General features: G+C 60.0%; 37 protein-coding genes and 3 pseudogenes. 28 read left to right on the top strand and 12 right to left on the bottom strand.

The window, feature by feature from the left end; all coding sequences use genetic code 11:
* The 3 genes from KYG_RS21660 to KYG_RS21650 all read right to left on the bottom strand — a co-directional run.
* Positions 1–411 (bottom strand): site-specific integrase (locus KYG_RS21660; protein WP_192810343.1); only part of this gene is annotated, 411 nt, incomplete at its 3' end.
* A 368-nt stretch (positions 412–779) separates the two neighbouring features.
* The gene (locus KYG_RS21655) at positions 780–3452 is read right to left on the bottom strand and encodes a DEAD/DEAH box helicase (protein ID WP_034695827.1); all 2673 of its coding nucleotides are present in this window, start codon (positions 3450–3452) and stop codon (positions 780–782) included.
* A gap of 5 nt (positions 3453–3457) precedes the next feature.
* Positions 3458–5077, bottom strand: a complete 1620-nt coding sequence (locus tag KYG_RS21650) for a site-specific DNA-methyltransferase (RefSeq protein WP_008907077.1) — start codon at positions 5075–5077, stop codon at positions 3458–3460.
* Positions 5078–5700: 623 nt separating this feature from the next.
* Here KYG_RS21650 and KYG_RS21645 point away from each other — a divergent pair.
* Together KYG_RS21645 and KYG_RS21640 are read left to right on the top strand one after the other, a co-directional pair.
* Complete coding sequence (locus tag KYG_RS21645; RefSeq protein WP_008907076.1) at positions 5701–7044, top strand: type II toxin-antitoxin system HipA family toxin; 1344 nt, start codon at positions 5701–5703, stop codon at positions 7042–7044.
* A gap of 13 nt (positions 7045–7057) precedes the next feature.
* Positions 7058–7390 (top strand): transcriptional regulator, encoded by a 333-nt coding sequence (locus KYG_RS21640; protein WP_008907075.1) that lies wholly within the window; start codon positions 7058–7060, stop codon positions 7388–7390.
* Between the two features lie 235 nt (positions 7391–7625).
* On the opposite strand, the gene KYG_RS21635 is transcribed toward KYG_RS21640, so the two are convergent.
* The 3 genes from KYG_RS21635 to KYG_RS21625 form a co-directional block, all read right to left on the bottom strand.
* The gene (locus KYG_RS21635; protein ID WP_008907074.1) at positions 7626–7940 is read right to left on the bottom strand and encodes a single-stranded DNA-binding protein; all 315 of its coding nucleotides are present in this window, start codon (positions 7938–7940) and stop codon (positions 7626–7628) included.
* 78 nt (positions 7941–8018) lie between these two features.
* Positions 8019–8693 (bottom strand): hypothetical protein, encoded by a 675-nt coding sequence (locus KYG_RS21630; protein WP_008907073.1) that lies wholly within the window; start codon positions 8691–8693, stop codon positions 8019–8021.
* A 76-nt stretch (positions 8694–8769) separates the two neighbouring features.
* Complete coding sequence (locus KYG_RS21625) at positions 8770–9957, bottom strand: hypothetical protein (RefSeq protein ID WP_008907072.1); 1188 nt, start codon at positions 9955–9957, stop codon at positions 8770–8772.
* Positions 9958–10839: 882 nt separating this feature from the next.
* Here KYG_RS21625 and KYG_RS21620 point away from each other — a divergent pair.
* From KYG_RS21620 to KYG_RS24600, 4 genes are all read left to right on the top strand, one after another.
* The gene (locus KYG_RS21620; protein ID WP_008907071.1) at positions 10840–11466 is read left to right on the top strand and encodes a hypothetical protein; all 627 of its coding nucleotides are present in this window, start codon (positions 10840–10842) and stop codon (positions 11464–11466) included.
* A gap of 74 nt (positions 11467–11540) precedes the next feature.
* Positions 11541–12170: a hypothetical protein gene (locus tag KYG_RS21615; protein WP_008907070.1), complete on the top strand. Its 630-nt coding sequence runs from the start codon at positions 11541–11543 to the stop codon at positions 12168–12170.
* A 554-nt stretch (positions 12171–12724) separates the two neighbouring features.
* Positions 12725–14032, top strand: coding sequence for a phage/plasmid primase, P4 family (locus KYG_RS21610; protein WP_008907068.1), 1308 nt, complete (start codon positions 12725–12727; stop codon positions 14030–14032).
* A gap of 1633 nt (positions 14033–15665) precedes the next feature.
* Positions 15666–16334, top strand: coding sequence for a hypothetical protein (locus KYG_RS24600; protein WP_139019443.1), 669 nt, complete (start codon positions 15666–15668; stop codon positions 16332–16334).
* A 684-nt stretch (positions 16335–17018) separates the two neighbouring features.
* Here KYG_RS24600 and KYG_RS21600 read toward each other — a convergent pair.
* A pseudogene (locus KYG_RS21600) lies at positions 17019–17696 on the bottom strand (IS3 family transposase); the annotation flags it as partial.
* Between the two features lie 368 nt (positions 17697–18064).
* On the opposite strand from KYG_RS21600, the gene KYG_RS21595 reads away from it, so the two are divergent.
* The 9 genes from KYG_RS21595 to KYG_RS21560 all read left to right on the top strand — a co-directional run bounded on the left by KYG_RS21595 (position 18065) and on the right by KYG_RS21560 (position 27425).
* Positions 18065–18853, top strand: a complete 789-nt coding sequence (locus tag KYG_RS21595) for a TetR/AcrR family transcriptional regulator (protein ID WP_008907066.1) — start codon at positions 18065–18067, stop codon at positions 18851–18853.
* 167 nt (positions 18854–19020) lie between these two features.
* Positions 19021–19797: an Asp/Glu racemase gene (locus tag KYG_RS21590; RefSeq protein ID WP_008907065.1), complete on the top strand. Its 777-nt coding sequence runs from the start codon at positions 19021–19023 to the stop codon at positions 19795–19797.
* On the top strand, positions 19794–20630 hold the full coding sequence (locus tag KYG_RS21585; protein WP_008907064.1) for an alpha/beta fold hydrolase: 837 nt from the start codon (positions 19794–19796) through the stop codon (positions 20628–20630). The genes KYG_RS21590 and KYG_RS21585 overlap by 4 nt, the downstream gene beginning before the upstream one ends.
* A 65-nt stretch (positions 20631–20695) precedes the next feature.
* A complete protein-coding gene (locus KYG_RS21580; RefSeq protein WP_008907063.1) occupies positions 20696–21769 on the top strand; it encodes a hypothetical protein in 1074 nt (357 codons plus the stop codon).
* Complete coding sequence (locus KYG_RS21575; protein WP_008907062.1) at positions 21766–22437, top strand: N-carbamoylsarcosine amidohydrolase; 672 nt, start codon at positions 21766–21768, stop codon at positions 22435–22437. The genes KYG_RS21580 and KYG_RS21575 overlap by 4 nt, the downstream gene beginning before the upstream one ends.
* An 11-nt stretch (positions 22438–22448) precedes the next feature.
* Positions 22449–22616, top strand: coding sequence for a hypothetical protein (locus tag KYG_RS24775; protein WP_008907061.1), 168 nt, complete (start codon positions 22449–22451; stop codon positions 22614–22616).
* A gap of 7 nt (positions 22617–22623) precedes the next feature.
* Positions 22624–23559 (top strand): alpha/beta fold hydrolase, encoded by a 936-nt coding sequence (locus KYG_RS21570; protein ID WP_034695808.1) that lies wholly within the window; start codon positions 22624–22626, stop codon positions 23557–23559.
* Between the two features lie 1075 nt (positions 23560–24634).
* Entirely contained in the window at positions 24635–25873 is a 1239-nt protein-coding gene (locus KYG_RS21565) for an FAD-dependent oxidoreductase (protein WP_369750133.1), read from the top strand.
* Between the two features lie 316 nt (positions 25874–26189).
* Positions 26190–27425 (top strand): MFS transporter, encoded by a 1236-nt coding sequence (locus KYG_RS21560; protein WP_237707310.1) that lies wholly within the window; start codon positions 26190–26192, stop codon positions 27423–27425.
* A gap of 84 nt (positions 27426–27509) precedes the next feature.
* On the opposite strand, the gene KYG_RS21555 is transcribed toward KYG_RS21560, so the two are convergent.
* Positions 27510–28645, bottom strand: a protein-coding gene (locus KYG_RS21555; RefSeq protein WP_085942648.1) for an IS3 family transposase whose coding sequence is annotated in 2 segments (ribosomal slippage) — positions 27510–28390 and positions 28390–28645 — 1137 coding nt in all. Because the reading frame shifts where the segments join, the coding sequence is not laid out codon by codon here.
* A 76-nt stretch (positions 28646–28721) separates the two neighbouring features.
* On the opposite strand from KYG_RS21555, the pseudogene KYG_RS21545 reads away from it, so the two are divergent.
* Together KYG_RS21545 and KYG_RS21540 are read left to right on the top strand one after the other, a co-directional pair.
* Positions 28722–29516: pseudogene (locus tag KYG_RS21545) on the top strand (aldehyde dehydrogenase family protein); the annotation flags it as partial.
* 279 nt (positions 29517–29795) lie between these two features.
* Positions 29796–30515, top strand: a complete 720-nt coding sequence (locus tag KYG_RS21540; RefSeq protein ID WP_008907054.1) for an IS6 family transposase — start codon at positions 29796–29798, stop codon at positions 30513–30515.
* Positions 30516–30555: 40 nt separating this feature from the next.
* Here KYG_RS21540 and KYG_RS24895 read toward each other — a convergent pair whose 3' ends face one another.
* Genes KYG_RS24895 through KYG_RS21530 form a run of 3 tightly spaced genes read right to left on the bottom strand, consistent with a single transcriptional unit; the run spans position 30556 to position 33171 of the window.
* Positions 30556–30843 (bottom strand): hypothetical protein, encoded by a 288-nt coding sequence (locus tag KYG_RS24895; protein ID WP_192810342.1) that lies wholly within the window; start codon positions 30841–30843, stop codon positions 30556–30558.
* A gap of 34 nt (positions 30844–30877) precedes the next feature.
* On the bottom strand, positions 30878–32860 hold the full coding sequence (locus KYG_RS21535; RefSeq protein ID WP_085942647.1) for a DDE-type integrase/transposase/recombinase: 1983 nt from the start codon (positions 32858–32860) through the stop codon (positions 30878–30880).
* Positions 32857–33171, bottom strand: coding sequence for a hypothetical protein (locus tag KYG_RS21530; RefSeq protein ID WP_008907052.1), 315 nt, complete (start codon positions 33169–33171; stop codon positions 32857–32859). Before KYG_RS21530 ends, KYG_RS21535 begins: the two co-directional genes overlap by 4 nt.
* On the opposite strand from KYG_RS21530, the gene KYG_RS21525 reads away from it, so the two are divergent.
* Positions 33170–33886: an IS6 family transposase gene (locus KYG_RS21525; protein WP_008907051.1), complete on the top strand. Its 717-nt coding sequence runs from the start codon at positions 33170–33172 to the stop codon at positions 33884–33886. The two genes, KYG_RS21530 and KYG_RS21525, sit on opposite strands and share 2 nt — an antisense overlap.
* Positions 33887–33941: 55 nt before the next feature.
* Positions 33942–34232 (top strand): annotated as a pseudogene (locus KYG_RS21520) (aldehyde dehydrogenase family protein); the annotation flags it as partial.
* Positions 34233–34395: 163 nt separating this feature from the next.
* Here KYG_RS21520 and KYG_RS21515 read toward each other — a convergent pair.
* Positions 34396–35301 carry a LysR family transcriptional regulator gene (locus KYG_RS21515; protein ID WP_008907049.1) on the bottom strand — a complete coding sequence of 302 codons (906 nt, stop codon included), beginning with the start codon at positions 35299–35301 and terminating at the stop codon, positions 34396–34398.
* A 203-nt stretch (positions 35302–35504) separates the two neighbouring features.
* Here KYG_RS21515 and KYG_RS21510 point away from each other — a divergent pair, with 203 nt between their 5' ends.
* The 9 genes from KYG_RS21510 to KYG_RS21470 all read left to right on the top strand — a co-directional run.
* Entirely contained in the window at positions 35505–36302 is a 798-nt protein-coding gene (locus KYG_RS21510) for an ABC transporter ATP-binding protein (RefSeq protein WP_008907048.1), read from the top strand.
* On the top strand, positions 36295–37023 hold the full coding sequence (locus tag KYG_RS21505; protein ID WP_008907047.1) for an ABC transporter ATP-binding protein: 729 nt from the start codon (positions 36295–36297) through the stop codon (positions 37021–37023). The genes KYG_RS21510 and KYG_RS21505 overlap by 8 nt, the downstream gene beginning before the upstream one ends.
* Positions 37024–37039: 16 nt before the next feature.
* Positions 37040–37915, top strand: a complete 876-nt coding sequence (locus tag KYG_RS21500; protein ID WP_008907046.1) for a branched-chain amino acid ABC transporter permease — start codon at positions 37040–37042, stop codon at positions 37913–37915.
* Positions 37912–38904 carry a branched-chain amino acid ABC transporter permease gene (locus KYG_RS21495; protein WP_008907045.1) on the top strand — a complete coding sequence of 331 codons (993 nt, stop codon included), beginning with the start codon at positions 37912–37914 and terminating at the stop codon, positions 38902–38904. Before KYG_RS21500 ends, KYG_RS21495 begins: the two co-directional genes overlap by 4 nt.
* Positions 38905–38967: 63 nt before the next feature.
* The gene (locus KYG_RS21490; RefSeq protein ID WP_008907044.1) at positions 38968–40179 is read left to right on the top strand and encodes an ABC transporter substrate-binding protein; all 1212 of its coding nucleotides are present in this window, start codon (positions 38968–38970) and stop codon (positions 40177–40179) included.
* Between the two features lie 124 nt (positions 40180–40303).
* Positions 40304–41479: an NAD(P)/FAD-dependent oxidoreductase gene (locus KYG_RS21485; protein ID WP_008907043.1), complete on the top strand. Its 1176-nt coding sequence runs from the start codon at positions 40304–40306 to the stop codon at positions 41477–41479.
* An 11-nt stretch (positions 41480–41490) separates the two neighbouring features.
* Positions 41491–42408 (top strand): alpha/beta hydrolase, encoded by a 918-nt coding sequence (locus KYG_RS21480; RefSeq protein ID WP_008907042.1) that lies wholly within the window; start codon positions 41491–41493, stop codon positions 42406–42408.
* Between the two features lie 21 nt (positions 42409–42429).
* On the top strand, positions 42430–43188 hold the full coding sequence (locus KYG_RS21475; protein ID WP_008907041.1) for an Asp/Glu racemase: 759 nt from the start codon (positions 42430–42432) through the stop codon (positions 43186–43188).
* Positions 43185–43447 (top strand): alpha/beta fold hydrolase (locus KYG_RS21470; protein ID WP_008907040.1); only part of this gene is annotated, 263 nt, incomplete at its 3' end. The genes KYG_RS21475 and KYG_RS21470, both read left to right, overlap by 4 nt.

Raw genomic sequence — 43447 nt, 5'->3', positions numbered from 1 at the left:
GCCATAGGCAACCGATAGAGCCACTTGGTGCTTGATGTTGTGGGCCGCAGCCAGAAGGCGTGAGACTTCTTCGCAGCTCAGGACCACAGGCAAGGTGCGAGGTAGCTTCACGGGCTGCATCTTGGCCATCAGCTCGATGCGTCCCAGCGTGATGTCGAAGAAGAACTTCAGTCCGGTGAGCGTGGCGTTGAGCGTCATGGGGGACGAGCCCGTGTCCACCAGATGGAGCTGGAAATTGCGCAGATCTTCCTCTGTGGCCGCTTGGGGCGAGCGCTTGAGGTAATCGGCCAGCTTGCGCACGGCACGGATGTAGGCTTCTTGAGTGCGAGGCTCCAGCTTGCGCATCCGCATGTCCTCAAGCATGCGTTGGCGCAGTGGAGAGATGGAGGGGGTCGAAGGGGAAGGGATCATGATCGTGCTCCTGTCGAAGAACGAGGCCGATTGCCTCGCTCGCCAACATAGACAGGGGCGCGATGTTTACTCTGTGTCAGGGCCTTCGCGGCGGGCTACCGCGCGAGCGGTTTAGTCCTTAGGCTGGTTGCAGCCATCCAAGGCTGACAGGTCAACGACTGTTTATATCGATAACAGACATTTCGAGGTGCTTTGCCTGAAGTGCCGTTCTACGTCACAAACCCGTCACTCGCTGCATGATCAAGGATCGCTTTTGCAGGCTCGAAGCTGGCGCTATCGACCCAAGGCAGTCATTTAGTTGGCAATAAAGGTTGCTTATCCGAAATAAAAAAAGCGCCCTATAAGACGCTTCTTTTCTTTGAGGATTATTAAATTTTCTGTGAGATCTGCTGGGCCACGTTGCGGCCTACGTCGTCTGTTTCGACGGCAAACAAGAACAGGCAGCGGCCACCACTGGCCTTCTCCCATTGCTCGCCCACCTGCCGCTTCTCGCGTGAATCGTCGTTGGTCTTGTAGGGCTCGCCCTTGTACTCAATGACCAGCACTCGGCCATCAGTCAGCTCGGCCACGAAGTCAGGATAAAAGTAATCCGTGGCCGTGGGCAACCAGAACGAGAACTTGGGCTGCTGCTCGATGTTGCGAACCCAGTGCTTGACCTTCGGATTTGCATCCAGCACCTGGGCACAACGGAACTCCTCGGTGGTCTTGCCTACAGGCGTCTTCTCCCGCAGGTCGTGAATTTGAGGGTAGAAGTGTTTCTCGAACTCGTAGCTACCCTGATAGCACTGGCGTGCAGGGTAGCGGCCTGGCTCGAACCGAAAGCCGTAGTGGTCCAGGTCCGCCTCGGTGGGCACGGTCATCTCGAACAGGCGGGCCTGAAAGCCCTGACCGATGGCAAGCTGCCGCAGACGTTCGATCTCCTTGTCCAGTGCCTGGGTCAGTTGGTATTTGGCCCGCACCAGAGCGGTCAAGCTGATGCTTCGGTCGTGTATCAGGTGGGCAACCATCTTGACCAAATAGGCCTGCAAATCGAGCTGGGAGAGATAGGGCCGTCGCAGCTCCATGTCCAGCCAACGGACCAAGCCCTGCTCGGTGGTCTGACTGCCAACGTCGTTGAGACCCAGTTGCTCGGCGGCCAGCATGCGGTACTTCACCCGCTCGCCGTTCACGTCGATCTCGAACGAGTTCACCGTCTCTTGGATCGCGAAACCCTGCAACTGCACCGGCTTGTCCAGCAAGCTCCACCCGCCAAGATCGGCCAGCGTTTCACGCTCCACCACTTCAAGGTGGCCGTCCAGATTCAGGCAAAGCTGCGGAATGGACGCGAAGCTCACGCCCAGTTGTGCAGGGGCTCGAATGGCCTGCCGAACGGCCCTGTGGGCGTCAAACTGCTGCTTGACCGACTCGCGGGCCTTGGCAGGCACCGTGTTGGCGATGAAGGCCTCGACCTGGCTCAGTTCCTCGGCGGGTAGATCGCCCTTGATAACCAAGGTGGCACCCTGCGAGGTCTCCTTGATCTGCACAGCCTGCTTGACCTCGGGAGTCCAGTTCTGCGTATCTGGCACCTGAGACAGCTCGATCACGCAATCTGGCATCGGCACAGACTTCGGGGCCGTGCCGCTGCCACCCAAAAGATTCAGCGGCACCTGAGGCACGACGAGGCTGGCCGTGTCCAGCCTCTCGAAGCCCATGTTCTGCACCATCTTGTCCTTCAAGGTGGATGCAGCCTGGGCGAAGTTCTCGGCCACGATGTGGGTATAGGCCTTGTTCAGAGCCTCCTGCTTGCGGGCCTTGGCATAAGGCATCCGCAGCACACGGCCCAGCAACTGCTCTACGTCCTTGGCCGAGTTGACCGACTGCAGCGAGGCCAGTACGTAAGCAAAGGAACAGTCCCAGCCCTCCTTCAAGGCCTCCACGGTGATGACGTAGTTCACCTTGCAGCTTCGGTCGAACAGGTCGATGCCGTCCAGCTCCTTCTGTGAGCCCGTGGCGATCTTGATTTCTTCCTCGGGCACGTTCTCCTGCTCCATCAGGTGCTGCTTGACCACATCGACGGTGGCCTCGCCACCCTTGGGCATGGCCTGGATCAGCACGATGGGGCGGATGTAGTCCTGTTCCTTCTGGGCCTCGGTGAACAAGTTCTTGCGGGTCAGGATGGCATCACGCAAGCAAGCCTGCCAGCCATCGGGGTGCTCGGCCAGCACGATGGGCAGCTTGATCATGTCCTCGGATTTCAACTCTTGAGCTGATACATGGTGCAGCACGTTGTTGCCCGCCACGGGAGTGGCCGTCAGCTCAATGATGCAGCTCGGGTTGAAGCGGCCCAACGTCTCGAAGAACCGCTGCGTGCGGTTGTTGTGGGCCTCGTCCACGATGACCACGGGGGCACGAAGGTGCAGCCAATTCGCGAGTGAATACTTGACCCTGCCCACGTCGGCAGCCGTCAGATAGGGCTGGTTCGCCAAGTCCTCGGGCTTGACCTTCTCCAAGCCCTCAGTGGCATTGGGTGGCAGTCCGTCGAAATGCGGTGCCAGTTCCTCGAAAAACGAGTAGACGTTTCGCTTCGCCGTGTCTGAGACGTTGAAGGCCTGGATGGTCGCCACCACGACGATGCAGCTCTTGCCCACGTCGTGTGGGCTGATCGTCTGCAAGCTATCGAGGTCGCAGACCCGCACCCGATCACCGAAATGCTGGGTCAGAGCCTTGCGATACGGATGGAGTGCATTGGCCAGAGCTTCCAGGGTCTGCGTGCGGATCACATCCGAAGGGGTCAGCCACAAGGCAACTGGGGAGTCGGAGTCCAGCACCGCCTTGCCTGCCAAAGCCACGCTATGGGCTGCTAGCAGGGTCTTGCCGCCCCCAGTGGGCACCCGCAGGCAGACGGATGGCACATCGCCAAACAAGGCATGGTACGGATCGGTGCGGCCCTGGCCTGCAATCGTGGCCGCAAACGCTTCGGGGACGGTCTTGGTGCGGGTCGCCAGCAGGAAATTGTTCAGGGCCGTCAGGACCCCTTGTTGGTAGTTTTTGAGTTCGAGCATGGCGGTCAACGCATCTTCACGTCATAGGGGATTTGCTTGAAAGTGATCTGCTCGGCTGCGAGCTTGGAACTGCCCAGCCTGCACGTCTCTCCGTAGACCACTTTCGGGCCGTCATGCGGGAAGATTTCCGTGATGGCCTGCAACACCGCATGGGTCAGCACATTGCCGCCTGCGGGCCTGCGGTCGCCCAAGATGCCGTTGTAGAGCAGGTAATAGGCCGTGCCGTTGTGGATGCCCAGCAGTGGCTTGTCGAACACCTGACTGCCTGGCTCGCCTGTCTCGAAGTGCCATGCGAAAGCTGCCAACGTGGCGAAGCGAACAGAAGGGTTGATTCGGCCTTCAGAGTCGAAGGCCGCTTCGCCGAGGGAGCAGAAGCGGAAGCCACCGCCACCATCCCAACCCACGGTCTTGCTTATGCCCGTCTGGTCGCCATCAATAACGGCCTTGAGACGAGGCAGACACTTTGTCTCAGCATGCTCTCCCCGCTCAACTCCAATCCATCTCAAACCAAGCTTGTGGGCGACGGCAGCGGTAGTTCCAGAGCCCAAGAATGCGTCCAGGACCAAATCGCCCTTTTCGCATCCACTCAGCTCTATGACACGTTTGATAAGAGCCTCAGGCTTCTTGCTCTTTGGAAATTCGATCCCGCCTTCCGTGTGAAGGTTGTTCGATAAGAGGTCATCCCACAACGTCGTTAGCGGCTCACCAGCAACGAGTTGTCCATCGATCTCCTTCAATTTCTCGCGATAGAAAATCCACCGCTGCCCACCTTGGAAGTACATGTCGGTGTAGCCAGTTCGAGCCAAGTGGAACACCTCCCTCGGCTGCGCCAATGACTTGTCAATGATCCTTTGGGCTTCTTCACTCACAGCATCGTAGTCTGGGCGGACAGGCTGGATGACCTGAGCTGCGTGTGCGATAACAAACTCGTTCAATGCATCTTCATAGGCCTTCGGGCCCATTTCCTTCTTGGCCTCGCTTGCTTTCTTTCCAGTGTGCTGCGAGAACGCGGAAGTCAGAGTCGTCAATCGCCAGTTCTTGTGATGCTCCTGTGGGTTGACCAGGAAATGACCATATCGCTTGTCCCGCTCTCGCCCCGTGAACAGTCTGCGAGGACGCCACCGGGCCTTGTTCTTCGCATAAACCAGGATGAAATTCGTAGTGCTGACCATCCCGGGGTTGATCGACTTGTGGCCCGTTGCTGCACCTTGCTTGAAGGTGATGATTCCCACGCGATTCTTCCGCCCCATGATCTCATCAGCAACTGCGATCAGATACCCCAGTTCGTTATCGTCAATGTGCAAGAACAGTGTGCCGTCTGACGCCAGAAGGGTTCGCTGCAATGTCAATATCGGGTAGACCATGGACAACCACTGAGAGTGCTCCAACTTGTCGTCATAGTCGGGGAAGGCCTGTTCAGTGTTGAATGGGGGGTCTGCGTAGATGCACTTCACCTGCCCCTCGTAAAACGGCACCAGTGCCTTTAACGCCAGCAGGTTGTCGCCCTGTATCAGCAGGTTGTCGGTAGGCATCCCATAAGGAGCCTCCTGCTTCAACAGGTGGTAGGGAACCTCCAATAAGGCTCTCTTGGCTTGGTTTTTGTTCACCCAATCTAGAAATGGCACTTGCGAATCTTCTTGCGTTGTTAGTTTTAAAGCTCAAGCTTGCTTGCTGCTTTAGAGATTTTTTTGTGTTTGCAACGTCATCCCAAATTTAGGGAATTACGTGCAATTGGAGTTCAATATTAATGACAATTTGCCTGCGTCAAGGTGGCGTGTATGGGTACTTCTTGATCCCCTTAGCATGCACCACTCAAACCGGAAGCCACCTTACACGGTTTGCCGGGGCGCTACCTCTGATGCGGGCCTCGTTTTCAGAGGAGCCGCAAAAAAACAGGGTTAGCAGATGAGTACCTGCTAACCCTTCTATCGACTGGCGGAGAGGGCGGGATTCGTCCAATCCGAAGAGATTTTTCAATAAAATCAACGACTTACAAAGATGCGCAGCTTCGTCGCCGTATGACTTCTCGTATGACCTGGAAGTCGATTTGGGTAGTTTACCGCGCCCAGTGAATGTCAGAGGTAAATCCAACTGCAACAGAAAAAAGGCCTCCCCGGAAGGCCTATGCGTTGACCTAAAGTCTTGATGGAGTTGGCTGTAAATCACAGCAGGGCCCCGAATTACTTGCACAGTTATCTATCACTTATACAAAGCCATTCGACCTCAATAGTGATAAAATTCTGTGTAAATGAATGCGAGCTGCACCCTCCAACTGTTCGCCAACGGCGCTTGGTGCGACGTGGGCAGCGTAAGCCTGCTGGGCCCTGAAGCACAAGGCTGGCGAAGCAAGACGTATACCGGCTACTCGGTGGAGTGGGCCATCGAGCACGGCGGAGCGCGAGACGCTCATGCCTTTGCCTGTCGTTTCCCAGTGGGGCTCCAAGCGTTCGAGCATCCGCACTGGCCCGTTTTCCTTATCGATATGTTGCCGCAGGGCTTTGGACGAGAAGAGCTTCTGCGCAGACTGGGGCTATCTGTAACGGCAGGGGAGAGCGTGGACTGGCGGCTGCTGCTCGCGGGTGCGGGCAACTCGGTAGGAAACCTGCGCGTGAAGGAGGCCGCGAGCTGGCTAGCCGCGAATGCGGGTCCGCTACGGGGCTTCACGGACGATGAGGTGGCCGAACGGGGAGACGACTTCGCTGAGTACCTGGCCTCACACGGCCTGTTCGTGGCAGGCTCTTCTGGCGTACAGGGCGAGTGGCCCAAGATTTTGCTCACGAGAGCAGAGGATGGGCTGCTGTACCTGGACCACACGCTTCCTGATGCGCGGGCGCGGGAGCACTACATCGTCAAGTTCGGGCGGGGCAGCAACGAGGCTCTTGCGTCCATCCTGCGGCATGAAGCTCCTTATATGGCTTTGGCACGAATGCTGGGGCTTCGCGTGCATGCAGACCTCGTACTGCTCAAGCGAGCGCTTTTCATCCCCCGGTTCGACCGCCAAGTGACGGGCGGGGGTGTTCTTCGCCTGGGACAAGAGAGCATTGCGACGTTGACGGGCAACCCTGGCTTCGATGCGGTGCCCAGCCACGACGAAGTGTGCCGGCAGCTGCTGCGGCAATGCACCCACCCCCTTGCAGAAGTGCTTGAGTACATCAAGCGGGATGTGGCCAACCTGGCTCTGGGGAATAAAGACAACCACGCACGAAACACCGCAGTCCAGCGCGACTTCAGTGGCGGTATCCGCCTGACACCCCTCTACGACTTTGCGCCGATGTACCTCCACCCTGACGGAATCGCCCGCCGCATCCGATGGGAGGGCAACGACAGCAGCGCTCCGGACTGGAACAGGGTCATCGACACGGTGTGTGAGATGGCGCAGACCCTGAGAGATGAGAAGCGGATGTCTTCTGCGCAGAAAAAAGCGTTGCGCGAGGTGTGCCGTCCGGCCTTGGTTGACGGCTTGCGCTCGATGGCTGAGCCTCTGAGAAAGATTGCAGCCCACGGTACTGACTTCGGCTTGGAACCGGCGGTGCACGCTCACCTCAAGCTCGGAATCGAGGCGCAAGCCCAGCGATTGACCGCGCTGAACTGAACTGGACGCCGACATGGACAAGCGATACGCAACCTTGCCCCTGCCTCAGCAGCTGGAATTGCGCAAGAAGGCCATCAACGACGTGCTGGCGAATCCGCAATGGAGCCTGGCGCAGGCCGTGCGCCATCTGAAGAAGACGATGCATCTCACTACTGCAGAACTGGCCAAGTTGGCGGGAATATCGTTTCGCACGCTGCAAGACATTGAGCGCGAGAAAAGCGAGGGAACGGTCCAGACAATGAACCGGGTCTTCGGCGTTCTGGGGCTCAAGCTCGGGGTAGTCCGCGTGTCGCACGACGACGAGTTTCGTGCCGTGTCGGCCTCCGAGTCCGCGCAGGAAGCCTGAGGTCGGGGCACAGGCCGTCGAACCGCCAAGCTTGTCAGGTATCGGAGAAATTTCCGGTAGGAAAAAGCCCTCTGAACCGGAAAGGCTCAGAGGGCGAATCAGGTGCCGAGTTGGCAGACGTCAGCACTTTAAGTCAACGCCTTGAGCATGGCTGTGGGGGCTGAAATCATCGTTGTTGGTTGTTGCCTTGCGTCATGGGGGAGGTCGTAGCACCTTTGTTACCCCGTTACCGCCGTTACCCTTCTTCGGCGACAGAAAGAGCCTGCGGCTTTGCTATCTTGGCCGCCTCGAAAGCAATGATGAGCAGCGTACCCGTGGGTTTGCCCTCGCGTGACAGGTAGAAATCTGCTTTCAGCTTGCCGGTCACTTTGACAAAGTCGCCTTTGGTGAGCTCCGGCATGGTCTCTTTCATCACGCGGCAGGTGTACCAGGTGGGCTGGGAGTCCTGTCCGCGCTGCGATTCCGCAATGCGAAATTCGAAGTAAGCCTTATTAGTCGATTTTGAGATTTTTTTCAGTGGTTGAGTAGCCAAATTACCGTAGACCATCATAGCTTGTGTCCTTATTCTGTGAGCGCAGCGAACAATTTCGATGCATCTCACAGACGTGTAGCGACTGGCTGGCGTTTTTCAGTGCAGGGTGGCCCCATTGGCCCCAAGTTTTTTTGCCAACAATTGGCTGAGGTTGGGCAGCATGGCGTCGAACACGATGGAGACACTGACGTCTGTGATGGCTAGCCCCTCCATCAGGTTGGGAAACTGCTCAGGTTCGGCCGCTGTCTCCATCCACTGAGGTAGCCCTCGCAACAGCGCCTGCAAGCGCTGAGGGTCGGGCATATACATGTCCAGGTGCTTTCGCAGCTCCAGGGCGTACGGAGCATCCGCGGTGAGAGACAAGACCACGGCTTGCGTGTCGCCCTTGCACGCCAATGAGATGGAAGTCTGTCCTTGGCTGAAGGCTTCCAGCAGTTTGGGCACCCTGGGGTCCCACGTCGGCACCAAGAAGCGGTGCTGAGCGTTCCCCAACTGATGGGTTATGACCAGGAACTTGATGTCGTCTCCGCGCTGGGAAACCCCCAGCGAGTAGCGAAGCGCTGCCTCACCCTGCCGTGCAATACCGTCAAACATTTCTTGGCTGCAATCGCCGCAAAGAAGCCAGTGACCTCTGACGCGTTGGCGGGTCTGGTGGTTATGGTCTTCGGTGGCCTCTTCAACTTCTTTGGGCGACATCAGCCGCCCCACGGTGTATTGGGCGCGGTGGCCGGTTTTTTGGATGTCCAGAATGTTGCTGTGTATCGTGTGCATGAATGTCCTTGATGCGGTTGATTCCGCATGACGTATAGGCACCGGGCGACTGCGCCGCACATGGCAGTGTGTTTTTTCAGTTGAGCCCGCGGTGCGGCTGCAATAAAGGCGACTGCGGTCGCGGCCATGGCGCCATGGCTGCTGGTCTGCGGTAGGGCAGGTAGTTGTCATCGAACCACCCGCGCATGGACCAATCACCACGACCGTCGAGCCTGACCCGGGGTAGCCAATTGGGGAGCTCCTGCACGATGACGTAGCCAGCGAGCCGGTCCTGCAGCTGGCTGCGACCATCGCGCAGCTTGACCTCCACGCTCTGATGCACCTCGTAGCAACCGGTCTCGAACAGCTTGAGCTGACGCCGGCCTTCCATCAGTCCCACCGCCGCGCTGTCCTTGACCAAGCCGTCCAGCGTGGCCATGACCCGCTGGTGGATGCGGCTGGTGCGGCTGAACACCACCACCCGTCGCAACGGCTGTCCAAGGGTGGTCTTGGCTCCCATCGACAGTACCAAGGCCCTCAATGAAGCCGCACGGTCCGAGCCGCGTGCGCTGCGGTCCACCTCGAACCAGGTGACCCCATCGGGCTCCATGGCCAGGGCGTCCGGTCGCAAGGTGAGGTGCTGACGTTTGCCGGCCGAGCGCGTGGTGACATGTAGCACGCCTTGTATTGGGGGCTGGTCGTGCTTGAGGTCCCGGTTCAGGGTCAGCAGCAGTTCTTGCTCTGTCATTGCCTGCAACCCCCGAGCTTCGGCACACAACGTCAGGAACTGCGACCAAAGCCGGTGCTCGGGGTTCGTCATGTCGGTCACCCGGCGCACGGAGGCGGCGGCCTCGAACCCGCGGTCTTCAAGCCACTGCGCTCCTTGCTGTGTGAGTCCGTAGACCGTCATGAACCGGTCGGTCCGGTACCTTGCGAGCAAATGGGCTTTCACCATGCCCCGCACCGCTCTTTGCGCTGCACTGAGCGCGGCTTTGAACGGCCGCTCGGCGAAGCAGTGGACCGCAATGTCTATCGTTCTGATGACCCGAAACCGGTCCACCAGCAGCAGCGAGCGGTTCCAAATCCGGTCCTGCAGGGCCAGAGTGCCTACCTGGGCCGTGAGCCCTCGGGGCACCGGACAGCCCGAGGTCTGTCCTGCCGACAAATCGTGTTCCATCCCAGGGGCAAGCGGCTCTGCGTCCGAGGGGCAATGCGTTTCTGTCCCAGGGCTAATGTGGGCGCGGTCCTGGGGTGCGCCGGGTCTGTCGTCGATTGTGTTGGTCATGGTGGGGGCTCCCTTCGGTGGTCCGTCCGGCACCCTGGGCCACCGTTGGTGACCCACTGGGTTGTGCCGGCACTACTCACGTGTAGGTACATCCCAAGCGACTGCACTACCCAAGGGCAACACCCAGCACACCTCGCGCACCAGGCAACTGTTGGGTGTGTTCGATGACCCACTGCACGGTCTCCACAGGGCATGGGGCAACTCTTCTTCCCCCTGTGAAGACCTCACCCGCGCGGGGGCGGGTGTCAGCGGCGTTTCCGTCGCGACGTCCCTCAAGGCGGCTGTACTCACTGCCCGGCTGCGCCGGTGCGAACCGCCGCCGTCCCGTAACGCTTTTTCTAGGCCACTGTGTTGGCTGGGACGGCTTGCGCAACTGTGGCTCCTGCACGCCGTACTCGCGCGGCTTGCCCCAGCCACGACATAGAAGGTGTTCGTCGGTCGTGGTTGGGGACCCGGGCCGCAGGCAGGGCGCTGCGCGCCTTTCGCCGACCGATGCTGGCATGCGCTGGGACGGCGGCGGTTCGCACCGCCTCGCCGGTCCCGTCGCGAGCAACTGTGTCCGCAAATACGCACCAACGTGCCGAGTGGATCCTCAAATACGCGGCAACTCACGAGACCATGGGCGCTGGCTGGACGCCAGCCCGTCCTCCTGCTGGTGAGATTCAGGATGGACGTCTGGTTTCTTCCGGGCCAGGCGTTGGGGAAACTGTGCGCTCGAGGGGGAGGGCGCCATCGATTTGGGTTCCCTCCAGGTAAGCGTGCTGGCATCTCAGGGCGAAAGTCGCGCGTCCCCTTGGGCGGGGCGTTGGCGTCCCTGTGGGAAATGCACGCTGGTGACAGGGTGCCTATACGTGTGTCCAACAACCTTTCTATGGAGCACACATGAACTTCAAACGGCGCGGTAGCCGCATCTCTCTCTATCGCAGCATCTGGGTCCCGAAAGGGCCTGGTGTGACGCACGGCCATACATGTCAATACTATGTTGGCAGTATCTGCGTCGACGCGACTGCCCTGCCATCCGAGTTGGCTGTCAAGCTCTCTCCTGACGAATGTGCGGCGCTGGAGCGAAAGGTCTTGGGGCCAGCTCGTGAGGCAAAGACGGCAGAGCTGCGCCGCGCACAAGCTCGGGAGGTCGACCCGAATTGGCGCCTGGATGAAGCGCTGCGGTTAGTCGGCGAAGCCGCTCTTCGAAGTCAGGCGGATGGAGTCATGGTGTCGCGAGTGCAGGCACTCAAGGCCGCCGTTGACAAAGTCAATACCGTCGGCGACCTTCCTGAAGCACCTTCCGAGCAGGCCCCCTCTGACCCGTTGGGAGAGGCTCTCAATGCGATTGCTGCGGCGAGTCAGGCGGTTCGCCAGGGGCGTTACGGGCGCGCACCTGACACTGGGTTCCGAAAGACACGGGTGTTCAAGCAGTGGACCGCAATCCTGGCAGCCATTGACGGCGCCGAGAGCAGTCTGCTGCGCGCGTTACAGGAAGCCGGCTACGCAACCAGGCGAAAGCGCTGAGGCCTTCGGCAGCGGGTGAAACAGGGGTTGCTATACGTAGTGCACGGATTGCGTGCGATCTAGGAAAGACTCCCATGACCCAGGAAAATTCTTTGTGCTCTAGCAACCCCTCCAACCTGACCAATGGCGACGCTGCCAGCGCGCTGAGTGCACGCGAGACTCGGGACGAACGTGTACGGCGCCTTTACTCTGCGCCCGGCGGAGCGTTAATGGGCTGGCTGTTCGATGAGGCGCGTGTTCGAGGGCATCAGCAGCATGAGCTGGCGAGGCAACTGGGCGTGACGGTAGGTTACCTTCACCAACTGCGCAACGGTCTTCGCCTGCCGTGCAACATCAGCCACGAGTTTGCCAAAGCCTGCGCCGCTTACCTGCTCGTTCCGCCGGTTGTGGTGAAGCTTGTGTCAGGGCAGATTGCCATGTCGGATTTTGCGTGGCCTGATGTGTCTGAAGCGGAACTTGTTGAGCGCGCATTTCAGCGGCTCTGCAACGACCCGGTCGTCATGGCTGCTCTCCCGGAGCGGCTGCAGACGCTTAACTTTGAGGCGCGGCGAGCACTGGTGATGCTGTATTCCGAATTGAGCTGCCAAGACTACTTTGCCCTGCGCGAGATTCCCGAAACGGTCAGGTGGCTCCAGCGCGCAGCGACGCTTCACGATGAGGCAGAGTGCGAGACATTGGTAGGCCATCGCGATGTGGCCCACTGAGCTCGCGCTGGTCGGTTAAGTGTTTGATTTCAAGGAGGCGTGCCATTGGTGCGCCTCCTTTTTTCTTGGCGACTGTCTTCGGATCTACCCTCGGCACGGACTCGCGCAGCGGTTGACGTCGTCTCGCGAGAATGGTTTTGCGGAGGGTTTCCTGCTCGGAAGCATGAATTTGAGATGCGCCTTTGGGAGGGCGTCACAGTGCGCCTCTGCAAATGCGACTAAGGCTGCACCCAGCGCAAGGCGCCGGTCTCCTTGAGGAGTTGTGGTCAGGAATAAAACGCGGGGCTAAACGTACCGTCAGGGCGCCGCACGGGGCACTTGGCGGCGCAAGGGAGCATTCAAGTTAGATCTCCAGCGTCAATCAGCCGTGCTGGAGAGCACTTTGCAACCTCTACTGACCATTGTCGACGTCGCTCGACTGCTAGGGCGTAGTCCCGCAACACTTAAACGGGACCTGCGTCGAAATCCCCACGCGGTTCCTCCTCGCATTCACCTGCCTGGCACGCGCCTCTTGCGATGGCGTGAAGAAGATGTCGTGGCCTGGCTGAAGTCTCATGCTGAGCACCGAGGTGAATCTCAGCGGGGTGGCCATGAGTAAAACCTTTGAGCCCCATGCCTATGCCACAGCCTTGGCCAAGGCCGGTACCTATGCCTGCGAGGCCGGCGTGTTGCACGAATGGAGAACCTCGCATTGGGAAGCACTTGATGACCGAGACGCGCGCGTCAGTGCGTATCGTTGGCTTGTTAAGAATGCGCCGGGGCACGCCAGTGATGCCAATGCGGCTCAGGCTGTGAGGGCGGCGGCGCTGTTCCTTCCATCAGTGCCGGCGCTGACTGAGCTCACCGTGATACCGGTTCGCAACGGCTACGTACACGTCGAGGGAGCCTGCGTCCAGCTCAAGCCCGCCGAGCAGGCGCTGGGCGTTCGCCATGTTCTGAACTGCACGTATGACCCAAGCGCCAGGGCTGTGGAGTTCATTCAGTTCGTTGAGCGCGCGCTACCGGACCCCGATGTTCGCGCCCGTGTGCAGGAGTATGTCGGCTACACCTTCTTGCCCGATGCGCGCTTTCAGCGAGCGCAGCTGTGGTTGGGCGAGGGGGCGAATGGTAAAGGCCTGCTGTCCTCCATCGTGCGTGCGCTGCACCATCGCTGGGCAAGCGTCGCACTGGATGAGCTTGATGGTTTCGAGCGCAGCGCCGTACTGGGCGCGAGCCTCATCTTCGCTGATGAAGTCCCTCGCGGCAGGATTCATGAGCAAACCCTCAAGAGGATGGTTTCGGGCGACCCTATCGCCATCAACCGCAAGTACCAGGCTGTGGTCAGCGTCGAGGTCACTGGCAAATGGATTGCGTGCGGTAACCACCTCCCGGCGGTGACGGACCACTCCACCGGCTTCTGGCGCCGATGGGACATCATCCCCTTCGGTGCGACGGTGCCGGAGAGTGAGCGAGACCCCGAGCTGGGCAAGCGCATCATTGCCCATGAGTTGGCAGGGGTGCTGAACTGGGCACTGGATGGGCTGCAGAGGCTGCTGGCGCGTGGGCGTTTTGACCCGTTGGTGCCGGCAGTGATGCGGCGAGCCATGCTCGACGCCAAAGTGGAAACCAACTCCATGCTTGCTTGGGCTGAAGAGTGCGATGTCAATGTAGGGGGTCCCTGCAAGACCTTGAAGTCTGAAGTCTTTCTCCACTACCGGGCGTGGTGTTCGGAGAATGCCTTGCAGACGCTGGGCTCGATTCAGTTCTGGAAGCGCTTGAGGGACCATTTCAAGGACCTCAGGGAGGAGCGGCCTCGCGTGGATGACGTTCAGCCTCGCAGGGTGAATGTGGTGATTCCCAAGGGGCGTCTGCCCAGGCCTTGAACTGCCGCAGGCCATGCATGGGACGGGGCCTAGCGCCCCGTCTTTTTACCTAGGGGCTGAGGTTGGGCCGAGGGGCTCATCTGGTCAAACCGGCGAGCCAATTGAGTCAAGTGATCCAAAAGGTATCGGGAAAGTGGCTGTTAGAAAACCCAGGAGCGCCAAAGGGCGCCGGCATCTTGGCTCACTTGGATCAACGCCTCGATGAGGCTCCACCTCAGCGCTTTGTGGATGTATCGAGAGCACCTGTTCGGTCTCCTTTTCAGGTGCGACCCTCTGAGGTGGCTTGCCGACTGACGACCGAGGCCGGCACCACTGGTACTAGGGAGTGTCAGCAGCTTGCGAGGGACGATTAGTCGGTCTTTAAGTCCACGTGGGCTGTAGTTCATCCCGCTGATGCCGGAGCTGGTGTGCCGGGCTCGGCCAGGAGCTGTCTATTCAAAGGCGCAAAAGCTGACTTTTGATCTTCGAACCAACCGCTCTCCGGCGCTTGCCGTAGCAGTGCCGGACCAATGCTGGGGCGTCACCGCGTTGGGCGAACTGGCCCTCGCCTTTGATTGACAGTTCGTACGAGTTGCCTAATGCGGCGCGGATGCTCATAGTAGAGTTCTTCAAGAACCGATTCAAAGATGTCCAACGCTTCATAGATCGCATGTTGGGACCTATCCGCTTCGCGAACCACAGGGTTCCCAGCCATTTAATGGCAAGCATGGAGTTCTTAACTGGAGCGTGCCGGGTAGGAAGAGCGTTGATCTTTTCGTGCATGGATAGTCTACTGCCTCCCCCTTGTTTTTGACCTCTGCAGTCTTTGGTACGCGAAGGGCATCTAACAAGAATTCTGCGGCCACTCGTATTCGATTCGCAGTCGCTGGGTACTCACCCATGATGAAATGAACGCAGCATATCCAGTTGTTCGTGCACGGCGTCAGGACAGCGTGGAGGGCTGGAGATTAGTACTGGAAAGGGACTGAAGTAAGTTGGGAAAAGGCGGGCCTCGTACTCTTCGCGCTCCAGGCGCTCATCCGGGACGGTTTCAATTTCTCCCCTTCCGGCAATGGACGCCACGTCCTTGCACGACGGTTGTCACACTTCATAAGTGCACTGAACTTGTACTCAACATTCGCGGGTCCAAATCATTCTGCGTCCGCATCGCGCGCAGAGTACCCGGACATCGCGAACTTCAGAGTATCTGCATCGAGTTGTAGCATTCCAGCCAAACATGTTGGGCAAACCCATGGGAGGGGCGGCGGCCTCGGCTATGGGCCAACTGCGGTGGGTCAATCTTTCCAAGATGATCGTCGGATGCCAGTTTGGAACGGTCAGTCGCACGACCGAGTGAAACGCACACTGGTTCCGCCATGCACGCCGGCCCCTCTATCGAGGGGGCTGGCGCGACTTGGCACGGTTAGTGGTCGTCGGTTACGACAGTCACGGTCTTGTGACTGTGCTTAGCGATCACCTATGCCTCTAGCTCCGTCTGTCTGGCCAACTACATCTGTAAAGGCGCCACATTGCCTAGAAATCCCCTTCCGCCCCCGGTATGAGGTCGACAGACCTTATTTCCACGGATCGGGTCGGGCCCAGGGATAAAAGCGTTGTCTAACCTTGTGTACCAACTACACGAAAGGCGACACAGATGGAAAACTGGATTCGGCCGCAACTCCCCTACTATGAGGTTGCGCTCACCTTTGCACCACCACGAGATGGAAAACCCCGGGACTGTTCAGGGCCAGGCCAAGGCGAGCCGCCACTTGAAAGCGACCGGCATTGGATGGCGGCACCTAGCCCGACCACTGCAGTTTTAAGGGCCATTGATGAGAGCCTAAGCCGAAAACCAATTGCACATAACCTTCTCGAATTCGAAGTCCGGCTTGCAAACTATCGTTCAGAAAAGAGAGATGACCTGGTGGCAGGCGTAAGCGTCACGGCTGCCGTCGACCCAAAGGCGGTTGAAGAGCTTCTCGCTATTCATCGAACCTGCAATGGGCATTCCGTCAAATACTACTCGGTGTTCATGGTGTTTCCAGACATCTCATATGAACACGTTGTTTGGACGACATTGAAGACCACGTCGGCGACAGAAGCCGTCTGGCTGGCTCGTGAAGATGCATTGAATTCGAAAATTCAATGTCATCCTAAGTGTTCCTTCTACGTCTTTGAAGGCCAGCCTGAGTTTTTGCGGTTTGCGAAGGAAGTTACAAATCAGCTACTGCCTGGCACACTGCCCATTGAGCCGCGTCTTAAGTCTGTGCCTAACAAAAGAAATCTAGTGCCGGGCTGCAAAAAAAGTTTGCATCGTGTTTGATACGACTATCTTCGACCCATACGGAGAAACTGGCGTCCCAAATTTTGCTTGGGTACCGCATGCCATTCTTTATGGTGACGTGAAGTGGGTAAGCCATGAAGCGAATATGGAGCTTCTGCACTACCTGAGGAACCGGTACTGTGATTGGAACTACGGCCCATATGCTGACTATTGATGACGTAACTGGACCCGCCTCTATGCGTTGAGCAGTGGTTTATCGGCTACCTAGCAGGCCGTTGTATTGCTCTAGGCCGCTAATGGAGATCGGGGCCACATGTGTGGCTTCGATCCCCAGCTTTCCCGTCCTGCCTTAGACCTCGAAGCCGGTGGCTTAGGAGTCGGTTAACGAGAAGAGGAACCTGGCCAAGGAGTGCGCTGGGCATCGGCTGTTCAGCCCACGTAGGTCAACAGTGGTCGCGAGGCGATTCATGCAACGGCCAAAGCTCTGACTTCGACTGACCGTGGGGTGCCACGGCCACTCCGGCATTGAGTTAACTCGCCCATGCGCTTGGCCGCATCTATGAACTGTCATGCCGCGCTGTCTGAGCTAGCCCGGCCGTCCATTCACCGTTCTTTGGCAAAAATTGCTTCTTGACAGGTGAATTCACACAATACAAGCACTTAGGAGGCCCTCTATCCGCCGGGCAAGAGGCCTGGGCTGTTGCCGGTTCCGTTGACACCGACCTAAGCTTTTTGAGCTTGCTCGAACTGTACGGGGCTGAGATAGCCGAGCGTCGAATGCCGGCGCGTCGGGTTGTAGAAGCACTCGATGTAATCGAACACGTCTGAACGGGCCTGGCCTCTTGTCCGGTACACCTTCCTGGCCGTGCGCTCGGTCTTGAGGGGGCTGAAGAAGCTCTCCATGGCCGAGTTGTCCCAGACTTCGCCGGCCCGGCTCATGCTGCAAGTGATGCCCTGTTCATCCAGCAGCTTCTGGAAGTGCTCGCTGGTGTACTGGCTGCCCTGGTCCGAGTGATGCAGCAAGGCCACCGGCTTGCCCCGGCGCCACACGGCCATCATCAGCGCATCCACCACGAGCTGCGAGGTCATGCTCTCCTGCATCGACCACCCCACGATGCGCCGCGAGTACAGGTCCAGCACCGCCGCCACGTACAGCCAGCCCTCGGCTGTCCAGATGTAGGTGAAGTCGGCTACCCACTTCTGGTTCGGACCGTCGGCCCGGAACTGGCGGTCCAGCACGTTGTCGGCCACCGCGCTGCGCGCGCCCCGGTCCTTAGGCAGTCCACGCCGTCGGGGTCTGGCTCGCAGCGCCTGCTCACGCATGAGTCGCTCGATGCGGTGCAGACCACAAGTCTGGCCTTGCTCCAGCACGTCGTGCCACACACGGCGGGCGCCGTAGGTGGGCCTTGTATGGGCTCGCTGGGATCGCGTATGTCATCGCGACCACCTGGGTGAGGCTCGAGTGAGTGGAGGCGCGCGATTCGGCGGGGGCGTCAGATCGCCGGATCTGACGCCAGAATGTGTGGCAGCGAACAGCCGCTGTGGGAGCTTTCTTGGGGTAAGCTCATCGCTTTAGCAGGCGAGGGGTCGCGCGTGCGCTTCGGTCAAAGTAAGTGCGTGTTGGTCATGCTGCACCCGGTGTTCGGCGGATGCGCAAGCCTTAGGTTTACGCGCATGTGGCAGGAGAGATCTTCATGGCTGCGCTTCTGACGCTGATAGCCGACTGACCCGTAGGTTCGACCGTGCCTCGATGAGAGAGACCAATTTAGATGCAGGAAATCAAGACAACGGCCGCGCGTGGACGCAATCTATCGGCTGAGGCACCAGAAAAAAGCGCTGATGTGGGCAAAGACCGCGCGCAACTCAAAGCGGTGGGTTCGCCAGGCGGCGGCGTAAAGCAGAGGGCCGGCCGGCCTGCAGTGGATCGTGATACCCGCAACCTGATTCTGGATGTGGCTGAGCAGTTGTTCGCAGAGAAGGGCTATGTACTGACGGCGACGCGTGAGATCGCTCAGCTGGCAGACATCCGTCAATCGATGATCTCGTACTACTTTAAGACTAAGCGCGCGCTGTTCGAGGAGGTGTTCAAGCGCCGCGCGATGTATTTGTCGGAACTGCGCAGCCGATATCTCGATGAGCTTCTGGAGAAAACGGGCGGCAAGCCTACGGTGCCAGAGATCATCCGCGCTTATCTTTCACCGCAGTTCGACCTCAAGCGCAGCGGTGCGGGCGGTTTGGCGTTCGTGCGGATACAGTCGCGGTTACACAACGAGCCGGAGGAGCTGGCCTTCAAGCTTCGACGCGACGTTTACGACCAATGCACCAAGCGCTACATTGGTGTGCTCGAGGGCCTGCTGCCGCAGGTGGATGCAGCCGATATCAGCTGGCGGATGGTGTTTCTTGTTGGCACCTACATCTATATGCTGGCGGATGTGGACCGGCTCGAGGATCTGTCCGATGGGCGATTCAGGACGGGCGATCCCGACGAACTCATAGCGCGCATGACCAACTTTCTGGCAACCGGCTTCCAGGCGGCATCTACGCCCAGGGCGTGGTAGGCACCTGCGTTTGGACTCAAGCGGAGGGCGTCTTTACAGAAGCGCCTGTCCTAGTGCAAACCCTGATGCTCTTGCCGATCTTTCAATTTTTGAATAATATTGGCCGGTCGACCGATTAAATAGATTTTCGTCTATGCAGTGTAGGGTCTACATCACCGGAGAGTTCTATGACGAAGACGTATCGCATTGGCCAGATTGTGCCGAGTTCCAACACGACCATGGAGGCCGAAGTCCCCGCCATGCTCCAGGCGCACTCAAGTGTTCGCCCCGGCACTCGGTTCACGTTTCACTCCAGCCGCATGCGGATGAAGAAGGTACAGAAGGACGAACTGGCGGCGATGGATGCCGAAAGTGATCGCTGTGCGCTCGAGCTCAGCGACGCTCGCGTGGATGTGCTGGGCTATGCCTGCCTGGTGGCGATCATGGCCATGGGCGAGGGATACCACCGTGTTTCGCAGAAGCGGTTGACTGATCGCACGGCGGGCAATGGCGGCACTGCGCCAGTGATTACAAGTGCTGGCGCGCTTATTGATGCGCTCAAGGTCATGGGGGCTAGAAAGATTGCCCTCGTGGCACCGTACATGATTCCTTTGACGCAACTGGTCATGGACTACATCACGGCCGAAGGTTTCGAGATCGTCGACTGGCGTGCGCTGGAGATTCCCGACAACCTCGACGTGGGTCGCCACGATCCGGCAAAACTGCCGGCCATCGTGGCCGGCATGGACTACAAGGATGCTGACGTGATCGTACTTTCTGCTTGTGTGCAGATGCCATCACTGCCGGCCGTAGCCCAGGTAGAGGCCGAAACCGGCAAGCCAGTCCTCACGGCATCTATCGCGACCACCTACGCGCTACTTAAGGAGCTGGGCTTGGATCCGGTCGTCCCTGGTGCCGGCGCGCTGCTTTCGGGTGCCTATCCCTACAACAAGGCGCTGGCGTGACCCACTCTGCCAGCACCTATCAGTACGGCGGCCACATCCACGGCAACGGCATTCGCCAGCACTACCTGCGCTATGGCGGGCAAGAAGGAGAGCGCGCCGCACGAAGCGCCATCCTCTTGATTCCGGGGATCACCAGCCCTGCTATCACCTGGGGTTTTGTCGCTGAGCGTCTGGGACGCCAGTTCGACACCTATGTGCTGGACGTGCGCGGACGCGGTCTTTCCTCCTCGGGGCCGGTCTTGGATTACGGCCTGGATTCGCAGGCTGCTGACGTGCTCGCTTTCGCCGAAGCCCTAGGTCTGCAGCGCTTTGCGCTGCTCGGGCACTCGATGGGCGGACGCATTGCAGTGCGCGCTGCGCGCAGAAAACCTTGCGGATTGACGCACTTGGTGCTCGTCGATCCACCGGTCTCTGGCCCCGGTCGTCGCGCCTATCCGGCCGCCCTGTCGTGGTACGTGGACTCGATCCGCCAGGCCTCGCGCGGTATGACGGCCGAGGACATGCGCGCCTTTTGTCCCACTTGGACAACGGAGCAGCGCCAGTTGCGCGCCGAATGGTTACACACCTGCTACGAGCCGGCCATCGTCCAGAGCTTCGAGGACTTCGGGCGCGATGACATCCATGCGGACCTGCGGCATATCGCTCAGCCAATGCTGCTACTGACGGCCGAGCGCGGCGATGTCGTGCGCGATGAGGACGTAGCCGAATGGCAGGGTCTTGCCCCACTGACCCAGCATGTGCGCGTGCCCGGCGCTGGGCACATGATTCCGTGGGACAACGAGCAGGGCTTCTATGCCGCTCTGGGCGATTTCCTTGGCAGCCGTGTTGATTGAGAGTTACCACGCATGCTTGTGCACCTCCTTATCTCTTTAAATGTGACGGCCTTGCGGAGCATCCTATGTCGGTGACCGATGTCGATCTGATCCGCGCCTGGAAGCAGGTGCTTTCGCTGTCTCGGTTGGAATGCGGTCAGACCGTAACCGTGCTAACGGGTGCGGATTCACACCGCCAGACAGTTCGCTGCGCGATTGCCGCAGCCAGTGACATGGGCGCCCGGGTCAATCACCTCGACCTGCCGCCAGTCAACGCTGAAAAGTCGCTCAGTCGCGATTCGCTGGCTTATCTAGGGACCACGCCGCTCACGGGCAACCCGGCCGCGATTGCTGCGCTCAAAGCCAGCGACCTCGTGCTGGACTTGATGACCTTGCTGTTCTCACCTGAGCAGCACGAGATCTTGCAGTCGGGCACCAAGATTCTGCTGGCCATTGAACCCCCTGAGGTACTGTGTCGCCTTGTCCCGACTGAGGCGGATCGCGCACGGGTACAGGCAGCCTCCAAGCTGATCGAGGCGTCTCGACAAGTGCACATCACCTCGGCGGCCGGTACCGATCTTCGCTGCCACATCGGCAGCTTCCCGGCGATCTGCGAATACGGCTTTGTCGACCAGCCCGGCCGCTGGGACCACTGGCCCAGCGGCTTCGTGTTGACCTGGCCGGATGAAGGAGAGAGCAACGGACTTGTCGTGCTGGACCGCGGCGACATCCTGCTGCCCTTGAAGGACTACGTAACCGATCCCATCGAACTTACCGTAGAACGAGGCTACGTTACCCGCATCCGCGGCGGACTGCAAGCGGACATCCTTAGGGAGTACATGGCGTCCTACGAGGACCCCGAAGCCTACGCAGTCTCACACATCGGCTGGGGCTTGCAGCCGCGTGCCCAGTGGTCCATGCTCGCACACTACAACAAGGAGAGCCACATCGGCATGGATGCTCGGGCCTTCGAGGGCAACTTCCTCTGGTCGATGGGGCCAAACAACGAGGCCGGCGGTAGCCGCACCACGGCCTGCCACATCGACATTCCCATGCGCAACTGCACAGTCGCGCTCGACGGCCACCCCGTGGTCGTCCGTGGCGTGGTACAGGACGAGCAGGGACTGGCGCGCGGTGCACGCCGAAAGGAGCTCGTGTGAACGACAACAGTCAAGTAGTTCCACCGGTTGGCACTCAGAGCGACATTTCTGCCTACGCGCGGCAGGGCTTTGGCACGCCGCTGCCGCTCAAGGCGCCGTTCGGACTTCTCATCATCGACTTCGTCAACGGCTTTGCCGACCCAGCGGTGTTCGGCGGCGGAAACATCCCGCAGGCGATCGCGCAGACTCGCCAGCTGCTGGCACAAGCTCGCGCTCGGGGATGGCCCGTGGCGCACAGCCGCATCGTGTTCTCGGACGACGATGCGGACAGCAATATCTTCTGCCTCAAGGTGCCCGGCATGCTCGCGCTCAAGGAAGGCAGCCACGACAGTGCCATCGTGTCGGCGCTTGCCCCCGCCGTTGGTGAGTACGTAGTGCGCAAGAGCACGCCGTCGGCCTTCTTCGGGACCATGCTCGCACCGTGGTTGGCCCAGCGTGGCGTGAAGACTTTGCTGGTCGCCGGCTGCGTGACCAGCGGCTGCGTGCGCGCGAGCGTGGTCGACGCCATGCAGTCGGGCTTTCGACCGCTCGTCGTCTCCGACTGCTGCGGCGACCGCGCCCTGGGCCCGCATGAGGCCAACCTGTTCGATATGTCGCAGAAGTACGCAGCTGTCATGCCCATGGATTCGGCAATGGACGCCGTGGACACCCTTTCGAACAACGCTTAGGAAGAGAAAACATGACCCAATACGTTATCGTTGCCGGCGGCGGCCACGCCGAGCTGCTGACCGCCCCGTGTTTGGCGCGTGAAGGGACATGCGTGACCCTCATCGAGGCTGAAGACAGGATCAATGACAGCCGTCGGGCATTGGTCGTTCACATCGAAAAGATCCTGATGGCGTTTTGACGGCGCTATGTCAATTTACAAGCTGGCCGATTTTGGTGGCCGATTTCTGACCACGCAAACTGAGCAACACCGAGGAAGGACTTTTCCAGGCGTGACGGCCTATGTGGAATGGTTCAAGCCAGTAAATGCAAAGGATGTCTCGGTAACTTTCGTTCACGGAGGCGGGGGGCAAGGCTCGGAGTTTTTGAGAACGCCCGACGGGAGGCCCGGTTGGGCGCACGCATTCTTGCAAGCGGGCTTTCCAGTATTCATTCTGGATAGGCCCGGCCACGGCCGTAGCCAATGGAACGACGCCGTACTTGGCCCGGCTTTGCCTCTGCCTGACTACGAGACACTGCACCCGCGCTTCGTTGAGCCTGCCAAACATGCGCTTTGGCCGGAGGCGGCGAAGCACTCGCGATGGCCCAACCACGCCACTCGAGCAGGGGATCGGTTCATGGCTAGTCAAGGGATGATGGCCACAACGCTCGCGGCAGCACAGCGCCATTGCGAAGCCATCGCGCCCGAACTGTTTTCCCTCACCTCCAAGACCGTGTTGCTCACGCATTCCGCAGGTGGGCCTTGCGGCTGGGCAATGGCAGCTGTAGGCGGCCCCCAGGTAGTGGCGATTATTGCCGTCGAGCCCCAAGGAGAACCTGGGCTTGTGCACGCGCAGGGTACGTTCACTAATGGGCTATGCGCAGCGGATTTCGCTGGTGCTAGCGATCCGTATCGTCGTCCTATTATTTTCGTGACTGGCGAAGCGACCTGGATGCGCAGGTCGAACGCCAATTCTGTTGCGTATCTAAGATCGCTAGGCTACAACGTGACACACATTCTTCTGGAAGAACACGGAATTTTCGGCAATGGACACATGCTCATGTCGGAGACAAACAGCGATGAGATTGCAGCATTGCTTATCGCGCATGTGAACCAGCATATTCATGTAACCGGTACGAACTGAAGGCAGTGTCAACGAAATAGAATTTCATAAATACTATGACTCTGAAAATTACCTCACATAAGAAGTTGAGCCGGAGACTTTAGGGATTCAGGAAGAAACCTCGCCTTAGCAGGCTGCTGAAATACTGGTACCCTCATCTGCAGCCAAGAACATCGACCGCTTAAAACGGTCTACAAGCGATTTTTTCGAAACCGGTAAGGGGTGAGGTACCCTCAAAGTCGTCATTTTTCGAGTTCTCCATCAGTATTTCAGCAGCCTGTTAGGTACGGCTCATCTGCCGTACTCGGCTGCGGGGACATCTAATTCAGACAACCCATATCAGGAGAAAATCAGAATGGACGGCATTTGTTACGCGCTTGTGATGGGTTCATCAATCAGTGAGCAGACTACGCCTGCATATGCACATCTGAGCATGATAATAATTTTTCATTGGATTGCGCTTACGATAGTAGTCACCACAAAGAATTCTTGGTAGAACTTTGATAACTTCAGCATCTTCCAAGTATACCAGTTAATCTCGAAGCGCCTTTCTGACCGAGACTAGAAGCGATATCTAGATCGATGCCCTATGTGAATCTGAAATTCGGCGATCAATGGGCTGCCGGTCTGAAGCGGTTCCAACGGACCATAAGTACAGGCGGGCCTCACCAATGCTCCTTGGTTTATTTTCCTCGTGGCTCTGTCTTAGGCGAATAACCCTAACGCATGATCCACCGAAGGTTTGCTTGTACGCCCATAAGTAGCACCAGGGCGCACGACCTGCCCAGCTTCAAGGTGCAGGAAAAGTGACCATAACGGTGCATTTCCGCACCACAAGTGGGAAAATAGTCATTGGCACGCAGGCACGATTAGTGCTCAGTCCATTCATGCCACACTGCATCGCTCAATCATGGAACCTAAAACTCGGGAAAACCCCATCACTCAATAGAGTCAATTTCATTTTTAATACGTCATTGGTCGGTCGACCGATTGATTTAGGAGCTGAGATGAAATGCTGACATGTGTTAGTAATTCCCACATATGTGTCAAGAAGACTGCATCCACTACTAGTGAGCTTTTTTCACTGGCCTGACGGATAACGCAGCGCTGCAGTCTCCATCGATCTAGAAAATTAAACCGTAAGAAGGATTTATCCATCATGAAAAGACACGTAATAATCGTCGGCGGCGGTCCTGTTGGCTTGATCACAGCCCTTGGCCTAGCGCGTTCTGGCACAAGCGTCACCATCATCGAGTCAGAAGATAAAATTAGCCAAAGTCCACGCGCTTTGGTGTACCACTATCCTGTGATGAAGCATCTAGAACGACTCGGGGTGCTTGAGGACTGTGTAGCACAAGGTTTTGTAAGAGACGACTTTGCTTGGCGAGTCTATGACACCCAAGAGTTGATCCACTGGTCCCTGCGAGGCCTACAAGACTACATTCAGTATTCACATGCGCTGCATCTTGGTCAAGACAAGGTAGCTCAGATCTTAACTGATCATTTGAAACGCATGTCGAACGTGACATTTCGTTATTCTACAAATTTCGTCAAGGCCTCTGAACATTCTGGTGGAGTGCTGGTCGAAGTGGAGTCAGGCGGGCTCGTTGATCAATTAGAGGGTGATTGGCTTATTGGCGCTGACGGCGCTGGGAGTACCGTACGTCGAGACGTAATGAATGCTAACTTCTTTGGAATTACATGGCCAGAGCGCTATGTAGCAACAAACACCCGGGTCAACCTTGACCAGTTCGGGTTTGCAAATACGACCATGCAGGTAGATGACATTTACGGTTCGGTCATATGCAGGATTGACCGCAAAAATCTATGGCGTGTTACGTTCATGGAAGATCCGATGCTGCCGATTGAAGGGTTGCAAGAGCGCATTCAAAAGAATTTAGAGAATTTGCTGCCACAGGGCGCCGGCTTCGAAGTGGTTTCATACTCCCCATATCGAATGCACCAGAGGGTTGCAGACCGGATGCGACAAGGCCGCTTCCTCCTTGTCGGCGATTCAGCTCACGTCACCAATCCAACTGGTGGATTAGGGTTAACTGGCGGCATGTTTGATAGTTTTGCTCTCGTGGAAGCTCTTAATCGTGTTATCCACGACGGCACAAATGCAGACATACTGGACGTTTACGACCGCGACCGTCGGCAAAAATTCATTGAACTGGTTTCACCTCGTGCAACATCAAACTTGCAAAGATTATATAGAACTGCACCAGGAACGGACATGAACGATTGGATCCGGCGCACCAGAGAAATCGGAAAAAGTCCGGACGCAATGCGAGAGATGTTCAGGTTTACGGAGAAGCTGGAAACCTTCTATTAGCGTGCGCGTTCAGCGAATAAACAGAGCAGTTGAATAAGATGAGTAGATTTTCATCGACATCAACTGCATGAGTAGATTGCGGTTGATTTCAGGAGCTGAAGATCTTGCGATACTCATCTGTTTTCTAGCTGATACTTCCGATCAATGCCTTTCTTCAAGGTTATGCATCGGATAATCTTAATCGGTAAAGTCCCACTATCAATCGAGGAAGACAATATAAATGTCGTCTAATACATACTCAAAAACGAGCCATGATGGCTTGTCTGAAAACTCTGACCGAGCTAGCTCCCTTGGCACTCTGCTTCGCAAGAAGTCCATGATCGCTACTGGCTTGGGTAATGCTCTTGAATGGTTCGACTGGACCATTTACGCTGTTTTTGCCACCTATATTGCCAAATCACTCTTTAACCCAGCAGATCCAACGTCTGCATTGTTGGGAACTCTCGCTGTATTCGCAGTTGGTTTTGTCTCGCGTCCGCTTGGAGGAATAGTTTTTGGACGATTGGCTGACAGAATCGGAAGAAAGGGAGTGCTGCTTAGTTGCATGGTCCTGATGGGTTTAGGAAGCCTGATGATCGCTGTCATCCCGTCGTATGCCCAGATTGGGGGATGGGCATCTTTCTTGATTCTTGTTGCACGTTTGGTCCAGGGCTTCGCGCACGGGGGCGAAGCAACAGCGTCTTATGCATACGTTGCTGAAATTGCACCAAAAGAACGCAGGGCTTTTTGGTCAAGCAGTATGTTTTTCAGTGTTGGAATCGGCAGCATTCTGGCGACTCTACTCGGCGCGCTTCTCAACCGAGTTATATCGGCCGAGGATATGAATAGCTGGGGATGGCGTCTCCCTTTCTTCCTGGGAGCATTGCTTTCATTGGCCGTCCTAATCATGCGTCGTAGCATGATGGAGAGCGACGTACACGAGTCTCACGTTGCTGACATTCAGTCAGGTGCTGAGTGGAGCAATGCGAAAATTCTGAAATGCTCAGTTGGAATTTTCTTCTACCAAGCGGGGGTCGGACTGCCCTACTACTTGTGGACTGGATATGCAGCCGTCTTTGCGATCACTCAGCGAGGCATGAGTCCAGCGCATGCATTCCTTGCCAGCGTTTTTGCACAAGTGATCTACATCATCGCGACGCCCATTTGGGGTTGGGTCTCTGACCGGATCGGGCGCAAGCCAGTAGCGATTTTCTACTTCATCGCTGTTGCCGTTCTTTCGTATCCGCTAATCAGGTCGATCACAAGCGATCCTTGGACGCTGTTCGCCGCTCAGGGCCTAATGTTAGCCCTTACCGGATGCGTAGGTGGAACAATGCCTGCGATTCTCGCTGAGCAGATTCCAACTCGATATCGTTCCCGCATTCTGGGAACGTCATTGCCGATCTCGCTCGCATTGTTCGGTGGCACCGCACCATACCTTAGTAGTTGGTTTAGCAGCATGAAGCTTGAATGGGCGTTCAACGTTTATGTTGCGGTTACTGTATTGATCGCCGCCGCAGTTGTATGGACTTGGAAAGAAACCAAGGGTATTGATCTGCGTGACGTTAGCTGACGGAAAAAGTTCGATGAGTCGGTCACCTCCATTGACCTGCCCCCTGTAGACGTACCAATCAAAAGTGGAAGTCCGGGTTCAAGGTTACTCGATGGGTTTCTGGTTTGATGGAAATTGAGCTGCATCGCCAGCGCGCTGGCGATGCAGCTCGGCGAAGCGAGCCGGTGGCATGCGTCCCAGGCTGCTGTGCGGTCTGACCTCGTTGTAGTCCGTTCGCCAGACCGCCACGGCCATCCTGGCCTGATGCAGGGTCTCGAACCAGCTCTCGTTCAAGTGTTCGTCACGGAGCTTGCCGTTGAAGCTCTCGATGTAGCCGTTCTGCATGGGGCGCCCCGGCTGGATCAGGATGTGACGGATGCCGTGGGCCTGCGCCCAGGCCATGAACTCCCGGCTGGTGAACTCCGGGCCGTTGTCTGTTCGCACGGCCTGCGGATACCCGCGAAACAGCGCAGCGCGGTCCAGAACACGGGTCACGTACTGGCCTGAGATGCCGAAATCCACCGCGATCTCCACGCTCTCATGACTGAAGTCGTCGGCCACCGTGAGGTACTTCAGACGCCGGCCGCCCGAGAGGCTGTCGCTCACAAAATCCATGCTCCAGACCTCGTTGACCGTGCGTGCCAACTGCAGCGGCACACGCTCGTTGATGGGCCGCTTGCCCTTCTTGCGACGGCGCACGGCCAGGTTGGCTTGCCGGTAGAGGCGGTACACGCGCTTGTGATTGACGCCAGGAAACTGCGGGCGCAGCAGGTCGTGGATGCGCCGGTAACCAAAGCGGCGACGCACGTGCGCGATCTCCACGATCTTCTCGTGCAGCTCCACGGTGGCCTGATCGGCCTGCGGCGGATGGCGATAGCTGTCGCGGGAGAGCCCCACAAGACGGCACGCGCGGCGTTCGGACAAATGGTGTTCGCTGACCATGGTCCGGATCGCCTCGCGCCTGGCCTGTGGGGCTAGCGCTTTACCCCCAGAACGCTCTTGAGCGCGTGCATGTCCAGGTGGGCCTCGGCCAGCAGCCGTTTGAGCTTGGCGTTCTCGGATTCGAGCTCACGCAGGCGCTGGGCTTCAGAGACCTGCATGCCGCCGAACTTGGCGCGCCACTTGTAAAACGTCGCGTCGCTGAAGCCGCCATTGCGGCACAGCTCCTTGATCGGCATGCCGGCCTCGGCCTGCTTGAGGAAGCCGATGATCTGTTCCTCGGTGAATCTGCTCTTCTTCATGTCCGTCATTCTCCGGGTGGTTGACGGACTTCACTAACTTCAGACTGGTACGGCTGGTGGGGGGCAGGTCAGTGAGCTCACGGCAAGCCCTGTGGTGCGCAAGCTCACCTTCACTGGCTCCACCGAGATCGGCCGGCTGCTGGCGGCGCAATGCGCCCCGACCCTGAAGAAGATGTCGCTGGAGCTGGGGGGCAACGCGCCTTTCATCGTGTTCGAAGACGCCGACCTCGACGCCGCAGTGGCGGGCGCCATGGCCGCGAAATACCGCAACACGGGTCAGACCTGCGTGTGCGCCAATCGCCTGCTGGTGCACGCCGCTGTGCACGACGCCTTCACGGCCAAGCTGGCGGCCGCCGTGGCCGCCATGAAGGTGGGCAACGGCATGGAGGACGGTGTTGAGCAAGGCCCTCTGATCGATGCGGCGGCGCTTGCCAAGGTGGAGTCATTGGTGGCCGATGCCGTGGCGGCGGGCGCGACCATCACCACGGGTGGTGCTCGCCACGCGCTGGGTGGCCAGTTCTATCAACCCACCGTGATTGGCAACGCCACTCGGGCCATGCGCCTGTGGTCTGAGGAAATCTTCGGTCCGGTGGCCCCGGTCTTCAAGTTCGAAACCGAGGCAGAGGCCATTCAAATGGCCAACGACACCGAGTTTGGGCTGGCAGCCTACTTCTACTCCAGGGACATCGGGCGGGCGTGGCGCGTGTCCGCGGCCCTTGAGTACGGCATGGTGGGCGTGAACGCCGGCATCATCAGCACGGCGGTCGCGCCTTTCGGTGGCGTCAAGCAATCGGGCATGGGCCGAGAGGGCTCCAAGTACGGCATCGAAGAGTACGTGGACACCAAGTACATCTGCATGGGCGGTATCTGAGCCTTCAAGGGCGGCTGCTTTCTTTCTTCAGACCACCCCACGTGAGTGCGGTGGTCTGCTTGCGTTTGGGCGAATGGGCTGCCCCGCAGGCCTCTCGTGCCGACTATCAGCGACCCCGATATCGGATATCCAAATGTTCGCTTTGATCTGGCTCAAGAGTGTCTCTATCGTCGGTGCTCAGTTTTCCATCGCACCCACACATGACTTGCCAAGATATGTTTCAACGCCGCGCTCTGCTCAAGACGGTTGTGTCGCAATAAGCGGAACGGCTAGGATTTGATGATGCAAGCGTTGTCAATCCAGCTCCAGAATTCGGTCCTGCGTGGGGTCCTCAAACGGCTGCACTATCCGCTGGAAGTGATGCTGGTGTGCGTACGCTGGTACGCGGCCTACCCGTTGAGCCTGCGCAACCTGGAAGAGATGATGGCTGAACGCGGCATCCAGGTAGATCACGCCACGGTTCACCGCTGGGCACTGAAGATGTTGCCGGTGCTGGCCAAGGTGTTTCGCCGGCGCCAGCGTCCGGTGGGTCGCTCCTGGCGAGTCGATGAAACGTATGTCCAGGTCGGCGGTCAGTGGAAGTATCTGTACCGCGCCGTCGACAAGCTCGGGCACACCGTGGACTTCTTGCTCACCGCTCGGCGCGATGTAGCGGCGGCCCGCCGATTCTTCGAGCGTGCCATTGATTTGCATGATGTCCCCGAGAAGATCACGATTGACAAGAGCGGCGCCAACACCGCAGCTGTGCGAGGCTTGATCGCCGACAGCGGCGTGGCAATTGAACTGCGCCAGTCAAAGTACCTCAACAACATCGTCGAGCAGGACCACCGGGCGATCAAGCGACGAACCCGACCGATGATGGGGTTCAAGTCTTTCTGGTCTGCCAGACGCATCATCGCCGGCATCGAGACCATGCACATGATCAAGAAAGGGCAGCAGCGCTGCCCGTGTGGCCATGCCATGTCCGCCGCCGACCAGTTTTACAGCTTGGCTCATTGAAACCGATCGACATCAACGGCCATTTGCCGCCTCGGCGCCACTATTGCGACACAACCGGATTGTGTATGGCCAGATGGAGCGCCACGTAGTCAATGGCGTGCGTCTTGCCCATTCGCGGCCGGGCGTAGACCAACGCGCCAGGAATACGAACACGAAGGCAGTGATTGACCAGATCCACCAGCGCCTCGATGGCCGCTGTGGCCACCCGGTAGTGGCGGCGTGTCAGCGGATGCAGGTGAAATGGTGGCGATGGCGAAAGAATGTTCGACGTTTTGAACGGATCTGCAATGTTGCCGTGGAGCGGTCTCGTAGGACGGGCTGTGGACATGGTTGGATCTCCGTTGAGATGGATGCGTCGACGCTCAGCGAGAAAATCCCCGCTGAATCTTCAACTGCTTGGCCCGCACGGGTCCGCTGACCCATTGCGCCAACACAGGTTGCGTGTCTGGGGGTGACAGCGTGTCGCCCCCGACGACGTCCTTGGCGCGAAGGCTGCGCTCATGTTCAAGCTTCGCAAGCGTCGTCGCAGCGCGCTTGCTCGTGCGGGCCACTTTTTTTCGCTGAGCCACGAAGTCCCCAATGGGATCGAACTCGGCACTCAAGACATCCAGCTGCTTTGCGCGCCTGGCGGCGAAATACTGCTGCCGCAACCACAGCGAATGCTGCTGATGGCGCCACACGCCTGACGCCAACAACGGCTCAAGCACCTCGGCACGCTGGGTAACCACGGTCACTTGCCTGAGGTCCAAGGGGTCAACGTGCACACGCACCACCTGGCCGATGAGATCGTGGCGTTTGGCAAACTGGTCACTGGTGTACCGAACATGCATGTACGTCAGGTGGGGCCTTTGGCCTCGGGCCACATTGCCATGAACCACACAATCCACGGGCTCGTGCAGCAAACGAGGTTCACGTTGCAAGGGCTGCGGCAGATACCTCAAACGCGTTGGCTCCCGACCAATGCCGAGCACGTGGTGTTCCATGGCCTCCAAGGGCGTGAGCCCGCCCAGGCTGCTGTGCGGCGTGCCGTTGTAGTTCCACACCATCATGGCCAGCAGCTCTTTGAGCTCGCTGGCACTGATGACCAGACGATCGTTTCCACCCGATTGCCGGATCCTCTTGAGCAACCGATTGCGCTCGGCACTGTTACCGGGCTCAATGGCCCCTGGCAAACGCCGCGAGAAGGTTTGCACCACCGTTCCAAAGAACCGCTCGATAAAAGGCCTGTCGTCGGGTGAATATGCGGGTCCAAAGTCGACTTGCGCACCCAGGGTGTCACACATCAGGCTCAGCGCCGCCCCCGACAGGTGAGCCCTGGCGTTGTCCAGTCGGATTTGCCTGAAGAGCGCGTATCGGGTCTGCTCAAACTTGGCATTCACGAAGCCGCCAGCCTCCATGAGCCGCGTCGAGGGAATGCTCAGGGTGGGCCGCTCTGCCGGCAGGATCGCAGAACAAATGGCCTCGACGACGTCGTGTCGATTGCATTCCTTGCCAAAGACCATGTGCCAGCCCAAGATGCACCGGGTGGAGACATCAATGACAGCCAGCAGCCACGCCCGCTCGATCAGAACGCTGTGCTCTCTGCCGGTCGGGTCTCGACCCAGAATGAGCTTCAGGCGCAAATCCAGCTTGTGGGCATCAAACTCCACGGTATCGAACGCGCTGGAAGCATCGCGCACAGCCGTTCTCAGTGCAGATTCCGGCTTGATGCGGTTTGCTGCCGCATGGGCCAACAAACTGGCCTGCTCGTTCAGGATGGTGAGCACCGTTCTGCCCAGTGAGCGCGTGGCCTTGTCTACCTGGTTCAAAGGGTAATCCGCCCAGGTCAGTCCCAATTCCAGGCAGCGCTTTTGAAACTTCCTGATCACCCCTTTGATGCCCGTGAGGCGGGTGCCATCACCTGAAGGCACCAGTTCAATGGCGCCAGACTTGATCTCATGCACCAACAGCTGCCTGAGCGAGGGGTGCCGCGCCAAAAGCTGGGCAAACGCACCGGCGTTGCCTGCTTTGCCTTCGGTGATGCGCTTGGGCTCGGCCAGCCGTTCATAGCCAGCGACGCGACTGTAGGGCACAAGGGCGCGGTAGCCCCAGGGACGTCCGTCCGCATGCAATTGTTTGGCCCTGGCCAAGCACCGGTACAAACTGGCTGGACTGACCCCTGTCTGGGCTTGAATCTGGCGAACTGGGATCCCTTGGGCATAGCTTTGAATTGCCACCTGACGCGCGCTTACCCGCGCCTGCATTGCGGGGGGCAACGCCCTCAAGTCCAAATGAGGCCAATCTCTATCCAGCGCTGCCAGCGAATCAGCCTGGTTGGAGGGGATCGGCTGAATGCTCATCGTCATGCCCTCTCAAACACAGTGCGGCCACCCAAGGGAGAGCGTGCAAGCTCCGGACAGATCACTTTGCCTTGCGCCAGCAGCTGGAAAACCGCAGCCTCGACCTCCTGCGCGCTGTACTCGCGCAGGCAGCCGCAAACATCCTCCATGGCCATGGCAACCCCCAACAGGACCATTACCTGTTGTTCCAACAGCGCATTGCGCCAGCCTCGCCACGTCGTCAGTTGAGCAACAACGTACGCCCAGTTGGCCACTGGCGTGGCCCAGTCGCGCAATTGGGTTCTGTCGCAATAAGGCAGTCGGGGACAATCGGGCATGACCCCACTGCATCTTCAACTTGCAAACTCGATCTTGCGCCGGGTGATCAAGCGGCTTCACTTTCCGTTGGAGGTCATGCTGGTGTGCGTTCGCTGGTACGCGGCCTACCCGCTGAGCTTGAGAAACCTAGAAGAAATGATGGCCGAGCGTGGCGTGTGCGTCGACCATGCCACTGTCCATCGCTGGGCACTGAAGATCCTGCCTGTCCTGGCTTCTGTGTTCCGAACCCGTAAAAGCCCAGTAGGCGGTTCCTGGCGAGTGGACGAAACCTACATCTTGGTCGGCAGTCAGTGGAAATACCTGTACAGGGCCGTTGACCGGATGGGCCAGACGGTGGACTTCCTGCTGACGGCCCGCCGTGACGAAGCTGCAGCACGGCGTTTTTTCGAGCAGGCCATCAACCAACACGATGTCCCCGAGAAGATCACGATTGACAAGAGCGGAGCGAACACGGCGGCTGTGAGGGGATTGCTGGAGGACAGTGGGCTGGCCATTGAACTGCGCCAGTCCAAGTACCTGAACAACATCGTTGAGCAGGATCATCGGGCCATCAAGCGGCGGGTCAGGCCCATGATGGGGTTCAAGACATTCCACACGGCCCGTCGACTGATCACGGGTATCGAGACCATGCACATGATCCGCAAGGGGCAGATGAACGGCCCCAAAGGGTCGACCGCGTCGCCGGCGCAGCAGTTCTACAGCTTGGCCATTTGAATTGAGAGGTCGTTGCCCAAGTCAGCACGCCTCCCATCCGCTATCGCGACAGAACCTCTTCAAGTTCAAGACGGAGAACGATGCTGTCGAGGCCGCCAACGACACCGAGTTCGGACTGGCCAGCTACTTCTACAGCCGGGACGTCGGCCGCATCCACCGCGTCGGCGAAGCGCTGGAATACGGAATGGTCGGAGTGAATGTCGGCAACATCAGCAGCGAGCACGTGCCATTCGGCGGGGTCAAGCAGTCGGGCTTGGGCCGGGAGGGCTCGCACCATGGCATCGACGAGTACGTGGAGCTGAAGTATCTTTGCATCGGCGACATCGAGACCGCGCCAGGCGCCTGAGCAAGATACAAGCAAGATGGCGCCCCGAACGCCTGGCCACCAATCGTCCCGCGGCCAGAGGGAGATGCGTGCGGCGCCGCAGCTGCGGGCGGCGGCCCGATATCGGGTTGGCCTGCGCGCGGCAGGTCGCGGCCGCTGGTGCTGTGCCTGCCGCCGGCGGTCTTCAGCGCTCCTGCAGTTCTGTCAGCTCCACCAGCGCCTGCGCCGCCGCTCCGAGCGCGGCGCGGTCGCGCATCGCCCAGAGCAGCCGCCGTTGCGTGCCGATGCCGCGCAGCGGCATGATCTGCAGGCCGAACGCACGGGCGTAGGGCAGGGCGCCTTCCCGCGGCAGCACGGCGAGCCCGAGTCCCATCGCGACCATGCGACCCATGGCGTCGAAGCTGCGCACCTGGGCTCGGACGCGCAAGGGCCGCTGCAGCGCTGCGGCCGCGGCGGCCAGCTGGCGTGTGAGCGAGGTGGAGCGCGGCAGGGTGACGAGGTCGTGTTCCAGCACTTCGGCGAGCGCCGCCGGCGCTGTCTGGGCCAGCGGATGGGTGCCCGGCAGCAGCAGGACCAGCTCGTCGATGTGGCAAACCGTCGTCTGCAGGCCTTCGGCCGGCGTGTTGTCGCCGATCACGGCCAGTTCGGCGGTGCCCCGGGCCACCGCGCGGACCGCCTCTTCGCTGGTCGCATCCTCCAGGTCGAGCACCACCTCGGGCCGGCGGCGGGCAAAGCGCGCCAGCAGCCCGGGCAGAAAGCCGCCGAATGCCGATGTGTTGGCCCAAAGGCGCAGATGGCTGGTCGTGCCGGAGCCGACATCGTTCATGGCCAACGCGAGTTGCTCCAGCCGGGCGACCATTTCCACGGCGTGTGGCAACAACACAGCACCGGCAACGGTGGGGACGACACCGCGCTTGCTGCGCTCGAGGAGCGGCGCACCCACGTGTGCTTCAAGTTCCGCGATGCGCTTGCTGCCCGCCGCGAGCGACAGTCCGAGCCGGTCCGCGCCAGCCGTGAGGCTGCCGTCATAAACGGCCGCCACGTACAGGCGCAGCGTGGTCAGGTCAAAGCGGTGCAGGTTGATCGCCATCGGCGAGCATCCTAAACCAAATGTTAACCATAGCTCAACGGATGCCTAAGCGTGCCCTTGCTAGCCCCCGCACAATGGCGGCTGCGCGGAGAACCGCCCCGAAACAAGGGGATCGCTGCGTGCAGCAGCGGCTGCCGACTGGAAGATGGTTGCGCGTAGCCGCTACCGCCTACTCAAGCGATCCCGGACTGGTCAAAGAATAAATGGCAGACACGGAAACCCCTCTTCTGAGCGTTCGCGGCGTGACCGTCCGGTTCGGCGGAATCGTCGCACTCGACGGCGTGACTTTCGACGTGGCGCGCGGCCATGTATGCGGGCTGATCGGCCCCAACGGTGCAGGGAAGACCACGCTTTTCAACTGTCTGTCGAGGCTCTACAGCTATCAGTCGGGCGACATCCAGTTTGAAGGACGATCGATCACCTCGATGCCCACCCATGACATCGCGAGGCTCGGCATGGGGCGGACCTTCCAGAACCTGGCGATGTTCCGTTCGCTGCCAGTGCGCGACAACATCATGATTGGGGCGCACTGCCGGTCATCCGCTGGCTTTCTGGCCAGCGCGTTGCGGCTGCCCAGGGTCGGTGCCGAGGAGCGCCGCCTGCGCGAGCGCGCCGACGAGATCATGGAATACCTGGACTTGACCAGGGTCGCGGACCGTCCGGCCGGGGACCTTCCGTTCGGCACCCAGAAGCGGGTGGAGATGGGTCGCGCCTTGGCCGCCGATCCTAAGTTGCTGTTGCTCGACGAACCAGCCGCCGGCCTCAACCATGAGGAGTTGAAGGATTTGGAGCGCTTGATTCTGGATGTCCAGCACAAGCGCGGGGTGACCGTGCTTCTGGTGGAGCACCACATGAGTCTCGTCATGAGCGTGTCCGATCACATCGTGGCACTGAGTTTCGGCAAGAAGATTGCCGAAGGCACCCCGGCCCACATCCAGCAGCATCCGGACGTGATCGCCGCCTACCTGGGCTCCGAAGAGCAGGAGGCGGCACATGGCTGACAAGCTGTTCGAAGCGAAAAACCTCAAGGCCTTCTACGGTCCGACCCAGGTGCTGTTCGGCATTGATTTCGCAATCGAAGCGGGCAGGATCACCACCATCCTGGGGGCCAACGGGGCCGGCAAGACCAGTACCCTGCGAGCCGTGTGCCAGACCGTGCGGACCACCGGGAGCATGACCCTGAACGCGGGGGCCGGCGAGGTGCAGCTGGTTGGCAGGAGCACCGACGCGATCGTGCGCATGGGCGTGGCGCACGTGCCCGATGGCCGCGGCACCTTCACTGCACTTTCGGTCGAAGACAACCTGAAGCTGGGCGCCTACGTTCGCCGCGACAAGGGCAACGTGGCGGGCGACATCGAAAAGGCCTACAGCCGCTTTCCTCGCTTGGCCGAGCGGCGCCACCAGCAGGCGGGAACCTTGTCGGGCGGGGAGCAGCAGATGCTGGCGATCAGCCGCGCCCTGATGCTGCGTCCGAAGTTGCTGCTGCTGGACGAGCCCAGCTTCGGCCTGGCGCCGCTGATCGTGGCCGATATCTTTCGCACGATGCGGCAGATCAATGCCGAGGACGGCGTCAGCATGCTGCTGGTCGAGCAGAACGCCACCCTTGCGCTGAACCTTGCTCACCATGCCTACCTGCTGGAGACCGGCCACGTCGCACTGTCCGGGCCATCGGAGCAGATCAAGAACGACGAGTCGGTGCGCCGCGCCTACTTGGGCTATTGAACGGATGGACGTACCCATGGAAGCCCTGCTATCCCAAATCTTCTCCGGCCTGGCCAATGGGATCATCTACGGTTCGGTCGCGCTGGCGCTGGTGATGATCTACCAAGCCACGCACCACATCAATTTTGCCCAGGGTGAGATGGCCACCTTCAGCACCTTCATCGCATGGGCGCTGATCCATCAAGCGGGCTGGCCCTACTGGTGGGCGTTCTCATTCACCGTGGCGGTGTCCTTCGCCGGCGGCTTGCTGCTGCAGCGGGTCGTGTTGCGGCCTCTGGAAAGGGCACCGGTGCTGACCAACGTGATCGTGTTCATCGGCCTGTTGCTGATCTTCAATGCGCTGTCGGGCATGCTGTTCGAGCACACCATCAAGGCATTCGAGAGCCCCTTTCCCAAGGACTGGGCGTTGGCCGGCCGCTTCTTCTCGGCCCACCAGCTCGGTTCGGCCGGCGTTCTGCTGGTGGTGCTGTTCGCGCTGTTCGCGTTCTTCAGGTACACCTCGGTCGGGCTGGCGATGCGGGCGGCGGCACAAAACCCGGAGTCGGCCAAGCTGGTGGGCATCCGCGTGAGCTGGATGCTCGGACTCGGCTGGGGGCTGGCCTCGGCCATCGGAGCCGTGGCCGGCATGATGGTTGCGCCCATCGTCTTCCTCGACCCCAACATGATGGCCGGCATTCTGCTGTACGGATTCGCGGGCGCGCTTCTTGGGGGTATCGACAACCCGCTGGGGGCGGTCATCGGCGGCCTGGTGGTGGGCGTGCTGGAAAACTTGCTCGGGGCGTACGTGATCGGCACCGAGCTGAAGCTGGTCGTCGCCCTGGTACTGATCGTCGGCATTCTGACGATCCGCCCGGACGGCCTGTTCGGCAAGAAAGTGGTGACGCGCGTATGAACAGGACGATCGACCGCAAGTGGGTCTGGATCGGCAGCTTGCTGGTCCTTGCCACGGTGCTGCTGCTGCCTTTCCTGGTCAAGAACTACCGGGTCTTCCAGTTCAACCTGGTGATCGTCTATGCGATCGCCATCCTCGGGCTGAACATCCTTACCGGCTTCAACGGCCAGATCTCGCTTGGCCATGGCGCCTTCTATGCCTTGGGCGCCTATACGGCGGCCATCCTCATGGACAGGCTGGGGTGGCCGTACTGGGCCACGCTGCCGGCGGCTTTCGTCTTTTGCTTCGGCTTTGGTTTTCTGGTCGGATTCCCAGCCTTGCGGCTGGCCGGGCATTACCTGGCACTCGCCACCTTCGCGCTGGGCCTGGCCGTGCCGCCCTTGCTGAAATACAAGAAGATCGAATGGCTGACCGGCGGGGTGCAAGGCATCGTGCTGAACAAGCCGGAGCCTCCGTTCACCTTCCGTTTTCTGGACCAGTCATTCAACGCCGACCGCTGGCTGTATTTCTTCAGCCTGACGGTGGCGGCGCTGATATTCCTGCTGGCTTGGAACCTGCTGCGTGGCCGGGTCGGCCGGGCGCTGATTGCGGTGCGTGACCATCCCATCGCCGCCACGGCCATGGGCATCAACCTGCCCTTGTTCAAGAGCATGACCTTCGGAGTCTCCGCCGGCGTCACCGGGCTGGCCGGCGCGTTGGGCGGCATCGTGGTTGCCTTCGTGTCGCCGGACAGCTTCACCGTGTACCTCAGCATTTTCCTGCTGGTCGGGGTGGTGGTCGCCGGGCTCGGCTCGATCCCTGGTGCCGTCTTTGGCGGCATCTTCATCCAGTTCGTACCCAACGTCGCCGACGAGATCTCCAAGTCGGCCCCTGCCGCCATCTACGGACTGTTCCTGATCGTCCTGATGTATCTGATGCCGACGGGCGTGATGGGCGGCGTGAATGCGCTGTGGGCACGCCTGCGCTCCCGCGTTGCGGGTTCGTCCTGACGCCGTTGCTTCCGGCACAAGCGTCATTTTTGTTGTCTCACTCAACTTAGGAGCTTCCGAACCATGTATCTCAAGCAGACGTCGATAACTCTCGCGGGCCTGGCTGCCCTGTGTTTCAGCCAAGCCACCTTGGCGCAGAAGAAGTACGACCCGGGGGCTGACGACAAGGAAATCAGGATCGGCAACATCGTGCCGTACTCCGGGCCGGCTTCGGCTTACGGCACCATCGGCAAGGCCATCGGTGCTTACTTCGACAAGGTCAATGCCGAAGGCGGAATCAACGGTCGCAAGATCAAGTACGTCAGTCTGGACGACGGCTACAACCCCGCGAAGACCGTGGAGCAGGCTCGCAAGCTGGTGGAGCAGGAGGAGGTGCTGGTTCTCTTCACCACGGTGGGGACGCCGCCCAACAGTGCCATTCACCGCTACATGAACCAGAAGAAGGTGCCGCAACTGTTCGTGGCATCGGGGGCGAGCAAATGGGGCGACCCGAAGGGCTCGCCCTGGACGATGGGCTGGCAGCCGCCATACACCGCGGAGGGCCAGACCTACGCCACCCACCTGCTCGAGTCGATGCCAAACGGCAAGGTGGCCATCCTGTATCAGAACGACGACTACGGCAAGGACTACCTGAAGGGCTTCCTCGACGGGCTGGGTGACAAGGCCAAGACCATGGTCGTCGCCCAGGCGAGCTACGAGGTCACCGATCCGACGGTGGACAGCCAGATCCTGACCTTGAAGAACAGCGGCGCCAATGTGTTCTTCAACATCACCACTCCCAAGTTCGCGGCGCAGGCGATCAAGAAGATTGCAGAGGTCGGCTGGAAGCCGGACGCCCACTATCTGAACACCGTCTCCTCCTCGGTCGGCTCGGTCCTGACGCCGGCCGGCCTGGAAAACTCGGTGGGCCTGATTTCGGTGCAATACATGAAGGAGCCCACCGATCCGGCGTGGGCCAACGATCCCGGATACAAGGCCTGGTTGGTTTTCATGCAGAAGTACTATCCCGCCGGTGAATTGACCAACCTGTTCAACGTGACCGGCTACAACCATGCCCAGACCCTGGTGCAGGTGCTCAAGCAGGCCGGCGACAACCTCACTCGGGAAAACGTGATGAAGCAGGCCGCCAGCCTGAACCTGCCCAGCATGCCGATGCTGCTGCCCGGCGTGGACATCAAGACCGGCCCGAACGACTACTACCCGGTGGAGCGCATGCAGCTGTCGAAGTTCGACGGCAAGACCTGGGTGCGCTTCGGCAAGGTGTACGGCCGCTGACGTCCGTCTGCGGGTGCGCGCCGCGCGCGCCTGAGAGGTTCGGGGGATGCAGCAGGCGCGGACTGCTGCCCTCCGGCGGGTCTCTCGGCGCGCAGCCAGGCGCCGACAACATGCAGGAATTGAATTGACCAAACACATCATCATTGCGGGCGGCGGCCCGACCGGCTTGCTTACCGCCTTGGGCTTGGCCCAACAGGGTCACCGAGTCACGGTGCTGGACGCCGAGGACAAGCCAAGCGACAGCCCCCGCGCGCTGGTCTACCACTGCTCGGTGCTGCCGCACCTGCGCGACCTGGGCATTCTCGACGACTGTGTCGAAGCTGGCTTTCTGCGCCAGGACCATGCATGGCGGATCTACGAGACCGGCGAAATGATTCGCTGGAACCTGAGCTGCCTCGAGGGCGTGGTGGAGTTTCCCTATTCGCTGAACCTCGGGCAAGACAAACTCGCGCGCGTGGTGCTCGAGCACCTGAAGAAGCACTCCAACGTCACCGTCCGTTACGGAGCCGCAGTCGTCGGGGGCACCGACCACGGCAGCAACGTGACGGTCCAGGTCGCCTCACGCGGTGAGCAGGAGGAGATCGAGGGTGACTGGTTGGTCGGTGCCGATGGCGCCGGCAGCTTTGTGCGCCGGCAAGTGCTGAAGATGCAGTTTTTTGGCGTCACTTGGCCGGAGCGCTACGTCGCCACCAATCTGCGCATCGACCTCGACGCGCTTGGCTTCAGCAACACGACCATGCAGGTCGATCCTGTCTATGGTTCGGTCATCTGCAAGATCGATCCGAACCACCGCTGGCGCGTGACCTTCGTGGAAAACGCGGACGTTCCGATGGAGGGTCTGGAACAGCGGGCCCACCAGATGCTGGCCAAGCTGTTGCCGCCCGGTGTGCAGTACGAAATGGAGGCGTGCTCGCCTTACCGTATGCATCAGCGGGTCGCGGACCGGATGCGTCATGGCCGCATCCTGCTGGTTGGCGATGCCGCGCATGTGACGAATCCGACCGGTGGACTGGGGCTGACTGGCGGCATGTTCGACAGTTTCGCGCTGGTCGAGGCGCTGGGGCGGGTCATCGACGGCCGCGCAGGTGACGAGATGCTCGAGTTCTACGACCGCGACCGGCGCCAGAAATTCGTGGAGCTGGTCTCGCCGCGCGCCACCCAGAACCTGCAGGCGCTCTACCATCTGCTGCCCGGCCAACAGCGTGACCAATGGATCGAGCGGGCCCGCGCCATCGCAGCCGATCGCGACCAAATGCGCCAGGTCCTGGTGTTCCACGAACAGATGCGTACTGTCTTCTGAGCGGCCTGCCTGTGTACGAGCTGGACGATTTCGGTGGCGTGTTCCTGACCACCGGTGCAACGGTGACGCAGGGCCGCACCGTTCCCGCGGTGTCGGCGTACGTCGAATGGTTCAAGCCGGCCCGGCGCAGGAGCGGGTCCATCACGGTGGTGCACGGCGGCGGCGGCCAGAGCTCGGAATTCCTGCGAACGCCGGACGACCGGCCTGGCTGGGTCCATGCGTTCCTGCGGGCCGGCTATGCGGTCTACCTTCTGGACCGGCCGGGCCACGGCCGCAACCACTGGAACGGCGCCGTGCTCGGGCCGGCGTCAGCGCCGGCCGACTACGAGACGCTGGTACCGCGATTCGTGGAGCCGGCCCGGCACATGCTGTGGCCGGAGGCGGCAGAACACCGTCAGTGGCCGAGCGAGAGCCGCGGTGCCACTGACCGCTTCATGGCCAGCCAAGGGCCCATGGCGACCCGGCTGGCCGCCAGCCAGGCGCACGTGGAAGCGATCGCCCCGGCGCTGTTCGACTTCGTCGGCGACACGGTGCTCCTTACGCATTCGGCTGGGGGACCGTGCGGGTGGGCGCTGAGCGCCTGCGGCGGGCCGCGTGTCAAAGCGATCGTCGCGGTGGAGCCGCTGGGCGCTCCCGGGTTCGAGCACGCACACGGCCGGTTCGACAACGGGCTGTGCGCGGCTGAATTTGCGGGTCCGCACAATCCCTACGCGCCTCCCATCGCGATCGTCACGGCCGAGGCGAGCTGGATGCGGCAGATGAACTTCCAGGCTGCGGACTACCTGCGGTCCCGCGGCGCGCGTCTCACGCATCTGGACCTGCCGGCTCTCGGAGTCACCGGCAACGGCCACATGATGATGTCGGAGCTGAACAGCGACATCATTGCCGATGTGGTCGTCGGCTGGCTGGACCAGCATGTCCGAACTTAAACCCCAAACGGAGTCTTTCTCATGGTGCGTTCCTTCCGCATCGGCCAAATCGTGCCGAGTTCCAACACCACAATGGAGACCGAGGTGCCGGCCATGCTGCTCGCGCACCAGGCTCAGTTTCCCGAACACCGCTTCACCTTCCACAGCAGCCGCATGCGGATGAAGACGGTGAAAAAGGAGGAGCTGGCTGCGATGGATGCCGAATCGGACCGCTGTGCGCTGGAGCTCAGCGATGCCCGGGTCGATGTGCTCGGCTACGCCTGCCTGGTGGCAATCATGGCGATGGGCCCCGGCTACCACCGCACTTCGCAGCAGCGTTTGCAGTTGCGCACTGCCGACAACGGCGCCACCGCGCCGGTGATCACCAGCGCTGGCGCCCTGGTCGACGCGCTGAAAGTGATGGGCGCGCAGCGAGTCGCACTGGTCGCGCCGTACATGAGGCCGCTGACGGAACTGGTCGTCAACTACATCCGCGAGGAGGGGATCGAGGTGAGCGACTGGCGGGCCCTGGAGATCCCGGACAACCTCGACGTCGGCCGACACGATCCGTTCCGCTTGCCCGACATCGTTCGCGGCATGAACACCCGGGATGTCGATGCCATCGTGCTGTCCGCCTGCGTGCAGATGCCGTCGCTCGCCGCGGTGCCGATGGTCGAGGCGATCACCGGCAAGCCGGTGGTTACGGCCGCGATCGCCACCACCTATGCCATTCTGAAGCAGCTTCAACTGCGGCCGGTGGTTCCCGGCGCCGGCGCGCTTCTGTCCGGCGCCTACGCATGACCAACGCCATGCGCCCGGCGCCCTCCGTGCTGCGGTATGGCGCCCACGTGCAGGCCAACGGCATTCGCCAGCACTACCTGCGTTACGGCGGCGACGACGGTGATGCGGCCGGTCGCGATGCCGTGGTCCTCATTCCGGGGATTACCAGCCCGGCTGTGACCTGGGGTTTCGTCGCCGAGAGGTTCGGCCAGTACTTTGATACCTATGTCCTTGACGTCAGGGGCCGTGGGCTTTCGGAGGCCTCCGAAGCGCTGGACTA

The organism is Acidovorax sp. NO-1, assembly GCF_000238595.1.
GTDB lineage: Bacteria > Pseudomonadota > Gammaproteobacteria > Burkholderiales > Burkholderiaceae_C > Acidovorax.
Note: the sequence above shows the minus strand (reverse complement) of the source record. Positions and strands in the feature narration are given on the sequence as shown.

What these genes read in the sequence shown, in the direction of transcription:
- KYG_RS21655 (WP_034695827.1), bottom strand. Translation starts at nt 3,452, where the DNA reads ATGCTCGAACTCAAAAACTACCAACAAGGGGTCCTGACGGCCCTGAAC.
- KYG_RS21645 (WP_008907076.1), top strand. Translation starts at nt 5,701, where the DNA reads ATGAATGCGAGCTGCACCCTCCAACTGTTCGCCAACGGCGCTTGGTGC.
- KYG_RS21640 (WP_008907075.1), top strand. Translation starts at nt 7,058, where the DNA reads ATGGACAAGCGATACGCAACCTTGCCCCTGCCTCAGCAGCTGGAATTG.
- KYG_RS21635 (WP_008907074.1), bottom strand. Translation starts at nt 7,940, where the DNA reads ATGATGGTCTACGGTAATTTGGCTACTCAACCACTGAAAAAAATCTCA.
- KYG_RS21630 (WP_008907073.1), bottom strand. Translation starts at nt 8,693, where the DNA reads ATGCACACGATACACAGCAACATTCTGGACATCCAAAAAACCGGCCAC.
- KYG_RS21625 (WP_008907072.1), bottom strand. Translation starts at nt 9,957, where the DNA reads ATGACCAACACAATCGACGACAGACCCGGCGCACCCCAGGACCGCGCC.
- KYG_RS21620 (WP_008907071.1), top strand. Translation starts at nt 10,840, where the DNA reads ATGAACTTCAAACGGCGCGGTAGCCGCATCTCTCTCTATCGCAGCATC.
- KYG_RS21615 (WP_008907070.1), top strand. Translation starts at nt 11,541, where the DNA reads ATGACCCAGGAAAATTCTTTGTGCTCTAGCAACCCCTCCAACCTGACC.
- KYG_RS21610 (WP_008907068.1), top strand. Translation starts at nt 12,725, where the DNA reads ATGCTGAGCACCGAGGTGAATCTCAGCGGGGTGGCCATGAGTAAAACC.
- KYG_RS24600 (WP_139019443.1), top strand. Translation starts at nt 15,666, where the DNA reads ATGGAAAACTGGATTCGGCCGCAACTCCCCTACTATGAGGTTGCGCTC.
- KYG_RS21595 (WP_008907066.1), top strand. Translation starts at nt 18,065, where the DNA reads ATGCAGGAAATCAAGACAACGGCCGCGCGTGGACGCAATCTATCGGCT.
- KYG_RS21590 (WP_008907065.1), top strand. Translation starts at nt 19,021, where the DNA reads ATGACGAAGACGTATCGCATTGGCCAGATTGTGCCGAGTTCCAACACG.
- KYG_RS21580 (WP_008907063.1), top strand. Translation starts at nt 20,696, where the DNA reads ATGTCGGTGACCGATGTCGATCTGATCCGCGCCTGGAAGCAGGTGCTT.
- KYG_RS24775 (WP_008907061.1), top strand. Translation starts at nt 22,449, where the DNA reads ATGACCCAATACGTTATCGTTGCCGGCGGCGGCCACGCCGAGCTGCTG.
- KYG_RS21570 (WP_034695808.1), top strand. Translation starts at nt 22,624, where the DNA reads ATGTCAATTTACAAGCTGGCCGATTTTGGTGGCCGATTTCTGACCACG.
- KYG_RS21560 (WP_237707310.1), top strand. Translation starts at nt 26,190, where the DNA reads ATGATCGCTACTGGCTTGGGTAATGCTCTTGAATGGTTCGACTGGACC.
- KYG_RS21540 (WP_008907054.1), top strand. Translation starts at nt 29,796, where the DNA reads ATGATGCAAGCGTTGTCAATCCAGCTCCAGAATTCGGTCCTGCGTGGG.
- KYG_RS24895 (WP_192810342.1), bottom strand. Translation starts at nt 30,843, where the DNA reads ATGTCCACAGCCCGTCCTACGAGACCGCTCCACGGCAACATTGCAGAT.
- KYG_RS21535 (WP_085942647.1), bottom strand. Translation starts at nt 32,860, where the DNA reads ATGACGATGAGCATTCAGCCGATCCCCTCCAACCAGGCTGATTCGCTG.
- KYG_RS21525 (WP_008907051.1), top strand. Translation starts at nt 33,170, where the DNA reads ATGACCCCACTGCATCTTCAACTTGCAAACTCGATCTTGCGCCGGGTG.
- KYG_RS21530 (WP_008907052.1), bottom strand. Translation starts at nt 33,171, where the DNA reads ATGCCCGATTGTCCCCGACTGCCTTATTGCGACAGAACCCAATTGCGC.
- KYG_RS21515 (WP_008907049.1), bottom strand. Translation starts at nt 35,301, where the DNA reads ATGGCGATCAACCTGCACCGCTTTGACCTGACCACGCTGCGCCTGTAC.
- KYG_RS21510 (WP_008907048.1), top strand. Translation starts at nt 35,505, where the DNA reads ATGGCAGACACGGAAACCCCTCTTCTGAGCGTTCGCGGCGTGACCGTC.
- KYG_RS21505 (WP_008907047.1), top strand. Translation starts at nt 36,295, where the DNA reads ATGGCTGACAAGCTGTTCGAAGCGAAAAACCTCAAGGCCTTCTACGGT.
- KYG_RS21500 (WP_008907046.1), top strand. Translation starts at nt 37,040, where the DNA reads ATGGAAGCCCTGCTATCCCAAATCTTCTCCGGCCTGGCCAATGGGATC.
- KYG_RS21495 (WP_008907045.1), top strand. Translation starts at nt 37,912, where the DNA reads ATGAACAGGACGATCGACCGCAAGTGGGTCTGGATCGGCAGCTTGCTG.
- KYG_RS21490 (WP_008907044.1), top strand. Translation starts at nt 38,968, where the DNA reads ATGTATCTCAAGCAGACGTCGATAACTCTCGCGGGCCTGGCTGCCCTG.
- KYG_RS21475 (WP_008907041.1), top strand. Translation starts at nt 42,430, where the DNA reads ATGGTGCGTTCCTTCCGCATCGGCCAAATCGTGCCGAGTTCCAACACC.